Source organism: Pontibacter sp. MBLB2868 (assembly GCF_051904785.1).
Lineage (GTDB): Bacteria > Bacteroidota > Bacteroidia > Cytophagales > Hymenobacteraceae > Pontibacter.
Genome location: NZ_CP196710.1, coordinates 4,437,876 through 4,495,546 on the forward strand (window position 1 = coordinate 4,437,876; position 57,671 = coordinate 4,495,546).

At 44.4% G+C, this 57,671-nt stretch carries 49 protein-coding genes (1 of these 49 only partly in view); 22 read left to right on the forward strand and 27 right to left on the reverse strand.

Features of this window, described 5'->3' with window-relative positions:
* Both ACSX1A_RS19040 and ACSX1A_RS19045 read right to left on the reverse strand, forming a co-directional pair.
* Positions 1-188, reverse strand: partial view of an FKBP-type peptidyl-prolyl cis-trans isomerase gene (locus tag ACSX1A_RS19040; protein ID WP_439881223.1) — the start only. 772 nt of this gene lie to the left of the window's left edge; the window shows 188 of its 960 coding nt (coding positions 1-188); its start codon is at positions 186-188; its stop codon lies beyond the left edge, outside the window.
* 23 nt (positions 189-211) lie between these two features.
* A complete protein-coding gene (locus ACSX1A_RS19045; RefSeq protein ID WP_439881224.1) occupies positions 212-1,237 on the reverse strand; it encodes a DHH family phosphoesterase in 1,026 nt (341 codons plus the stop codon).
* Between the two features lie 233 nt (positions 1,238-1,470).
* On the opposite strand from ACSX1A_RS19045, the gene ACSX1A_RS19050 reads away from it, so the two are divergent.
* Both ACSX1A_RS19050 and ACSX1A_RS19055 read left to right on the forward strand, forming a co-directional pair.
* Positions 1,471-1,890 carry a nucleoside-diphosphate kinase gene (locus ACSX1A_RS19050; protein WP_439881225.1) on the forward strand — a complete coding sequence of 140 codons (420 nt, stop codon included), beginning with the start codon at positions 1,471-1,473 and terminating at the stop codon, positions 1,888-1,890.
* A gap of 252 nt (positions 1,891-2,142) precedes the next feature.
* Positions 2,143-3,177 carry an energy transducer TonB gene (locus ACSX1A_RS19055; RefSeq protein ID WP_439881226.1) on the forward strand — a complete coding sequence of 345 codons (1,035 nt, stop codon included), beginning with the start codon at positions 2,143-2,145 and terminating at the stop codon, positions 3,175-3,177.
* Between the two features lie 60 nt (positions 3,178-3,237).
* Here the strand turns inward: ACSX1A_RS19055 and ACSX1A_RS19060 are convergent, their stop codons facing one another.
* Positions 3,238-3,582: a LysM peptidoglycan-binding domain-containing protein gene (locus ACSX1A_RS19060; RefSeq protein WP_439881227.1), complete on the reverse strand. Its 345-nt coding sequence runs from the start codon at positions 3,580-3,582 to the stop codon at positions 3,238-3,240.
* 183 nt (positions 3,583-3,765) lie between these two features.
* Between ACSX1A_RS19060 and ACSX1A_RS19065 the strand changes: the two genes are divergently transcribed.
* Positions 3,766-4,197 carry a lipocalin family protein gene (locus ACSX1A_RS19065; protein WP_439881228.1) on the forward strand — a complete coding sequence of 144 codons (432 nt, stop codon included), beginning with the start codon at positions 3,766-3,768 and terminating at the stop codon, positions 4,195-4,197.
* 76 nt (positions 4,198-4,273) lie between these two features.
* On the opposite strand, the gene ACSX1A_RS19070 is transcribed toward ACSX1A_RS19065, so the two are convergent.
* The 3 genes from ACSX1A_RS19070 to dxs form a co-directional block, all read right to left on the reverse strand.
* Positions 4,274-5,449, reverse strand: a complete 1,176-nt coding sequence (locus tag ACSX1A_RS19070) for an MFS transporter (protein WP_439881229.1) — start codon at positions 5,447-5,449, stop codon at positions 4,274-4,276.
* 75 nt (positions 5,450-5,524) lie between these two features.
* Positions 5,525-6,292, reverse strand: a complete 768-nt coding sequence (locus ACSX1A_RS19075) for an alpha/beta fold hydrolase (protein WP_439881230.1) — start codon at positions 6,290-6,292, stop codon at positions 5,525-5,527.
* Positions 6,293-6,561: 269 nt separating this feature from the next.
* A complete protein-coding gene (dxs, locus tag ACSX1A_RS19080; RefSeq protein ID WP_439881231.1) occupies positions 6,562-8,478 on the reverse strand; it encodes a 1-deoxy-D-xylulose-5-phosphate synthase in 1,917 nt (638 codons plus the stop codon).
* Positions 8,479-8,849: 371 nt separating this feature from the next.
* Here dxs and ACSX1A_RS19085 point away from each other — a divergent pair, with 371 nt between their 5' ends.
* The 3 genes from ACSX1A_RS19085 to ACSX1A_RS19095 all read left to right on the forward strand — a co-directional run bounded on the left by ACSX1A_RS19085 (position 8,850) and on the right by ACSX1A_RS19095 (position 11,374).
* Positions 8,850-9,620: a segregation and condensation protein A gene (locus tag ACSX1A_RS19085; RefSeq protein ID WP_439881232.1), complete on the forward strand. Its 771-nt coding sequence runs from the start codon at positions 8,850-8,852 to the stop codon at positions 9,618-9,620.
* Positions 9,621-9,747: 127 nt separating this feature from the next.
* On the forward strand, positions 9,748-10,815 hold the full coding sequence (locus ACSX1A_RS19090) for a lysylphosphatidylglycerol synthase transmembrane domain-containing protein (RefSeq protein ID WP_439881233.1): 1,068 nt from the start codon (positions 9,748-9,750) through the stop codon (positions 10,813-10,815).
* Between the two features lie 49 nt (positions 10,816-10,864).
* Positions 10,865-11,374 carry a hypothetical protein gene (locus ACSX1A_RS19095; protein ID WP_439881234.1) on the forward strand — a complete coding sequence of 170 codons (510 nt, stop codon included), beginning with the start codon at positions 10,865-10,867 and terminating at the stop codon, positions 11,372-11,374.
* Positions 11,375-11,411: 37 nt separating this feature from the next.
* Here ACSX1A_RS19095 and ACSX1A_RS19100 read toward each other — a convergent pair whose 3' ends face one another.
* From ACSX1A_RS19100 to ACSX1A_RS19110, 3 genes are read right to left on the reverse strand one after another with little or no spacing between them, the layout of a single operon-like run.
* Positions 11,412-11,954, reverse strand: a complete 543-nt coding sequence (locus ACSX1A_RS19100; RefSeq protein WP_439881235.1) for a GNAT family N-acetyltransferase — start codon at positions 11,952-11,954, stop codon at positions 11,412-11,414.
* A gap of 42 nt (positions 11,955-11,996) precedes the next feature.
* The gene (locus tag ACSX1A_RS19105; protein WP_439881236.1) at positions 11,997-12,164 is read right to left on the reverse strand and encodes a hypothetical protein; all 168 of its coding nucleotides are present in this window, start codon (positions 12,162-12,164) and stop codon (positions 11,997-11,999) included.
* Positions 12,165-12,183: 19 nt separating this feature from the next.
* Positions 12,184-12,576, reverse strand: a complete 393-nt coding sequence (locus tag ACSX1A_RS19110) for a DUF302 domain-containing protein (RefSeq protein ID WP_439881237.1) — start codon at positions 12,574-12,576, stop codon at positions 12,184-12,186.
* A gap of 345 nt (positions 12,577-12,921) precedes the next feature.
* Between ACSX1A_RS19110 and ACSX1A_RS19115 the strand changes: the two genes are divergently transcribed.
* Positions 12,922-13,362: a hypothetical protein gene (locus ACSX1A_RS19115; protein WP_439881238.1), complete on the forward strand. Its 441-nt coding sequence runs from the start codon at positions 12,922-12,924 to the stop codon at positions 13,360-13,362.
* A 344-nt stretch (positions 13,363-13,706) separates the two neighbouring features.
* Here ACSX1A_RS19115 and ACSX1A_RS19120 read toward each other — a convergent pair whose 3' ends face one another.
* Complete coding sequence (locus ACSX1A_RS19120) at positions 13,707-14,696, reverse strand: aspartate-semialdehyde dehydrogenase (RefSeq protein WP_439881239.1); 990 nt, start codon at positions 14,694-14,696, stop codon at positions 13,707-13,709.
* A gap of 183 nt (positions 14,697-14,879) precedes the next feature.
* On the opposite strand from ACSX1A_RS19120, the gene ACSX1A_RS19125 reads away from it, so the two are divergent.
* Positions 14,880-17,465: a lamin tail domain-containing protein gene (locus ACSX1A_RS19125; RefSeq protein WP_439881240.1), complete on the forward strand. Its 2,586-nt coding sequence runs from the start codon at positions 14,880-14,882 to the stop codon at positions 17,463-17,465.
* 70 nt (positions 17,466-17,535) lie between these two features.
* Here ACSX1A_RS19125 and ACSX1A_RS19130 read toward each other — a convergent pair whose 3' ends face one another.
* Both ACSX1A_RS19130 and ACSX1A_RS19135 read right to left on the reverse strand, forming a co-directional pair.
* The gene (locus ACSX1A_RS19130; protein ID WP_439881241.1) at positions 17,536-19,212 is read right to left on the reverse strand and encodes an IPT/TIG domain-containing protein; all 1,677 of its coding nucleotides are present in this window, start codon (positions 19,210-19,212) and stop codon (positions 17,536-17,538) included.
* A gap of 22 nt (positions 19,213-19,234) precedes the next feature.
* Entirely contained in the window at positions 19,235-19,993 is a 759-nt protein-coding gene (locus tag ACSX1A_RS19135; RefSeq protein ID WP_439881242.1) for a hypothetical protein, read from the reverse strand.
* Between the two features lie 140 nt (positions 19,994-20,133).
* Here ACSX1A_RS19135 and ACSX1A_RS19140 point away from each other — a divergent pair, with 140 nt between their 5' ends.
* Together ACSX1A_RS19140 and ACSX1A_RS19145 are read left to right on the forward strand one after the other, a co-directional pair.
* Positions 20,134-20,283 (forward strand): hypothetical protein, encoded by a 150-nt coding sequence (locus tag ACSX1A_RS19140; RefSeq protein WP_439881243.1) that lies wholly within the window; start codon positions 20,134-20,136, stop codon positions 20,281-20,283.
* Between the two features lie 457 nt (positions 20,284-20,740).
* On the forward strand, positions 20,741-21,568 hold the full coding sequence (locus ACSX1A_RS19145) for a sulfite exporter TauE/SafE family protein (protein WP_439881244.1): 828 nt from the start codon (positions 20,741-20,743) through the stop codon (positions 21,566-21,568).
* 7 nt (positions 21,569-21,575) lie between these two features.
* Here ACSX1A_RS19145 and ACSX1A_RS19150 read toward each other — a convergent pair whose 3' ends face one another.
* From ACSX1A_RS19150 to ACSX1A_RS19160, 3 genes are read right to left on the reverse strand one after another with little or no spacing between them, the layout of a single operon-like run.
* Positions 21,576-23,006 carry a TolC family protein gene (locus ACSX1A_RS19150; protein WP_439881245.1) on the reverse strand — a complete coding sequence of 477 codons (1,431 nt, stop codon included), beginning with the start codon at positions 23,004-23,006 and terminating at the stop codon, positions 21,576-21,578.
* Positions 23,007-23,014: 8 nt separating this feature from the next.
* Positions 23,015-24,382, reverse strand: a complete 1,368-nt coding sequence (locus tag ACSX1A_RS19155) for an HlyD family secretion protein (RefSeq protein WP_439881246.1) — start codon at positions 24,380-24,382, stop codon at positions 23,015-23,017.
* Positions 24,383-24,385: 3 nt separating this feature from the next.
* Positions 24,386-26,116, reverse strand: coding sequence for a peptidase domain-containing ABC transporter (locus ACSX1A_RS19160; protein ID WP_439881247.1), 1,731 nt, complete (start codon positions 26,114-26,116; stop codon positions 24,386-24,388).
* Positions 26,117-26,449: 333 nt separating this feature from the next.
* Here ACSX1A_RS19160 and ACSX1A_RS19165 point away from each other — a divergent pair, with 333 nt between their 5' ends.
* Complete coding sequence (locus ACSX1A_RS19165; RefSeq protein WP_439881248.1) at positions 26,450-27,691, forward strand: DEAD/DEAH box helicase; 1,242 nt, start codon at positions 26,450-26,452, stop codon at positions 27,689-27,691.
* An 834-nt stretch (positions 27,692-28,525) separates the two neighbouring features.
* On the opposite strand, the gene ACSX1A_RS19170 is transcribed toward ACSX1A_RS19165, so the two are convergent.
* From ACSX1A_RS19170 to ACSX1A_RS19190, 5 genes are all read right to left on the reverse strand, one after another.
* Positions 28,526-29,863 (reverse strand): hemolysin family protein, encoded by a 1,338-nt coding sequence (locus ACSX1A_RS19170; protein ID WP_439881249.1) that lies wholly within the window; start codon positions 29,861-29,863, stop codon positions 28,526-28,528.
* Between the two features lie 56 nt (positions 29,864-29,919).
* Positions 29,920-30,336 (reverse strand): thiol-disulfide oxidoreductase DCC family protein, encoded by a 417-nt coding sequence (locus ACSX1A_RS19175; protein WP_439881250.1) that lies wholly within the window; start codon positions 30,334-30,336, stop codon positions 29,920-29,922.
* Between the two features lie 6 nt (positions 30,337-30,342).
* Entirely contained in the window at positions 30,343-30,555 is a 213-nt protein-coding gene (locus tag ACSX1A_RS19180) for a YgaP family membrane protein (protein ID WP_439881251.1), read from the reverse strand.
* A 154-nt stretch (positions 30,556-30,709) separates the two neighbouring features.
* Entirely contained in the window at positions 30,710-31,063 is a 354-nt protein-coding gene (locus tag ACSX1A_RS19185; RefSeq protein ID WP_439881252.1) for a c-type cytochrome, read from the reverse strand.
* A complete protein-coding gene (locus ACSX1A_RS19190; protein WP_439881253.1) occupies positions 31,060-32,520 on the reverse strand; it encodes a PQQ-dependent sugar dehydrogenase in 1,461 nt (486 codons plus the stop codon). Before ACSX1A_RS19190 ends, ACSX1A_RS19185 begins: the two co-directional genes overlap by 4 nt.
* A 171-nt stretch (positions 32,521-32,691) precedes the next feature.
* Between ACSX1A_RS19190 and ACSX1A_RS19195 the strand changes: the two genes are divergently transcribed.
* Together ACSX1A_RS19195 and ACSX1A_RS19200 are read left to right on the forward strand one after the other, a co-directional pair.
* Complete coding sequence (locus tag ACSX1A_RS19195; RefSeq protein ID WP_439883572.1) at positions 32,692-32,925, forward strand: DUF2752 domain-containing protein; 234 nt, start codon at positions 32,692-32,694, stop codon at positions 32,923-32,925.
* A gap of 4 nt (positions 32,926-32,929) precedes the next feature.
* The gene (locus ACSX1A_RS19200; RefSeq protein WP_439881254.1) at positions 32,930-33,277 is read left to right on the forward strand and encodes a TM2 domain-containing protein; all 348 of its coding nucleotides are present in this window, start codon (positions 32,930-32,932) and stop codon (positions 33,275-33,277) included.
* A gap of 92 nt (positions 33,278-33,369) precedes the next feature.
* Here ACSX1A_RS19200 and ACSX1A_RS19205 read toward each other — a convergent pair whose 3' ends face one another.
* Positions 33,370-35,346, reverse strand: a complete 1,977-nt coding sequence (locus tag ACSX1A_RS19205; protein WP_439881255.1) for a M1 family aminopeptidase — start codon at positions 35,344-35,346, stop codon at positions 33,370-33,372.
* A gap of 799 nt (positions 35,347-36,145) precedes the next feature.
* On the opposite strand from ACSX1A_RS19205, the gene ACSX1A_RS19210 reads away from it, so the two are divergent.
* The 8 genes from ACSX1A_RS19210 (at position 36,146) to ACSX1A_RS19245 (ending at position 51,404) form a co-directional block, all read left to right on the forward strand.
* The gene (locus tag ACSX1A_RS19210; protein WP_439881256.1) at positions 36,146-39,145 is read left to right on the forward strand and encodes a SusC/RagA family TonB-linked outer membrane protein; all 3,000 of its coding nucleotides are present in this window, start codon (positions 36,146-36,148) and stop codon (positions 39,143-39,145) included.
* Between the two features lie 35 nt (positions 39,146-39,180).
* Positions 39,181-40,602, forward strand: a complete 1,422-nt coding sequence (locus ACSX1A_RS19215) for a RagB/SusD family nutrient uptake outer membrane protein (protein ID WP_439881257.1) — start codon at positions 39,181-39,183, stop codon at positions 40,600-40,602.
* 19 nt (positions 40,603-40,621) lie between these two features.
* Positions 40,622-41,449, forward strand: a complete 828-nt coding sequence (locus ACSX1A_RS19220; RefSeq protein WP_439881258.1) for a Calx-beta domain-containing protein — start codon at positions 40,622-40,624, stop codon at positions 41,447-41,449.
* A 132-nt stretch (positions 41,450-41,581) separates the two neighbouring features.
* A complete protein-coding gene (locus tag ACSX1A_RS19225) occupies positions 41,582-43,258 on the forward strand; it encodes an amidase (RefSeq protein ID WP_439881259.1) in 1,677 nt (558 codons plus the stop codon).
* Positions 43,259-43,375: 117 nt separating this feature from the next.
* The gene (locus tag ACSX1A_RS19230) at positions 43,376-45,781 is read left to right on the forward strand and encodes a prolyl oligopeptidase family serine peptidase (RefSeq protein WP_439881260.1); all 2,406 of its coding nucleotides are present in this window, start codon (positions 43,376-43,378) and stop codon (positions 45,779-45,781) included.
* Positions 45,782-46,230: 449 nt separating this feature from the next.
* Entirely contained in the window at positions 46,231-49,272 is a 3,042-nt protein-coding gene (locus tag ACSX1A_RS19235) for a SusC/RagA family TonB-linked outer membrane protein (protein WP_439881261.1), read from the forward strand.
* Between the two features lie 18 nt (positions 49,273-49,290).
* Complete coding sequence (locus ACSX1A_RS19240) at positions 49,291-50,829, forward strand: RagB/SusD family nutrient uptake outer membrane protein (RefSeq protein WP_439881262.1); 1,539 nt, start codon at positions 49,291-49,293, stop codon at positions 50,827-50,829.
* A 17-nt stretch (positions 50,830-50,846) separates the two neighbouring features.
* Positions 50,847-51,404, forward strand: a complete 558-nt coding sequence (locus ACSX1A_RS19245) for a hypothetical protein (protein ID WP_439881263.1) — start codon at positions 50,847-50,849, stop codon at positions 51,402-51,404.
* A gap of 57 nt (positions 51,405-51,461) precedes the next feature.
* Here ACSX1A_RS19245 and ACSX1A_RS19250 read toward each other — a convergent pair whose 3' ends face one another.
* A complete protein-coding gene (locus tag ACSX1A_RS19250; RefSeq protein ID WP_439881264.1) occupies positions 51,462-52,268 on the reverse strand; it encodes a phosphatase PAP2 family protein in 807 nt (268 codons plus the stop codon).
* 6 nt (positions 52,269-52,274) lie between these two features.
* Positions 52,275-53,078 (reverse strand): phosphatase PAP2 family protein, encoded by an 804-nt coding sequence (locus ACSX1A_RS19255; protein ID WP_439881265.1) that lies wholly within the window; start codon positions 53,076-53,078, stop codon positions 52,275-52,277.
* 270 nt (positions 53,079-53,348) lie between these two features.
* On the opposite strand from ACSX1A_RS19255, the gene metK reads away from it, so the two are divergent.
* Positions 53,349-54,653: a methionine adenosyltransferase gene (gene metK / locus ACSX1A_RS19260; RefSeq protein WP_439881266.1), complete on the forward strand. Its 1,305-nt coding sequence runs from the start codon at positions 53,349-53,351 to the stop codon at positions 54,651-54,653.
* A 142-nt stretch (positions 54,654-54,795) separates the two neighbouring features.
* Here metK and hpf read toward each other — a convergent pair whose 3' ends face one another.
* The 4 genes from hpf to ACSX1A_RS19280 form a co-directional block, all read right to left on the reverse strand.
* Positions 54,796-55,095, reverse strand: a complete 300-nt coding sequence (gene hpf / locus ACSX1A_RS19265; RefSeq protein WP_439881267.1) for a ribosome hibernation-promoting factor, HPF/YfiA family — start codon at positions 55,093-55,095, stop codon at positions 54,796-54,798.
* A 24-nt stretch (positions 55,096-55,119) separates the two neighbouring features.
* Positions 55,120-55,998: a tyrosine-type recombinase/integrase gene (locus tag ACSX1A_RS19270; protein ID WP_439881268.1), complete on the reverse strand. Its 879-nt coding sequence runs from the start codon at positions 55,996-55,998 to the stop codon at positions 55,120-55,122.
* 70 nt (positions 55,999-56,068) lie between these two features.
* On the reverse strand, positions 56,069-56,263 hold the full coding sequence (rpsU, locus tag ACSX1A_RS19275) for a 30S ribosomal protein S21 (protein WP_439881269.1): 195 nt from the start codon (positions 56,261-56,263) through the stop codon (positions 56,069-56,071).
* Between the two features lie 147 nt (positions 56,264-56,410).
* Complete coding sequence (locus ACSX1A_RS19280; RefSeq protein WP_439881270.1) at positions 56,411-57,550, reverse strand: acyl-CoA dehydrogenase family protein; 1,140 nt, start codon at positions 57,548-57,550, stop codon at positions 56,411-56,413.
* Between the last annotated feature and the right edge of the window lie 121 nt (positions 57,551-57,671).

A 57,671-nucleotide genomic window follows, 5' to 3' on the forward strand; every position in this document is an offset into this window, starting at 1 on the left:
ATCTTAGCACCGGTAGTATCCTCCGGCGAGATCTCGCCTTTGTTCTCATACTCGCCTTTATCGTTCTTTTCGTAAATTTTATACGTCAGGCCATCAGCCGTAGTATGAAATTCGTCTTTCTTGTTGCAAGACTGCAGAAGCAATGCGCCAGCTATTACCGGCAGCAAAAATTTAGTTTTAGATAGCATTGATTATTTGTTGAGATAAATTTTTATTGTGTGTCAGTAGCGTGTTCCAGCTTATCCTTGTAAAGAGGCAACAGGCTTTCGAATTTGGCTACTGTTGCTTCCAGGCTTTCCAGCGACATGCCGCCAGCTGCGTTCTTATGGCCGCCACCGTTAAAATTGTCGCGGGCAAACTCATTTGCAGAGAAATTGCCAACAGAACGGAAAGACATTTTGACCGCCTGTGAGCGATCGATGATAAGAGCTGCAAATACAATGCCTTCAATGGATAGTGCATAGTTTACAAGTCCCTCTGTATCACCTGTTTTAGAATCGTAAGCCTTTAATTCATCTGATGTGATAGCAAAGTAGGCTGTTTTAAACTCAGGTAAAACCACCAGCTTTTCTTTCAGGGCATAACCCAGGAAGCGCAGGCGCAGTTCCGAAGAGCTGTCATAAATCAGGCGATGTACATCAGAGGTCCGCACTCCGATCTGTAACAGGTCGGCAATAATTAAGTGTACATTCTGGGATGTGCTCGGGTGGCGGAACGATCCTGTATCCGTCATGATGCCGGCATACAGGCACTCTCCAATGCCAGTATCAATCAGGTTACCGTCGCCCATCGCCTTGATCAGGTCATAAACGATCTCAGCAGTGGCTGCGGCTTCTGTGTTGGCATAATCCAGATCGGCAAAATCTTCAGGCTGCAGGTGGTGGTCTATCAGCACTTTTGTGCCTTTGGCCTCGCGGATATATCCCCCCATCTCGTTGATACGCGACAAGTTGTTAAAATCGAGGCAAAAGATCACCTGCGATTCATTGATGATACGCTGAACCAGGGCATCATTTTTTTCGGAATAAACGATCACGCTGTCGTTGCCCTCCATCCAGTTCAGGAACGATGGGTAATCTGAAGGAGTGATGACAGTAACCCGATGCCCTTTTTTCTTCAGATAACCAGCCAATCCAAGCGAAGAGCCCAGCGCATCAGCGTCTGGCTTATGATGCGTAGTGATCATCACTTCTTTTGGCTCTTTCAAAAGCTCTTGCAGAGCGTTGATATTGTGCATACTATAGATTTAAATCCTCTGATTAATAAGGATATAAGGCGTAAATTTCTGAATAAAATACTTCTAAAGCAATTAAATAGCGCTGAAGCATCTGTCAGGCACATTTATAATAACTCTATGCCCCCAGGAAGAGTTAACTAAAGTATAGCTGAAAAGTATGCTAATATTGCCTGAAATGCTATACTTTTGCAAACTGAAATTGAGATTTATAAATTTTAACTATTAAAAGAGACATGGCCGGAAACATCACATTTACCATGATTAAGCCAGATGCAGTGGCAGATAACCACATTGGTGGCATTACTAAAATGATCGAGGAAGGCGGCTTCCGTATTGTGGCAATGAAGAAGACAAAACTGTCTGAAGAGCGCGCAGGTAAATTTTATGAAGTACACAAAGAGCGTCCTTTCTACGGCGACCTTGTAAAATATATGTCTTCTGGCCCTATCGTAGCCATGATTCTTGAGAAAGATAATGCAGTAGAAGATTTCCGTAAATTGATTGGTGCTACTAACCCGGCTGATGCTGCAGAAGGTACTATCCGTAAAAAGTATGCAAAGTCTATCGAGGCAAATGCTGTACACGGTTCTGACTCTGATGAGAATGCAAAGATTGAAGGTGATTTCTTCTTCTCTGCTGACGAGCGCTTCTAATTTTTAGAAGTATACTTATTGATTTGAAAGGCCTGCTAAGCGACACGTTTGGCAGGCTTTTTATATTTGTAGCTAACTTATTAATACATGAAACAACCTCTATACCTATCAATCTTACTTCTTCTAACGTGCACAGTTGCACTTGCTCAACAAACGACGCTTAATCCAGGACTTAAACCTGCTGTTATACGGTACAATGCATACTGGGAAGTTACTAACCTGCCGACAGCAGTTTATTCCAGAGTCGCTTTTATGCAAGATTCAATAGGTATGTTAAACGACCTTACGAAGTATACCTTTAACGGGCCTGTAACAGACTATTATAAGAATGGTGCCGTTTTGGCAAAAGGCTTTTATAGAGAAGGGGAGAAGTGGGGCAAATGGCAGTTTTATCATGACAATGGCCAGTTGGAGAGTACCGGGGAGTTTAATGGGCATAATAAAATAGGTAAGTGGCAGCTTTGGAGGAAAAATGGAAGCAAATTGTGTGTTACGGAGCATAGTGTGCTTGAGGCAAAAGTTCTTAGCTACTGGGATGAAGAAGGTGTAGAGCAGGTAAAAGATGGAAATGGTGCCTACTATGACAAATTACTAGATGAAGACGGTATAACCGTGATGCAGTTGAAGGGGCAGTATAAAAACGGTTTTAAAGAAGGCTTATGGACCTACAGCAGCCTTTCGGGTGAGCTAAGAATGGTGCATGAATACAAAACAGGGAAGCGGACTAAAGTAGAGGTTTATAAAGAAGGGGAAAAACAAACAGGTATATTCCTGGTGAATGACTTTGAGATAGAGCCCAATGGTTACAGTTATCTGAAAAAAGTAGAGGGATGGTTCCCTAACAGAAAAGTCTTTGATACAGGATATCCTTTGGTTGCCAGTGCAATTGGTTATGAAGTTATAAAACGAACCATGCGTGACAATCATAAAATAATATCATACTATCGTATTGTAGACAAATTTAACACGTCGGCTGATACTATTGAATATGGTAAACCTTATAGAGCTGATGAGATGCCTGCTTTTCCTGGAGGGGTAGAAAAAATGAACAAGTTCCTTTTTAAACACTTACGCACAAAAGGCGGCAGTAATATAGCTGATTTAGTTGTGATTTCCTTTGAAGTGAATATAGACGGGAACCTCACTAACTTTCAAATATTAAAAAGTGGTGGGCCGCAAAAAGATGACGAGTTGTTGCGTGTTGCTAAGCTTATGCCCAAATGGATTCCTGGAAAAAATCAGAACCCCAAAGTGCCATTTAAGTATGTATTACCTGTACGATTCTAAAAGTAAACAGCCGGCCCCCATTCAGAGGCCGGCTGTTATTATTTTTATGTAAGGCAGCCTTTAATCTCTTGGAATAACGAAACGCTGACCAGGGCGAATTAGATCTGGATTATCGCCAATCTTGTCTTTGTTAGCATCATAAATGCGGGTCCAGGCGTTGGCGTTGCCATAGTGCTTTTTAGCGATCTTAGATAAAGAGTCTCCTGATTGCACGGTGTAAACATCCTGATGCGGCCCCGCATCTGTTACTTTGTTCATATCACCTTTATTATAAAAGCCCTGCTCCGGATGGCCGGGGGTGCGGGAAGTCATGTCTGTTCCTTTACTTATAGGCTGGGTTTTGCCCGTTGTTTTGGCGGGTTCTTCTTTCCCCTTCTTAAAAAAATCAAATAGTCCCATATTCATTCGTAGTTAAGTCTGTTTTCTGTTCAGAACTATTCATTCTCAAATAGTTCTATTAATAAAGATACGCCGACAAAGTTACTTAGTTGTATTGCTCAGTCGCAACGGCAGAGCACGGCAGGCCGTACTTAAGGCGTTGGCGCAGCGTCGGGTAATGATGGCTGGCCTGAATAAAAGGAACTTAAAATGAACGTAATGAATGCAACTTATAAGAGTTTAAAAGCAGTGTACAGTTTGCTTTTGGTAGCAATCGGGACTGTAATAATGGTTAGCTGCGGAGGTAAAGATGAGGTAGGTACCGAACATATGATCTCGGGCAATAGCAGCAAGGCCTGGGTAATTAACGAAGAGTTAAATGCCGTCGGAGAAGAAGAGAAGCTTACTTCAATGGAGAAGCATGAAACACTTCAGTTTTATGCTGACGGACGTTTTGCAATGGGCAGTGGTGGTATGTTAAAAACAGGTACCTGGTCTTTTGATGAAACTGCAAAGCGAATGTCCCTGCAGTTTGAGGATGAGGAAAACACTGAAAACTTTGAGGTGATAAAGCTCTCAGATGATGAAATGGAGTTAAAAGCAGAAGACGGGGCTATAATGAAACTTGAGATGAAGGAGTAACTCTTTTCTTAATTTAAAGTATAAACATAAGGTTTCGATTTGAAGCGGCAGCTTGCTTAAAAACAAGCTGCCGCTTCTACTTTTTAAGCAGCCTTCGTAGCGATAGCAGACCAATTACCGGCCCTGCAGCCAACCAGATAAAGGTTTGCTGCGTTGGCAAATGCTCCAGTAAGTAACCGGTAAGCTGAATGCTTACGATGGTAATGGCAAACCCAATGGATGTTACGATTGTGAGGGCTGTACCTACCAGGTGCGGTGGAGCAGTTCGTGCAGATAAAGCTGAGAACTGGGGAGAGTCGCCGGCCACTACCACACCCCAGAACAGCAGGAAAGGGAGCACCAGCTGCGGCATCTGAAATACCAGCGCAGATAAAAGGCAGCAGAGCCCGGACAGGAATAATTGAATAAACGCTACCCGGCTGCTTCCCCAGCATTGCGACAAATACCCGCCACCAATACACCCGACAGCACCTGCCGCTATTACCATAAAACTATAAAGCGAAATGGAATGGGAAGGAACTTCTGGCATAGTGTGCGCAAGTATAAATGGTGTAAAGGCCCATAAAGTATACAGCTCCCACATGTGCCCAAAATAACCAAAGGCTGCAGCCCTGAAGTCCGGTACCCTGAATATCCGTAACATGTTACGTGCGTCAACCTTTGCACCTGTCCCGAGAAAAGGGCCATCCGGGACAAACACATACATCAGTATACCTCCAATAGCAGCCAGTGCACTAACAGACAGAAAAATACTTTGCCAGGGAATTGATGTGCCAAAGCTGCGGAGCAAGTGCGGGAAAGCAGTGCCTAACACAAGTGCTCCTACCAGGTAACCGATTGCTTTGCCTAACTTACCACTGTACCAGCTCGCCGCGATCTTCATGCCTACCGGGTAAATGCCTGCCAGCAAAAAGCCGGTAATAGCACGAAGTAAAAGTACGGCTGGTATACTTACTGTAATGGTTAATAATAAAGCGTTGGCTCCGGCCCCTGCCAGTGCGCATAATAAGAAGAGTAGCCTGGGAGATATTCTGTCTGCCACAGAGAAGATGGCGAAGCAGAGGGTGCCAAGTATAAAGCCGAATTGCACAGCAGATGTAAGCATACGAAGTGCCTCCTCCTGTAGCTGCATTGTTTTCTGTAACTCCGGGAGTACTGCATTGCCGGCAAACCATAGCGAAGTGCCTGCAAACTGAGAAAAAACAATAACAGGGAGCACGCGTCTCGGCACAGCCAAGGTAATTTCACTCATATAGGAGTTAAAAAGGAGTTCTGCTTATACGAAGGATCGGAAACGAGCTTTAAATGCTGTATACCAACAAGCATTTTAGCCATAGATGGTTTCTGCAAACTTTTCAATGGCCTTGCGGGTCTCGTAAGGTCGTTCAAACATACCCATGTGTCCTGTCTTTGCCAAAAAATTAACCATACTATTGTCGGGCAGGTAGCATTGCTCCAGTGCTTTTTCAAGAGGAACAGCGCCATCATCTTTTCCAAAGATAAACAAGACCGGGCATTTCAGCTTCTGTAGTACCTCTGTTCTGTCGGGGCGGTCGCGCATGGCTGCCAGTCCGGCGGTTATACTTTCTTTGGGGGTATCTTTACCGATCTGCACCATCATCTCGATTTCCTGGCGCAGCTTTTTCCGGTTATCAGCATAGAAAAGGGGCTCCACAAACGACTCCATAAACGTAGCTACCCCATGCTTTTCAACAAACTCTATTGTTTTGTTACGGTTCTCTTTTTTCTCAGGAGTATCTGGCAGGGCAGAGGAATGAAACAGGCAGAGGCCATTCAGCATGTTACCATACTTCTCCGCAAAAGCCATGCTCACGTAGCCACCCATTGAGTGCCCGATCAGAACACACTTTTTTACGCCCATTTCATCCAGCTGCTGCTTCACATAACCGGCCATACTTTCCATGCTGTAGTCATGAATGTTTTGAGTGTTCTGACCAAAGCCCGGCAGGTCTAAAAGTATGATTCTGAACTTATGCTCTAGTGGTTTGGCAAACTTTTCCCATACTTTGGTGCTTTCGCAGAAGCCGTGAAGGAAAACAAGTGCGTCGTTGGCGTGTGAATGTGTTTTTATCATAGTTGGAACAGGTTTGGCGAGATTAAATGTCATTCAGGATGATTTCCAAAAGTATAAATTAAGTAGTAGAAATGACAGAACAACACTTTTAGAACCGCCTTTACAAAATATTCAGAAACAAAGGATAAAATTAAAGTGGCCGGTAACTTTAGCCCTTTACTTTATCTGGGAATCCTGCCTTCAAACAAGAAGGCCTCACAGGTTATAAAACACTGTGAGGCCTTCTTTTATGTTAGCTAATGAGTTTTAGTTATCCTGCAAAACCTGGCTCAGACTTTCACGGTTACACCGATCATTTCACGAACAGTACGCTCAATGTCTTCAGGTGCGAAACCTGCTTCACGGTGCAATTCTAATTGTGAGCCGTGCTCAAAAATTTTATCCGGAATACCCAGGCGCTTCACCTGTGAGGTATAGCCATTGTCAACCATAAACTCAAGCACTGCACTACCAAAGCCGCCTTGCAGGCAGCCATCTTCTACCGTAATCACTTTACTATACTTTGTAAAGATATGGTGTAGCAGTTCTTCGTCCAGCGGCTTGGCATAGCGCATGTCGTAATGGCCAGGTGTAATGCCGTCGTAAGCCAGCTTTTTGCACACATCTACGGCATAATTGCCAATGTGCCCAAACGTAAGTATGGCTACTTCTTCACCTTCCTGTACCACCCGGCCTTTGCCAACTTGTTGTAGCTCCAGCGGTGTGCGCCAGTTTGGCATAACACCCTCACCACGCGGGTAACGGATCGTGAACGGCCCCATATTGTCTTGGGAGGCTGTAAACATCATATTACGAAGTTCCTGCTCGTTCATGGGGGCAGCTACCACCATATTCGGGATACAGCGCATATAAGCAATGTCATATGCGCCATGATGTGTTGGCCCGTCAGCACCTGCAAAACCGGCTCTGTCGAGGCAGAAAACCACGTTCAGGTTCTGGAGGCATACATCGTGCAGTACCTGGTCGTAACCACGCTGCATAAAAGTGCTGTAGATGTTGCAGAAAGGTATTAAACCCTGCGTTGCCAGGCCAGCTGAGAACGTAACTGCATGTTGTTCGGCAATGCCCACATCAAAAGCACGGTCAGGCATGGCCTTCATCATGATGTTAAGTGAGCAACCTGATGGCATGGCCGGTGTTACGCCCATCACCTTTGGGTTCTGCTCTGCCAGTTCTACAATTGTATGGCCAAAAACATCCTGGTATTTAGGAGGCTGAGGTGTATCGTAGTGCTTTTTGTAGATCTCACCGGTAATTTTATCAAATAAACCCGGTGCATGCCATTTGGTCTGATCTTTTTCGGCCAGTGCGTACCCCTTGCCTTTGGTGGTAAGGCAATGCAGGATCTTGGGACCCGGAATATGCTTCAGGTCTTCCATCACAGACACCACATGGTTAATGTCATGACCGTCTATCGGACCAAAATAACGGAATTTAAGTCCCTCGAACAGGTTGCTCTGCTTGAGTAAAGTAGCTTTGATGCCACTCTCAACTTTAGAGGCAATGTGCTGCGCGTTTGGCCCGAATTTGCTGATCTTGCCCAGCACATTCCATATCTCGTCCCGCACTTTATTGTAAGTGCGGGAGGTAGTAATGTCGGTCAGGTATTCTTTCAGAGCACCCACGTTAGGGTCAATGCTCATGCAATTATCGTTGAGCACTACCAGCAGGTTGGCGTTTGCTACCCCGGCATGGTTAAGTGCTTCAAAGGCCATTCCACCCGTCATGGCACCATCACCGATCACGGCAATATGGTGGCGGTCGTCTTCGCCTTTGTACTTAGAGGCAACAGCCATACCCAGCGCCGCAGAGATAGAGGTGCTGGAGTGGCCTACGCCAAAAGTATCGTACTCGCTTTCTTTTCTTTTCGGGAAGCCGGAGATACCACCATACTTACGGTTGGTATGAAAGATCTCCCGGCGGCCGGTCAAGATCTTATGTCCGTATGCCTGATGCCCCACATCCCATACCAACTGATCGTATGGTGTGTTAAAAACATAATGCAATGCCGTTGTAAGCTCCACCACACCCAGGCTGGCACCAAAGTGACCACCGTGTATCGAAACGACATCAATGATATACTGCCTTAGTTCCTGGCTTACCTGTAGCAACTGCTCTGGCTTAAGCTTTCGCAGGTCGGCAGGCGTGTTGATGGAGGCAAGCAGCTCTCCGGGTTTAATGATCATAGAATTGTCTTTATAGACCTCTAACAAATATTTTCAGCTAAAGTTTAGTAAGCATTGCTTTGTACCTTTAAAGCCAAATCGTAAAGATAATAAAATTACAAACACCAATCCGCATATTAAGTTATTGCGAGGCAGAAAAGGTTTGTTTTTCAGTTATATATAGTGTTATGCAATTCGTGTTAAAGCTACTGTTGTTTACTGGGTTGCGGTGCAGCAAGCCTGCTTTTGTGCTTATACCAGTATAGCCCGCAACTTGTTCTGAACTATGCCTGCCATGAATTAGGTTCTTACACAGGTGGCGTGAATTAATCCGCTGGAAATGTTTAATTTTGTAATCGGCGCAGCGGCACGCGCTATAAAATACAGAGAAGGTGAGTTTCGAAATCAGATTACCATTGTTTGAGGGTCCGTTCGACCTTTTGCTATTCTTTATTGAGCGTGATGAGCTGGATATACATGATATTCCGATCTTCCAGATCACGAACGAATTTGTTGGGTATATCCGTCAGATGGAGCAGCTCAACATCGAGGTCGCCAGTGATTTTATACTTACCGCAGCCACTTTAATGCGCATTAAGGCAAAAATGCTGCTACCCCGCACCGAAAAGGACGAAGAGGGCAACGAAATTGACCCGCGCCAGGAACTGGTGCAGCACCTGTTGGAATACAAGAAGTTTAAGAGCGCTGTGCCGAACCTTTCCGAAATGGAAGACCTGCGTTTGGCGCAGGAAAACCGTGGTAACATTCATGACGAGCTGCAGCAGATCGCAAATGCCAACCACTTTGAGTATGAGCTGCAGGACCTGAACCTCTACAAGATCATGCGTGTGTTTGAAAAAGTAATGACGCGCTTTGAGGAGGAGCAGAACAGGCCGAAACACACCGTTATTCAGTATGCTTACACTATTGAAGAGCAGCGCGACATTATCATGGACATGGTAAAGCAGCGTAGCCAGGTGGCTTTCTCACAGCTAATTTCTGAGTTTCCGGATAAAATAGGTATGATATTTAATTTCCTCGCCATTTTGGATATGCTTCAGCTGAACCTGATCGGGATAGAGGTTGGAGATGGGTTTAACGACTTCATCATTACCGAGGCTGAAGGACATGCTGCACAGGTAACACAACTCCTGGTGGAATAAGCTCGTCTGTTAACAGGAAAGTTAATTTTATTAGTTTGTCTGTATTGATTAATTGTTGCTTAGTTTTACACGCCTTTATCGAGCCGCGGCGTTGTATATGAGGGCAGACAAACCATGAACACCTTACATGGATCAGAATAAAAGAACGATACTTAAAAGCTTTAGCCCGATCAAGATACTTGTGCCGGTTATACTGGGCATAATTGCCACGGCATGGCTTTTTATAAAAGATGATAAGGTAGGGGAGCTGAAAGGCATTGCCGATGCAAATGTTTGGTGGCTTGTGGCTGCACTGGCCGTACTGGTAGTTCGGGATGCAGGCTATATGTACCGCATTCGTTCGTTAACAGATAAGTTTTTGAGCTGGCGCAGCAGCCTGGACGTGATCATGCTCTGGGAGTTTGCTTCCGCCATTACACCTTCTGTTGTAGGAGGTACCACCATTGCCACTATCATACTTAACAAAGAGGGTATACCGCTGGGTAAGTCGCTGGCCTATGTCATGCTGACGGCTGTACTGGATAATATGTTCTTCATTATAGCCGCCCCCATCGCGCTGCTTTTAACACAAGGGCAGGTGTTTCCTACTTTTAACCTGGCGCCATCTGATGTGGCCAAGCTTCAATCTGCTTTTTACATCAGCTACGCGCTGATTACGGTGTATACTTTTATCATGATCTATGCGCTGTTTGTAAGGCCCAGGGCTTTTAAATGGCTGTTGTTAAAAGCTACTTCCATTGGTTTTTTGCGCAAATGGCGTGTCAATGCTTTCCAGCATGGCAACGAGATTATCTGGGCATCGGAGCAGCTAAAGGGTAAGGACTTTAACTATTGGGCAAGAGCTATTATCTCTACAATATTCGTGTGGAGTGCGCGCTATTTCTTGCTCAACTGCCTTATTGCTGCTTTTACCGATGTGTCGCTGGGCGAGCATGCGCTGATCATCTCCCGTAACCTGATATTCTGGATCGTAATGCTTATCGCTATTACCCCGGGTGGTGCTGGTATCGTAGAGATGGCCTTCCCGAGTTTCTTCGGTTTGTTCCTGGGCCGTTTCAGCAGTATAGTGGTCGTGCTTTACCGCCTGATCACTTATTATCCTTACCTGATCCTGGGTTCTATTTTCCTGCCTCGCTGGGTTGCCAAAGTATTTGGGCATCATCCGAAGGAGAGCGAAATAGGTGTGCGGGGCTGAGGTACGGAATCAAAACATAAAATTACTCTCAATACAAATCCCTGATCTGATGAAAAGATATCTTTTGCCATTCCTGATGTTATTGGTTTTTGCTGGCTGCTCTGATAGTAATACCAGCCTGGAGGAGAAACTAAAGACCGCAGTAACAGAAGGTGAGGCAGGAGCAAACGGCTATAAAACCATTCGGATGGCCGATCTGACTGATTTTGAGTGGGAGAAAATGTACTACTTTCAGCCTTATGAAACCAAAAAGGACATCAGCGATGCTATTGGCTTTAAATGGGAAGGGGCGGAGGTGAAAGAAGGGTATCGCCGCCTGTTGTTTGTGAACCAGGGGCAGGTAGTGTCGTTTGTAGATTTTAATTACAATGAGTTTCCGCTATTCGTGTATGGCTGCCAGGGCGATAAATGGGTGTATCCTAAAAGCCGTACCGAGTTTGCCAGCTTTAAATATTGCGATGGCGATGACGCTGTCTATACTTTTATTCCGGTGCAGTGCATTGAAAATATCAGGCAGCTGATGGATCGGAAATGCCCTGCAGGAAGTGAAAAAGAATAATAAATGAAAAGCCGGCTTAAAACCGGCTTTTTTGTTTTTAGATAGCTTGTGCAGCAATGGGGATAAGCTCAGGCTTATCTTTTCGCCAGCTGATCAATTTATCATTTCGTTCTGTTTCACGCAATCCTAACTTGTGCAGGATTCTGGCAGAGGCGGTGTTGCCGATCAGGCATTTTGCAGTGATCGCTTTTGTTACTGGCTGCAGAAAAGCCCATTCAGCCAGGCCATTTGCTACCTCCATGCCATACCCTTTTTTGTGCTCCTGCTTGATAATGGCATAACCAATATCCACTTCTCCATCAGCGTTAGGTAATCCTTTAAAACCGGCATCACCAATTACTGTCATGTTGCTCTTCAGCACCACCATCCACGACTCAAAACCTGTCGGCTCATGCACCAGTTTCAGGTTCTTGATGATCTTAGGCAGCGTTTCAATTGCTTCCTGGTCGGGCCAATAAGGAGTTGGGAGTAATCCAATTTTACGTAAAATCCCTACCTCTCCTTGCAAAAGGGCATCTGCCACTGGCAATGTGAAGGGGATAAGCACAAGCCTTTCGGTGTGAATATGTTCTATGGGCATCTTTTGGTGCGCTACAAGCTTTATTAGAATGTTTAGAGGCTATTAAAAGTCAATATGTGCTAATGCATCACCAAGTATTTCACCGGTACCTTTAAAAATACCTCCTATACCTTCAAACAGACCTTCTGCTAAAGCTTGCCCTACCAGTTCAGCAAGTAATTCAGTAGTGAAAAGGAAAAACGTTATACTATAAATATAAATGTAGCACAAAATTTATACTTGCTGTAGTTTATTTTAAGTTATCGATCACCCGCTTTAGTTTTTGCTGCACCTCTGTTGCTATACCTTCCAGCGCTTCGTTTTTGGCTGCTGCCATAGAGGCTATCGGGTCAACGGCAGACACCTCTATCTCTCCGTTATCGTTCTCTTCCACCACCACGTTGCAAGGCAGAAACACCCCGATCTTGTCTTCGCTTTGTAGTGCTTTGTGAGCAAAGTGTGGGTTGCAGGCTCCCAGGATCTTATACTTCTTAAAATCGACATCTATCTTCTTCTTGAGTGTCTCCTTCACGTCAATTTCCGTCAATACTCCGAAGCCTTCTTTTTTTAGCTCGTCTGTTACCTGCTCCACGGCCTCCTCGAAGCTCTTACCGTTTAGTGTTTTGTTGAAATAGTAGTCCATAGCTTTACATGTTTATGTTTTAGTACGAACCAACTATAAGAAGGGTAGCCTGGAATTTTGCTAAGCCGTAGCAGAATGCCCTAATGTCGCAAGTTTAGCGATAGCGTAACTTGTGACGAACATGGCAGAAGTTTGTAACTTCTGTGCTTTGGAAAAGCAAGACTGGCAATGACTGATACGATAGTATGAGCTTTGGCAAAGTATAAATTTGCTGAAGGTCTTTTTTTCTGCTGATGCAGAAAGCCAGTTACAAACTGGCATCATACTTAGTCACAAGTTGCGCTGTCGCTAAACTTGCGACATTGTGGTATTGTTTACATAGTTATATTTAAATATACTTGCTGTATGAAAATACTCTTAGCCCTTCTATGTTTACTTCCTGCTTTGGTCGTTGCACAATCGAAAGAACCTTTTAAGAAAGCGAGCACTATTGTAATCAACACTGGCCTTAGCCCCGAAGAAGCTTTTGTGAAATGGGGTAGACATTTGGCACAAAACGGATATGCCATTGCCGAATCCAACAAAGATTTTTATACCATTTCTACCGACCCGAAAGATACGAGCCGCTTTAATTACGCCTTTGTGGTGAATGCAGTGGTTAATGATGCCGGTGTTATTACCCTTAAAATCAAATGGCAGCTAAAGTCTAACCTTTTAGTAAATTCCCGTGAAACTGCTTATTATGACTGGGAATATGCTACGGCCAAAAACAATGTTCAGCAAATTATATATCAGGACCTTCTACCAACGCTTTCCTCTTTTCAGGGGATAGTGTCGTATTTCTAACTAATGAAAACTTGAGACAGTAATGTTTGGGTTTAATCAGCCAAGACTTTGCATCAACTATCTGCATATCTTTAACCATAGTAAGACCTATTTCACAAGGACTATTTCGATCAGGAGTAGCTGTTTCAAAGTCAATAGTAACAAAATCCATAGCTTTAAAATTTAGTTGTTAAAATAGAATATTTTTACAATATATAATATTTTATATAGAATTAATTGTTTTTATATCTGGGAACCTTTATCATTTCCCGCACAATAATAAAGGGGGACAAAAGTCCCCCTTTTTAGCTTCCGGCCTAATCAGCCCGGAAGAGTATTTTATTAAAGTCTAGTGTCTAAAAAACCTACACCAGCTCGTGCTTCATCAGATACTCTGCAATCTGTACGGCATTGGTAGCTGCGCCTTTGCGCAGGTTATCGGCCACGATCCACATGTTCAGGGTTCGGGGCTGGGTTTCGTCCAGGCGTATGCGGCCAACCAAAACCTCATCTTTGCCATGAGCATCCATTGGCATTGGGTACTGCAGGTTCTTAACATCGTCTACCACTTTCACACCTTCTGTCTGGTTCAGGATGCGGTAAACTTCATCCAGCGTAAAATCCTTTTCAAATTCCACGTTCACTGACTCTGAGTGACCACCCATTACTGGTATGCGTACAGCAGTGGCTGTTACACGAATAGAGTCGTCGCCCATGATCTTCTTGGTTTCGAGGATCATTTTCATCTCTTCTTTGGTGTAGCCATTATCCTGGAACACATCGATGTGCGGCAGCACGTTCAGGTCGATAGGGTAAGGATACGCCATGTCGCCCTCTTTGCCGGCACGTTCGTTCATCAACTGGTCTACAGCAGCTTTGCCTGTGCCAGTTACCGATTGGTAAGTGCTAACCACGATTCGCTTCATCTGCAGTTCTTCATGCAGCTTGTTAAGCGCCACCACCATTTGTATAGTAGAACAGTTCGGATTGGCAATGATCTTATCTTCTTTGGTCAGTTCTTTGGCGTTGATCTCCGGTACTACCAGTTTTTTGGTAGGGTCCATGCGCCAGGCCGAAGAGTTATCTACAACTGTAATGCCTGCTTCGGCAAATTTGGGAGCCCACTCCGTAGAGGTGCTTCCGCCAGCCGAGAAAATGGCAATTTGCGGGGCAGCCGCAATCGCGTCCTGCATCCCGATAACCTTTATCTGTTTACCCTTAAACTCCATCTGTTTACCAACAGATCTCTCAGAAGCAACCAACAATAACTCTGTCACCGGGAAGTTACGCTCCGCCAGTACTTTCAAAATTTCGCCGCCCACTAATCCAGTGGCGCCTACTACTGCTACTTTCATTTAAGGTATATATTTAATGTATGATTGCTGTTTTTTATAGCCCTGACACCTAAACCAACATTGCTCCCGTAAAAGTTCTAACATCTACAAAAGCGGCTTAGGTTATAAGGAGCTATGCTGCGGGGTACCGCTTCTAATCCTCATGCGGGCACAAAATTACAAAAGTTTTCACCACAACAGCGCATGAAACAAACTTTACTAGCTATCCTTCTGCTACTTCCACTCATGGTGCAGGCGCAACTGCAGGATAGCTTCTCTGACGGCGACTTCACCCGGAACCTCACCTGGACCGGCAGCACAAACTACTTTCAGGTAAACAGCCAAAACCAACTACAGAGTCATGGGCCCGCTGTTACGGGCTCAGTTATTCAACTCATAACTCCCTCGCAAGCTGTTGCAGGAACTGTATGGGAGTTTTGGGCAAATTTAAAGCTGGCAACCTCGGCTAGCAACTATGCAGATATCTTTCTGATGTCTGATAATGCTGATCTGAATAGCAGTGGCACAAGTGGCTATTTTGTGCGTATTGGCGGATCCGCTGATGAAGTGAGCTTATTCAGGAAGGATGGCGGCAAAACAGCTGTTATGCTGATCAATGGCCAGGATAAAACCATCGGCAGCAGTAATAACGTGGTGCGGGTGCAGGTAACCCGAAGTATAAACTATGAATGGAAACTGCAGATAGATGTGAGCGGTACGGGCCAGAGCTATGTAAGCCAGGGAACATTAACGGACGCTACCTACAAACGCTCCGATTATTTTGGAGTGTTGCTAAAGTATACCTCTACTAACAGTCAGAAATTTTATTTTGATGATTTTCTGATCAAAGATACAGAGCCACCCATGTTAGAAGCTTTGCAGACTATAGACCCGCAGGAGCTGACCCTGCAATTTAATGAACCACTGCAGCCGGAGCTGGCAAAAAGCACCGATAACTACATACTAAACAACAGCGCCAAACCCATACTTGCAGAAATCATAGCGCCAGGCAAAGTACGACTGGTGTTTGGACAGCGCTTCAGAAGTGGCACTAACGTGCTTCGTATAACCAACCTGCAGGACCTGTTTGGCAACAGCCTGAGCAGTCCTGTTGATAGAGAATTCAGCTTTGTGCCTCCTGCTGTACTGCCGGGGTATAACGAGTTGCTGATAACAGAGGTCATGGCCGATGAATCGCCTGTAGTGGGCTTGCCGGCGCAGGAATACCTGGAGTTGTTTAATGCTACAGCAGATAAGGTGCTAACGCTGCAAGGTGTCCGTTACTCCGACGCTACGTCTACTACAACATTGCCTAATGTGCAGCTACTGCCCGGCGAATATGCTGTAGTAGTGCCCAACAGCCAGGTCCAGAATTTTGCCCAGTATGGCAAGGTAATCGGTATCAGCAATTTCCCGAGCCTGAATAACAGTGGTGAGTTGCTGCAGCTTCGGCAACCAAACGGACGCCTGATCTATGCCCTGAATTACACGGATGCCTGGTATAAAAGCAGTAGCAAAAAAGAAGGAGGATGGAGCCTGGAAATGATAGATGTGCAAAATCCCTGCGCTGGCGTAGATAACTGGACAGCCTCTGTAGATCCTCGCGGGGGAACACCTGCCCAGGTAAATTCCGTTGCTGCTTCTAACCCGGATAACACGCCTCCATCTTTAACCGAAGTAACTGCCGTTGGCCCCGATAAATTGCTGTTACGGTTTAACGAGCGTCTGGATAGTTTGAAGGCCACCGCTATAACAAACTTCACCTTTGAACCCGGTATAGCTATTGACAGGGTGCAGGTACAAGGACCATTATTTACAGAAGTTGTACTTACCTTAACCAACCCTCTTCAGGAAAGCAAGCTGTACACGCTTACTGCTACCGGTATTCGTGATTGCTCCGGCAACCTAAACTCCAAACCACTGACCTATACTTTTGCCTTGCCCTCTGCCCCTGTACCAGGCGATGTGGTCATAAACGAAGTACTGTTTAACCCAAGAACAGGAGGAAGCGACTTTGTAGAGCTGGTGAACCGCAGCAGTAAATACCTCAACCTGCAGAACTGGCAGGTGGCAAATACCAGCGGAGACTCCATCATCAACAAGAAAACAATAACAACAAATAATTATGTGCTGACACCGGGAGCTTATGTTATACTAACCTCCAACCCTGAAAATGTGAAAATGAATTACCCGGCAGCAAACCAGGAAGCCTTTATCAAAATGAGCAGCCTGCCCAGTTACCCCGATGATGCCGGAACGGTTGTGGTGCTGCAGCCAAACGGAATAGAGGCAGACAGGTTCAGGTATGATGAAGACATGCATTTTGCCCTGATCGATGACTTAAACGGCGTGTCGCTTGAGCGGATCAGGCTTGAAGGAGCTAGCATAGCCAGTAACTTTCATTCGGCAGCTACTACGGTTTTTGCTACGCCAGGATATAAGAACTCACAATCGCGGGAGGGGGTAACAGCACAGCGGGTCTTCAGCATTGAGCCCGTCGTATTCTCTCCGGACGGTGATGGATTTGAGGACTTTACGACCATTAACTACCACACCGATAAAACGGGGCTAGTTGCTACCATTACTGTTTTTGATGCACAGGGGCGGGAGGTGCGTAAGCTGGTGCGGAATGAGCTATTAGCTGCCGATGGTTTTTTCCAGTGGAACGGTCTGCGTGATGATGGGACCAAGGCAAACATTGGCTATTACCTGTTTTACATAGAATTGTTTGGGTTAAACGGAGAGAAGGATAGGTATAAGGAACGGGTAGTGGTTGCGGGGAGGTTATAGCCGCCGAGCAAAAAAAGAGGCGACTGAACGGTAATTCAGTCGCCTCCCGGCTACAGGTTAAGCACTAATCTTAATTCACCGTAAAGTTATCGCTGCTTACCATGGTCTGGCCGCTGTTAATTACACTTATTTTCATGGTGCCCGTGACCCCAGAAGGCGCGGCCACCCGAATAGTGGATTCTGTAAAGCTGATCACCGAAGTAGTAACCGTGCCAAACTTTACAGTAGTGTAATAGCTTGGGGTAAAGCCTGAGATGTTTAGTGTGATTATTGAGCCCGCTACCCCGCTACTTGGCGAGAAAGAGTCCAAGGTGGGCGCCACGAAGGTGAAATCGGTAGGAGTGTATAGGCGCTGCGTGCCCATCTGTACAGACACTTGCACCTTGCCCGCAGTTAAGTTAGCTGGCACGTAAGCCCGAAGGGTGGTGGATGTAGTCGCATAACCGGACACTGAAACGTTTCCGAAGTACACCGTGTAATACTGTCCTGCAATAAAGGTCCCGTTGATGATTACCTCTTTGCCTGCACCACCTGAGGCCGGCGAGATGCCTGAAATCGACGGTGCCAATACCTGGTATTGCTGTGGCGCCTCTGCAGTGTGCGGCCCGATTGTTACGTATACTTTATGGCTGCCAACCATCATGTTTTGCGGTACGTTCACGGTAAGTTGGCTGGATGAACTGTTGGAAATGTTAGCCGGTGTATCGCCAATTATCACGCTTGCGTTAATGCCATAGTAAGTATTGTAGGCATTAAAGTTTCCTGTTATCGTAAAAGAGCTTCCTGCCAGCCCCGATACAGGCGATATTGACGTAACTGTGTGAGGTATAACCGTAAACTCCCCAGGCAAAATGGTGGTGGTGCCGTCTAACACTACTTTTATGGCAGCTTTCTCTGTGGTCAAAGAAGAGGGTATGGTTATTTGGAAACTGCTGCTGCTGTAGTTCGAAACGGAAACCTCCACGGAACCTACGTAGGCTCTGATGTAGCTGTAATAGGATGAGGAAGGTAAATTTTCGCCGGTTACAGTAACCACCGTTCCCAATGTGCCAGATTTAGGTGAAAAGTCTTTGGCTACTGGTATTATGCGAAAACTGGATGTGGCATTATACGTCTGGCCAGCGATCTTAAGCTGGACAGGTACTTGTTGGTTGCTGTAATAGTAGCTGTAGCTGATGTCCGTTGGCACTTCGGTTACAACTTTAGAAGGGGTTACCTCTACTATCTTTGCCACCACGCCACCAAAGGTTACCTCTACCTCACTAGCAGAGCTGGTGTAGAAGCTTCCATTTATGGTTATTTTGTCCCCTGCCTTTCCAGAAGTTGGCAGCACGCTGCTTATGTTCGGCGACGGAAGCTCTACAGAGGTCACCTGGCCAAATACTGTGCCCTTCTCGTTGGTGATAAAGGCTCTGGCATACACGGTTCTGTTGTAGTAGCTGTTAGATACGGTGAGTCCTGTAATTACCTTTTGGTACTCGCCGATGGGCACATCCTGGCCAACTGTTACACGTGTGCCGCTCGTTTCGCTCAGGTTGGAGGAGTAACCGTACACAAAACCGTAGTCAACCAGGTTGTAGGTGCCTCTGGCCACTACGTTTCCTTTCAAGGTAACGCTGGACGGGGAGTTAGCCTCAAGTTGTAGTGTCTGAACCTCGGGGTGTTGCGGCTCATCTTCTTTACATCCCTGGAGTATAAACAAGGCGCACAGCAGCAGAAATGGCAAACGCAATATTAGGGTTTTCATATCCTATTGTTCAAAAAGAAAATTAAAACACGTACCCTATTCTGATGCCGTTCATCAAGCTAGGGCCAAACGAGAAGGCAGAGTCTTTTATCTCGGGGTTGTTAGGTGTAGAAGAGTTGCTGCCCGTTTGGGTGATGTCTAGCTCCTGATTATTGGTTTTTTTGAAGCCGAAGTTCATTTCGTAGCCAAAGAACAAATTTTTAGCCATGTAAAAGTCGAAGCCCGTAAGCACGTTCAAGCCAAAACGGGTATAGCCACGCTCGCTGTACGAGTAAGAGTAGCCACCATTAGAGTAGTAAGTATAATCACGCCAGCCCCCTTTGATGGTAGTTATAACCTGACCTTCGGTAATTTCCTGCTCTGTTGACTTATTTTCGATGGTAAAGTCCGCGCCTATGTATGGCGATAACCTCCTGGTGCCAGCGAAGTGTTTTTCAACACCTAGGTTTAGGCCGAGTGTAGTGGAGCTACGCTCATTCTCATTGCGATAGGAGTTGGTGCCGTAAGGGTTTGTGTTCTCAGAGGAGAAAGAGGTTTTATTGCCGTTAAACCCGATTCTGATGGCAAAGTTAGAAGCCGTGAAATACCTGAATTTTAACTGGTTTATCGCGTTGTTCAGGCTGATGGTGCCGTTAAAGGGGTTAATATTAAGCTCTGTGGCAACATGTTTCGCCTGGGGCTTTAGCGAGGAAGAAGCAGTTGAGTCGGCTGCAGGAACCTGGCCGTACGAGTTGAAGGCGACCAAGGTGGAGGCCGCTAACGCTAGTAAGAGTGTTTTCATAAAAAGTTTAATAATCTGAGGCCGCGAATATAGGGAAAAATGATTAACATCAGATAAATCTATATTTTAATAAGTATAATGCCCTGATGAGGGATGGTTCGTGTGATTGCAGCAGTACAAGACAAAAAGCGCTCTGCAATATGTTTACAGACTATTTTAGCTATGCTGATGAACTGTTTAAAATTCCTGTATCCAAGGCACCAAAGATTGCAGCATCGGAACAAAAGAACTGCTGTGTGACGCCGTTGCTCCCATATCCTGTGGCGCGCGCACCAAGCCTGACGCTTTAATCTCCTCACCCTGGTAAATGGTGTACACTGCAGCCGACAAACTGACACTTCATACCTTATCTCACCGGCATACACGCCATACCCTTCAGCGGCAGCTAAAGATTGCAGCATACTTTGGGGACAGTTGTCACCAACTCTTAGAAGACATAAAGCTCCTTCTCTGCCACAGGGGTCGCAATAGCCTCATTTTCGCAACCGGTTTGGGTAGCAAGGGTACTAAAGGGAAGGGTATATAGGAGAAGTAGTCTTATCACGGATGCCAGGATTTAAAGGAATAATGGCGTGTTGTAAACATTATAAAACTAGAAGAGTGCCATCAGCCTTTAGTCAATAATTTTTTTTAGCTGGAGCAGCAACAGGTGATGCATCATTCCGTTATCTTGCGCCACTTTACTAAATGCCCTTTTTATGGCTGCAGTCTGTTATGCATCAGGTGCATTAGCAGTATCCTTTACCCATGGAAACACAAGATATACTTTCCCTTTCGCTGTTCGCTTTTATGGCGGGCTTTATTGATTCGGTAGTTGGTGGGGGAGGCCTTATACAGTTGCCGGCACTGCTTGTGTTCTTGCCCGGAGTACCGCTGCCTGCCATTTTCGGGACAGGCAAGTTTGCCGGTATAGCCGGGACAACGGCAGCCATGGTCCGTTACGTGCGAACGGTACAGATCAATTACCTGGCTATACTTCCGGCGGCTGCAGCGGCTTTTGTGTGTTCCTTTCTGGGTGCCCGCGCACTGAGCCACCTCGATGCCAGTCTGCTGAAGCCGCTCATTCTGGTGCTGCTGATCCTGGTGGCTGTTTATACTTTTATACGAAAAGATTTTGGCGCTTTGCATGCCCCCAGGCTAACGGAGCAGAAAGAGCGCCTGTACGGTTTGCTGATCGGGGCAGCAATTGGTTTTTACGATGGCTTCTTTGGGCCAGGCACAGGCAGTTTCCTCATCTTTATCTTTATCGGTATTTTCGGTTTTAATTTCCTGGCAGCATCAGCTGCGGCAAAGGTGGTAAACGTAGCCACTAACCTGTCGGCGCTGCTATACTTTGGCTACAAAGGCTTTATCATGTATGAAGTGGCTGTACCGATGGCCATATGCAGTATACTGGGTTCACAGTTGGGAACACGAACAGCACTGAAGCGTGGTGTTGGCTTTGTGCGGGTACTGTTCCTGGTAGTGGTATCCGGGATCATCATCAAATTTGCCTATGATACCTATGGCACCGGAGGAAGCGACTTTGTAAGGCTGGCTTCTTCGGTGCAGCATTGGTTTGGCAGGAAGGGGTAAGTTTTTGTTAAATGCTACCAGCAGCCCAGTAGAGAAAGGTTTTTGCTTTTGCATACTTCGCCCTCAGGTTGTTCAGCTTTGCCTGTGCCTCCATTAGTTTCATTTCACGGGAGTTTACCAGAAATAAGGAGCTTTCACCATTCTGAAACCGGATAACCTCACCATTACGCAGTGTAGTGGCATTCTCCACCATCTGCTGTTGTAGCTTTATCTGTTCTTCCAGGGCAAGCCAATCATTATAGGCCGCTAATAAATTATTTTCTATTTCTCTGGTTGTTTGAATCAACTCGAGGTTGTTGGCCTGCTGTTTTGCCTTGGTTAGCTGTAACTTGCCGCGCTCCTGCCGCAGGAAAAGCGGAAGGCTAAAGCTTAGGCCAAGCTTATAGTTCTCTCCCATAAACTGCCTGTCCAGGGCTTCCTGGTTTAAATAAAAATCACCCTGCAGCAGGTTATACTCCGCATTGATCTTCGGTTTAAGTTTATCGGCAGCAAAACGCTGTTCAATCTCCAGCTGCTCTCCTTTCAGGCTGAGCTTGCGCAGATCCGGGTGGTTGGCCTTAGCCGTTTCCAGTAGCTGCCGGAGTGAGTCAGGCGGCAACGTTGCCACTTCACTGCCTGACAGGGCGGGAATCGTAGCCTCCTTGATCTCCAGCGGTACCTCATCGGCTGCCCAAAGATGCGTGGCAACCATTAAGCGGGCATTGTTGTAGCCGAGTAAGGCTTCCTGCAAAAGTACCTGCCGGCTTTGCACTTCCGTTAGCGCCTCTACTGTGTCAATGGCAGCCAGGTCACCTTCCTGCACACGGGCGCGGACTGCTTTTAATCTAAAACTGGCCAGTTCTACAGCCTCCTGGTACAGCTGTACCTGCCGGTAGTATAACAGCCAATCCCAGTAATCTTTTGTTGCCTGCAGTAGTAGCTTGTTGATGAGTTTTACCCGTTCAGCCTCCGCAATTTCCTGCATCAGTCGCGCTTGCCGTATCGTGGCACGTCGCTCATCAATAAAAAGACCTTGTCCTAACGGGACTGATATGCCCACAGAGCTTAATCCATTAGATGGAGTTTTGTTCTCAGGGTTCAGGAAAGCACCCTGATTCTTCTCAAAGCCGGCTTTCAGCTCTGGCCCGAACCACAGTGGTACACGCAACGAATTGCTCCAGATGTTGTAGTACTCTTTGCCTCCGAACTCCTTGCGGTATACTTTGCTGGAGATAACCGGATCTAAGGCCCCCCGGGCAATACGTAATTCCTGGCGTGCCTGCTCTGTGAGTAACGCCGCCTGCGATGCAACCGGGTGGTACTGCAGAATAATGCCGTGGAATTCTTCCAACGTGAGTGCCTGCTTTGCTGAATCCTGCACCTGCGCGTTTAGGGCAAGCGAGCAAAGTATAAACAGGGGCAGGAAAGCAAGCTTTATATGTTGTTTAAGTATGCGCATGCTACTGGTTACTCTTTTTCAGCGGTTTCAGCCTTTTTTTTAGGTTCAGATGCTGACGAGCTTTTCCCGCTTGCATAATCCGGTGGGAAATCATTTAGCTGACGCCACAGTTCGTACCAGATCGGTACGGTTTTAAGCATTGCCCAACCATACACGCCGGAGCCTACGCGCAAGGCATCAGGCCAGGGTTCTTTGTTTGGGTCTGGCACAACCAGCATACGGTACTTGCCATTGGTGCCTGAGTTATCGATCACGGCAACCACGCCTCCAAATGTGCCGAAGCTTGCACCTGGCCAGCCTGAAAATACCAGAGTTGGCCAACCTTCAAACTGCAGGCGTACCTCATCTCCTTTTTCTATCAGAGGCAGGTCCAGTGCGTCAATAAATAGCTCAGCGGCCAGATCCGGATCCTGGGGCATGATAGTGGCCAGAGCCTCTCCCTCTTTTATCGTTTCGCCGATTCCGGCTTTCAGTGTTTTTACCACATAGCCATCCTGCGGGGCCACTATCTGGTAATACTGGTTCCTGACTTGCGTGCTGCTGTATTCACTTTGTAGCTTTGCCACATCGGCCTGCGTGCCATAGATATAAGAACGGGTGGCGCTCAGTTCAGCCTCTGCTTTGGCAATCTTATCCCCATACTCAGCCTGTAAAGAATTTAACTCCGTGCGTGCATTTTGTAGTTCAGCCTTCGTTGCTTCATACTTGTTTATGAGGGAGAGTAATTTTGCCTGCGCCTCCTGCAGCTTTAACCTGCGTTGCTCCAACTCCGTCAGCGATTTTAGGCCCTGTTTATAAAGGTTTTCCTGGCGTTCGAACTGCGATTCAGCAATGGTTAGCTCTGTACGCTGCGCCACTACGTCCATGCTGTCACTTTGCCGTTTCAGGCGCATTTGCTCTACTTTATTTCGGGCTTTCTGAAGGCTGAAAGTAAGGCCTTCACGCAAGGCGCTTATCTGTTCTTCCATGGCTTTGGCTTTGGATTCAGTGGCTCCAACGGCTCCCTGCTTAGCCGCTACCTGCTCACTTAGCCGTGCAAGCAGGTTTGGGTCCATGTACTTCTCCTTTATCTCCGAGAGGCTGGCAATAGTATCACCTTTATTTACAAAAGCGCCTTCCATTACATGCCACTGCTCAATTCTGCCGGCAATGGTAGCTTCAATTGTTTGAGGTCTGTCTTGTGGCGTAAGTGCTGTTAGCATTCCCTCTGAGCGGATGTTCTGCGTCCAGGGGAGGAAAAGGCAGAGGAACAGGCCCAGGAAAATACCCCCAATCCAGTAAGCGAGGGTACGACCCAGTCGGGGTGTCTGTACCAGCGACAACATTGCCAGGCGTGCCTCTTCTGTGTTATCAAATTCTTTGAATTCAGTTGCCATTGCTTAAACTATTACGTCCGTTAGCTCTTGTAGTACATGCAGGTGTTTTATCTCCTCATAGCTGCCAAAGGCCTTCATTTTTCCATCCTGCAGCAGCAGTGTGCGGTCACAAAGTTGCATTACCTCTCTGTCGTTAGACACGATGATCATAGTCCAGTCAAAGTCTGAGCTGGTGAGCAGGCGCAGGAAATCCATTTTGTCTTTTTTTGCCATGCCTGCCCAGTAGTTGTCAATGATCAGTAGTTTAGGGCGCTGCACCAGGCTTCGGGCCATTACTATTTTGCGGGCTACGCTTCCCGGCAGGCGCATGCTTCCGCCGGTAAGGTAGGCGTGTAAACCATCCGGTAATGTATGTACAAACTGGGTAAGGCCGGTAAGCTCTATGGCCCACAGAATGTCTTTGAGCGGGAGGTCGCGGCCAAGCGTTATGTTTTCCAGCAGCGACCCGTCAAAAACCTGCTCTGCTGAAATATTGTCGCCGATGAAGCTGCGCAGGTTGCCCTTGTGCAGGTCATGCATGGAGATGCCATTGTAGGCTAAGCTACCTTCGTAAGACGGAAGCAGGCCAAGCAGTAAACTTATGAGCGTGCTTTTACCGGAGCTGTTAAACCCTGCCAGGCATACGCGTTCCGAAGGCTGCACCGCAAAGCTGATTCCCTCCAGTGCCACCTTTTTAGTATCCTGAAACCTGTAGCTGAGGTTATCTGCCTTTATACTTAAACCGCCATCTAAAGCCAGTTCTTCAAGCTTTATGCCTTTCACTTCCTCTATGGGCAGGTCTGTTACCTGGCCAATTTTGTCCAGGCTGGTCATGACGTCGTACACTGTATCCAGCTTTATAATGATCTTTTCTACCGCTGTCATGATAAGGATGATGATGATCTCGGAGGCTACGAACTGACCAATGTTGATCTCCTGCTGCACTACCAGAATACAGCCCAGTACGAGTAGACCACCGGTTATAAAAGTTTTGAAGCCTACAAAACTGTAGTACTGCGTCATGAGTACCTTAAAATGTTTCCTGCGCACATCCAGGTAGCTTTTTACATAGCCGTTGGTGCGCTCCATGGGCAGGTTAGTATGGCCCACCAGTTTAAAGGTGCTCATTGAGCGGGCCATCTCCTCCAGCCATGCCACCAGTTTATACTTGTACTTCGACTCTTTCAGGCTTGTCTCTATTCCTTTTCCGCCTGTGAGCCAAATAATAGCTGCTAAAACAAGAACCAGGATCAGGCCAAAAAATATGAAATACGGGTGGTAGAAGGAAAGGAGAATAAGCCCAAAGATGATCTGTATCACGGCTGTTGAGAAATCTACCAGCAGCTTGGCTACTCCTTTCTGTAGGGTAACCACATCAAAGAACCTATTCATTAATTCCGGAGGGTAGTATTTTAGCAACGCCTCAGGCTGGAAGCGCGGTACCCGGTAAGCAAATTCAGAAGCGGTGCGGGCAAATAGGCGCTGCTGTATAAATTCCACCAGCCACAGCTGCATTACCTGCAGGCCACCAACAATTAGCAGGGCCAGCACGATCAGGCTTATCAGTACTATCACTGACACGGTCACCTGTCCGCTCGACACAAAACCAATGATGCTTTGTATGCCCAGCGGTAGCATCAGGCTGATAAGTCCTGCGGCAATGGCATACACGTACATGTACAAGATCTCCCGGCGCTCAATCGAAAGTAGTTTCAGGAAGCGCTGCATCGGAGTCAACTTTTTAGTTATGATCATGTCCTCCATTCTTATCCTATATTAGTTTTGCATAAGCCACTATAAGTTACCGTTCTTAAGTGTCCAGGTTTCCGTTTGCTGCTGCTTTCTTTTTTATAAATCATCTGTTTTTGACGTACTATTTTAAACGTACTGTCAGCTATGTGTTCTAATATTTTAAAGCATTGTTTGTTTTGCAAAAGTATAGAAGCTTTCAGTTATAATAGTAATACTATCAAAAAAGTTTATAAAACTTTTATTTTTTAATTTGAAGCGATCAATAAATAAAAGCCTGTACCTTTGCACTTTGGTTCTTCCGTTAGTGTTGGAAGTAACCAGGTATAAAATGTTACCATGAGATTTGAAGATTACCGTATCTCCGACGAGATAAAGAGAAGCCTGAGTAAGCTAGGCTTTAAAAAACCAACTGATATCCAATTCAAGGCTATTCCGCCTATAATGAAAGGGGAGGATGTATTGGCAATTGCCCAAACAGGTACTGGTAAAACAGCTGCTTTTGCAATTCCGGTGCTTGACAGGCTGCAGTTCAGTAAAAACCGCAAACGCGACGATGGCATAAAGTGCGTGGTGATGGTGCCTACTCGCGAACTGGCACTCCAGATAACCGAGGTGTTTAATGAGATCGGACATGGTACTCGCGTAAAAACATTTTGTGTGTTTGGAGGCGTGGAGCAGGGGCCGCAAATTGCAAAACTTGAGGAGGGAATTGATATATTGGTAGCCACTCCGGGGCGTTTGTTTGACTTGGTTAGCCAAGGGCACATTCATTTACACCGCGTAGAAGTGCTGGTGCTGGATGAGGCAGACCATATGCTGGACCTGGGTTTTATACATGATATCCGCCAACTGATCACCAAACTGCCCGGTAAGCGGCAGACGCTGTTCTTCTCTGCTACCATCAACGAAAAGATAAAGGAACTGGCTTATTCCCTGGTAAATAAACCGGTGCGTATCCAGATATCGCCTAAAGATCCTGTGGCTAAAAGCGTAGACCACTCCGTGATGTATGTCGGGATGGATGATAAGCGGTTTTTCCTGGAGCGGGTAGTAAAAGAAAATCCTGACAAGAAGATACTGGCCTTTGTGCGAACCAAAGTACGTGCAGAGCGGGTGGTAGCAGCCATGGAGCGTGTTGGTGTAAAAGCGATAAGTATACATGGCGGTAAAGAGCAAAAAGACCGTTTGGATGTAATGCGGCAGTTTAAGAAAGGCGATGTAAAGTTGCTGATCGCTACTGATGTGAGTGCACGCGGCATTGATATCCCTAATGTGGAGTATGTCGTGAATTACGACCTGCCGGAACAGCCTGAGAACTATGTGCACCGTGTGGGCCGTACTGGACGTGGTACTGAAAAAGGAATAGCCGTTAGTTTCTGTGCCCCTGAAGAGAAGCCTATACTTGACGAGATACAGAAATACCTGACCAAGGACATTAAAGTGCTGGAAGTAGATAAGGATGATTACGAAGCCACTATAGACTTTAGTGCTGAAGCTAAGTATGATTGGAAATCTTTGATCAAAGAGGCAGAAGAAGCTGAGAAGTCATTCAAAAAGAAAGGCAAAAAGAAAAAGTAAAAACTATAGTGGATAAAAAAGGCCAGGGCCTGTGCAGGATTTAATCCTTTTGCACAGGCCCTGGCCTTTTTAGTTTAAAAAATATTTAATTGGGTGTATTTATTTCTCGATGCTGTTGCTGCTGAACCACATTTTCTGATATACTTCGTATAATATAGTACAATAATTAAACTAATTAGTGTTGGCAAAAAAATACCAGCACCCAATTAAGAAAGGAGTACGTGATGAGACGAAGAAGAAGCGGAAGGGATCACCTTTCAGACATTTTTTACAACACTGGAGACATGAGCGAAAGGACTGTTAATGAAAGCTTCGGCTTTTCAAGAGAGTTTACGGACGCCACTAGCCAGGAAATGCTCGAAGAAGAGAGACTTCAGCGTAAACACAGATTGGAGAAAGAGCAGAGAATGGATCAAGGGACACAATACCCTAGCTGTGACCTATCTGAAAGACCTCCTCTGGGAACCAACAGACCTGATGCGATGTAACAAAATTATCTTTAACCAGAACTTACTGCTGCTCTTTTGGAGTGAGAAGGGGCTATGTTAAATTATGTAAAAAAAGGCTATGCCGCAGTTGCGGCATAGCCTTTTTTTACATAATTTAATTATCAACTAGTTCATGATTATAGCAACTGAACTGTCCAGATGTCAGCGAAGCTTACTTCGGACGATATGATGGAGTAGCCTCTTGGAGCAACTGCGTTAGAGCAGAAGTAAATTTCTTTGTTCGATCCGACGTGTTGTTAATTGGAAAAAGTAAATTTATTCACAGACTTATATATTACTTGTTTTGTGAGCTATGCTTTTCTTTATTTTATGTTAAGTTTTGACTTTACCCGTGGTTGCTTCTTATGTTTGTAAGTATTACTTTATCTATTCGGGCTCCATCCATGTCTACTACTTCCAGTTGGCTGCCATCAAGTATGATTTTATCACCGATGTGGGGCACCTGAGAGATGTGATGCAAAATAAATCCGGCCAGCGTAGTATAGATCTCTTTATTTTCCGGAATTATTACGTAGCCTAAGTGCTGGTTTAATTGCTCAATGGGAGTGATGCCGCTAATGAGTCTTGAGCCATCATCCCTTACATAAATATCTGGCTCGGTCTCTTCTTCTAAGTCTGATATGTTGCCAACTATTGCCTCCAGAATATCGTGCAGCGTAATAACCCCCTCTACAGCCCCATGCTCATCTACTACAATGCCGAGGTACTGTTTCTTTTCCCGGAAAAGACGAAGTGTGTTTACAGCCAGCATGTGCTCTGACAGGAATATGGGTTCTTTTAACACATTACGGATTTTAAATTTCGGATTATTTTTAAATGCAAAAAAATCTTTTGCTGTCAGGATGCCTTCTATATGATCTATGCTTCCCCTGCATACTGGGAATTTGGAGTGCGGGCTTTGCAGTATGATTTCATGTATAGTGTCGAAAGACATGTTGATATCAATCCAGTCAATGTCAGTACGAAGAGTCATGAGGTTGTGGTTTCGCTGATCATAGAGGCTGAAAATGTTTTGATGGATCTGCTCCTCCTCAGACTCAAGCACCCCTTCGCGGCCAGCAATACGTAACATGTGCCGCAGTTCTTCTTCTGTTACTGTCTGGGCTTCTTTTTTTGGGTTGATGTGTAATAGCTTAATAAGCAGATTAGTGGATCCGGATAACAGGCGAACTATGGGATAAGTAACCGAAGTAAAGAACCTGATAAATGGAGCGACTATCAGGGCAGTGCCAAGCGTGTTGCGTAGTGCAACTGTTTTCGGTATCAGTTCTCCCACTACAATAGTAAAATAGGTGATCAGAACTACTAGCAGTGTGATAGATATTTCGGAGGCATAAGGGGCTAGTCCATCTATTTTACTGATATAGGGTTTAAGTTCATCTGAAAGTGTAGTGCCCCCGTAAGCGCCAGCTATAATACCAATCAGGGTAATGCCAAGTTGTATGGATGAGAGAAAGTTTTCAGGATGCTTGTGTAGCTGTAGTATGATTTCCGCTCTTTTGCTTCCATTGATTGCACGGTGTTCTACAGAGCTCTTTTTAACTGAAACCAATGCTGTTTCTGACAGGGCAAAGAACCCGTTTAGCAGAGTAAGTATAATAATAACGATGATCCCCATGTAGTGCAGGCTGGCCAGTTTTAAGTATACTGTAGCAACTGCCACAAATGTTATTGTTTTGGATATCAAGCACAGCAACTCATGAGCTTGCCAAATTATTATCAGGCGTCGGGGATAAAGAACTTTAAGATTTTGTAAAAGAAGTTGCGGTTGTCTGCTACAATGCGGTACCCAAGTTCAAAAAGGCTGTCAGCAAACGGGATGCCGTGGTAAAGCTGGAGCCAGGTATTATTGCCTCCAATGGACAATAATTCGAATACGGCTTCAGCGCCATATAACCTTCTATAGTAAGTGATCAGGTAAACCGACTTTTGAAATTGTTCTCTACTGACCCCAAAGTAAACAGGTGGCACCTGCTGGAAAGGTGTGTAATCAACTTCTTCAGCTGTTATTTGCTTCCATTTATTTACCCAATACAAGCAAAACGCACATTCGCCGTCATAGACCAGGATCGGTTTTAAAGCAGATGTACTATAGTTGCCGTTTGCATCAGCAGCGCTTCCTGGTTCAACTATCACTTAATTTTATTGATGGCTGGTTGTTTCTTCAGAACTATTTTCACATCCATTGTATCCTATCGCCGCATTGATAGGACACCAGCGAACTATAGCGGTTGCGATCGGAATCAAACCCAGTGCTGCCAAGGCTTTTACATTATAGTATGCTCCTATGCCTACTAAAGCAAGGCCGGCAAGCACGCGCGCTTTTTGCTCCATTACACCTACGTTGCAATCCATTTGATCTAATTGTTTATTGTTTACATAAAATTATACTTTTCTAAACATGGAAAGTTAAACTGTAAAGCATAAACCTTGTAGAACCAAGATGTAGCAGGGGTGAAAGAGATATTATTGTGTGTTACCCGATAAGTGCCAATCAAAGACCCTTACACTAAAGTTGCTGATCAGCTTTTTTAAGTTCTTTTAAATAAGCAATAAGATTATCTAAGTCTTCTTTAGGAAGGTGATCCTCTTTAAAGGCAGGCATCATGCCCAGCCCGTGGCGCACCTGGTACCTGATCATGAAACCTGGGAGGGGTTTATTGTTAAGCGAAGGAGCCAGCCCTGCAGTGCCACCAGGATGGCATTTCTGGCAGTGCGATTTAAACACTGCTTCTCCTTTAGCTACTGCTGGATTCTCTATCTGGAGTGGTGCAAACATAGGTACACCTCTACGGGCTGTTCCACAATTGCTTAAAGAGAGCAGGAGGAAGAATCCTGCTACAAGTATCGTTATTCTTATCATTGGTTTTCCGTTTTAGAGATCTTCCAGATAACTCCTGTTTTAAGTATGGGAGTAGGGCCGTTTTCCCCTGTTTCCATTATGCCGAAGTCAACAATATACAGGCTTTGCCCATCCGGAGAGAACTTAAGACCAACGGGGCGTTCCAGTCCGCCGGTTTTTAACTTAGAAGCTGGTGCTACCTTTTTTCCTTTATTAGCTGCAAACTCGGTCACTGTGCCATTTTCTACATCAACCCGCACCACTTTGTACCCCACAGGGGCTAATACCTTGCCTACACCCGGAGCCATATCTCCGAATTGTGCGATAAACGCCTGGCCTTTGTATCCAAAGCTATCGCTACGTGAAAAATCAAGCCCATTGGAGGAGGAGTGCACACCTAGTGAAGCTGTAGGGCTGGGTGGTTGATTTGGATGATCTGCCAGCACAGCTTTTGGCCCCTTCTCACCTGGAGGGGAGAACTTATCCCCGTCAAAGTTAAGGTGCCCCGAAAAGTCAGGCCAACCATACCATTGCCCCTGCTTTACCTGCCACAGGTAATCGCCGGTTCCCCAAACCGGACGACTACCACGCACATCGTAGCCATTATCGCTTACATACAGCGTTCCTGCCGCATTGAAAGCCAGACCAAACGGATTCCGGAAACCCCAGGCCACCAGTTCCGGCTCTCCTCCCTCTGGAGAAATTCGTAAAACTGAACCGGAGCACGGGACGCTTCCCTTCACAATCTGTCCTTTGGTTGTGGGAGTGCCATAAGGAGAAAATGCGCCAGTGGTTTGTACTTCGCTTTCAGGCCCCAGGGGTATCTCGCTGGTATAATTCTGCCCGGCAAGTATAACGTCTTTGCAAGGTATATCATGAAAGTCAGGATGACGTTTTAACCAACCAAAATCATAATTATCAGGGCCTACTACGCCCGAGTTGGTAGCAGTTCCCAAACCGAAGTATAAATACCCATCAGGGCCTACAACAGGGCCGTTGGTATGATGATCGCCTTTGGTAGGCAGGTCATCGATCAGGCTGCTGATGGTGCCGTTTGGGCTGATGCGGAGAATTTTACCACCTTCTTTCTGGCCGCCTTCTGCCACATAGAAATAACCTTTTTCGTAAGTCACCCCGGTCCAGGGACCGTTTTTTTGTCCGGTGGCAACGGTTGCAAGGCTGCCATCCGGCTCTACCCGAAGTAGTTTAGGCTCCAGGAAAACCTCCCCGTAGGCGTACCCGGCCTCTATTACATATATCCGACCCTGAGCATCAAAAGCTATACTTGTCGGAAAGGTAAGCCCTGTGGCTACTACCTCTGCTGTGTAACCTGCCGGTAATGCAATGTCATTTGGGTTAACAGGTCTGGCATCTGTGCGAATACTGCCTTGGCCACCACCATCCGAAGGTAATATGCGGTAGCAGCTGCAAAGGCTCAGCAATAAAATAATAGCTATTACCTGCGGACTTCTTGTCATAGTTTTAATTATCAGAATTTTATTCTAAATTATATCTTCATAGTTCACTACGGTGAGGGTAACACGTTGTTCATGGCAAACAGTTTTGTACCTATACAGCAGCATTTAAAGCAGTATAAATTTCTGTTGGAGGCGCTTTTGTGGGTAATAGGCATTGCGGTAATGGCGCTCATGGACCCCCGAGGAACTCACTTGTTCAGTTTCTGCCCCTTTAGTTGGCTATGGAAAAGTGCTTGCCCGGGATGTGGGCTGGGGCACGGAATAGCGTACCTTTTTCGGGGAGAATGGCATGCCTCCTGGCAGGCTCACCCTTTGGCATTGCCCGCAACGCTTATGTTACTTTGGCGTAGCGCACAATTGATTTACTGGCAACATAAACATATAAAATCTCTAACCATAACATGATATAATGGCTAACATTTTGCACCTGATGCCGGACTTAGAACCGGATGAAATGAATTATGTACAGACGCTTGTGCGGGATATGTCGGAGGAGCAGGCACGACAATTTGCGAATATTTACCGGGCACGACGCCGGGAGCCCATGCTTATCCTGGTAACCACAATAATCGGTTTTTTTGGTGTGGCAGGCATTCAGCGTTTTGTTATCGGCCAAATAGGTTTGGGTTTACTATACCTGTTTACTGGCGGCTTATGCGTGATCGGAACTATCATAGATCTGATCAACTACAGGAGGCTTGCCTATGAGTACAATGTAAAGGAGGCGCAACAGGTAATTGCCATGATGCAGTACTAACACAGAGTTTTAACGGAAAGTAAATTAAAATTTTGCAAGAGCTGTACAGGCAGAGGCGAAGGAATTAGCCTCTGCCTGTACAGCTCTTGCTATTACTGCACTTTTACAAAGTTACCACGGTAGTTGTTAGTGCCGTTACTGAGGAGTAAGTGGTAAACTCCTGCCGGTAACGATGAGATGCTGATGCTTACATTAGGAGTTGTATCAAGCTGCTGTTGCCAAACTTTCTGGCCGGCTGTGTTATAAATGAAAGCGGTTGTAGGAGTAAAGTTAAGGTCACTCACGTTTATACTGCCGTTTGCCACCGGGTTTGGGTAAAGTGCCGGAGTCTCTAAAGCAGGCACTTTAAGTGCCGTATTTTGCTCGTTACTGATGACCTGCTCCAGTGCCCAATCCTGAGGGTCCACTTCAATGCCTGTTACGGTGCCAGTCACGTTTACAACAAAATTCTGGTTCGGCCTGGAGTGTGTCACACGAATGGTGGTGTCTCCGGCTGTTGTTATGACCTTGTACTCCATATCTGTTTTAAAGAACGTAGTGCTTCCGCTACCTTGTTGTTTTGTTGCTAAGAGTAACCGATCATCCTCCTGGTTCCACTGCAACTGAAAGACCGGGAAACCTTCGCCGGAATACCACTGGTCGAAGAAGTAGCCCAGGTTCTTGCCTGTAGTTTGCTCCGCAACCTGTTTAAGGTCTGCTGTAGTAGCAGTAGCCCCGCCATACTGTTGCTGATAGTTCTGTAACACCTTGAAAAATAGCTTATCATCATTTATCTCAAAACGGAGCATGTGCACTACGCTGGCTCCTTTCTTGTAGGTTAAACGATAATCAAAGATTCTGTTTACATTTAGGGTATCCGGTACTTTTACTGATCCGTTGGGGCGTTGCAATGCCAGATCATGCGCATCATGTATCCACTGCCTGGAAAAATCAGGTTCAAACCGTTCTGAAGCCAGGTACTCCGCGTAAGAGGCAAACCCTTCATTGAGCCAGATATCTTGCCAGCTGGCGCAGGTAACATTGTCTCCGAACCACTGGTGGGCCAGTTCATGTGCTGTAAGCGTGAAGGTGAAGGTAGCTTGTGTGGTCATGGTCTGGTGTTCCATGCCGCCTCCCATTGGAGCCATGCTGTGCCCATACTTCTCTTTATAAAAAGGATACAAACCAAACAACTCAGAGAAATGCTCTATAAAGCCTGGAGTTCTGTCCATCTCCTCCTTGAAATAGCTTAGTGCGCCGCCGCTGTATACATAGTTAAGTATAGGAACCGGGGATGGGGCGCCCGACGGATTAGCGGACTGCAGGTACTCATCGTAGTCAGACACTGCTACCGAGACCAGGTAATAGTCAATGGGGTATCGGGACTTCCACTCATAGCGCTTTTTGTTGCCTGGTAAGTTAACGACACGGGTAAGTGACCCATTGGAGCCTACTTTATTCTCAGCACTTGTCGTGACAAACACATGTACTGAATCAGCCTTATCTGTAAGTACTTGTTTTGTAGGCCACCATTCGTAAGCTGCATAGGGTTCGCTTAAGCTCCATGTTACGTGCGGGCCCCATTTCCACTCTTGTGCAGTGTTGAATCCATTGCCTATGGCCGCCGCATTGTCGTTGGGTGCTGTTCCTTTATAGTATATGATGGTAGTGATAGTTGCATTGGCATTAAGGGAAGTACTAAGGTTGACGGTAACATCGCTGCCTTTGCGGTTTATATTATGTGCGCGTTGCCCGTTAATCAGTACAGAGTCGATCTGGAAGTTAGGGTGAAGCTCGAAAGCAAAAGTATTGAAGTTGCTTGCTTTTATTTTAGCAGATAAGCGCACATTTCCTTCTATATAAGTGCTATTGCGTTCCAGGTGCAGGTCCAGCTTGTAAAAGGTCATGTCGTAGAGGTTCATGAGCCGCTGATGTTCGGGAGAGGCTACTGCCTGTCGTTGCGTTGCGCTTATACGACTAACGGCGCAACTGCTGATTTCCTGGGCATGAGCACTAAAATGAAGTATGGCAAAGAGTATAAAAAAAGCGAATACCTTAAAAAGTGTGCATGTTTGGTTCAAATAGCGCATTGAAAGCATCAGGTTAAGGTGAAGTGAGTATGCTGTTGCTGTATTTTAAGAGTATATAATACGAATATTTGCTCGTGTAATTGCAGCTTGAAGTAAAATAATTTACGAAGTGGATCTTTAATTTTGGTTTTTCTCCTCCATTTAACCCTTCGCACGTGCTTTCATTCCCAATTATAACATGGGGTGTTCAGTGTTAATTATTGAAAACAGTAAACAAAATCAGTATAAAGTTTAGTCTCATTTAAGTAGGCTGCTTGTGCTTTTATTCTGAATATTTTTAACGGCATTATAATTAAAATAGATGTCCATATTTAGAGATGTGTCTAAAAGTCTGAATTCCAAATATTAAGCCTTTTTTATGAGCCTCGCATGAGCTTTAGGTAACACACTTTTTTATCAATATTCGGCTATATAATCCTGTTTCGCCTCTCCTGTTATAATAACACAAGATGTTGGGTTAAAAGCCTGTATGGGATGCATTATATTGATAAAGTTATATTTAACTAATAAAGTATACAGGGCTTCATAAATTGCATTTATTTAATATAGCTCAAAGCATATTCTTATTTGAAATGTTGCAGGCCAACAAGAGTGCTTTAAAAAAGGTTGATTTGGCAGTTTTTAAGCCTTTATTTTATCTTGTGTTAAAATATGGCATTTTAAGATTTGTGTATTTATAAGTATGTGTCAAAAAAAAAGTGTGATTTGAGAAGACTGACTTTGGGTTTAATGAAAAATAGTTATATTTGAGATATTATCTATTTACAATAAACTATTATCTAACCTAAATCTAGTAATTATGAAGAAGAGTTTACTCTTTAGTCTCTTCCTTGTGCTTGCTGTTGCCGTACAGGCATGGGCACAACAAGGAAGGACAGTAAAAGGTCGTGTAACGTCTGCCGCAGATGGTACATCCTTGCCTGGTGTAACAGTGCTGTTGGAAGGTACAAGTATTGGAGCCAATACTGACGCACAAGGGCAGTATAGCTTAACATTTCCTGCAGCTGCAGGAAACACACTTGTTTTCTCTTATTTAGGCTTTGCCACGAAAAAGGAAAACATTGGCACAAAAACAGAAATAGACGTTCAGCTACAGCAGGCAACCCGAGAAATTTCGGAGGTTATTGTAGTTGGTTATGTGGAGCAGGATGTGAAAAAAATAACAGGTTCTGTTGCTACAGTAAATTCTCAAGTAATTGAGCAAGTTCCGATTGCCACATTTGATCAGATTTTACAAGGACGCGCACCTGGATTACAGGTTTCGGCAAGTTCTGGTCAGCCAGGTGCAACAGCCAGAGTACGTATCAGAGGTAACGGATCAATCAACAGCTCAAACGATCCTCTTTACATCATGGATGGTGTGCCAATAGATGCAAACGTATTTGCTTCTATTAACCCTAATGATATTGAAAGCGTGAATATTCTTAAAGATGCTGCTTCAACATCAGTTTATGGTTCACGTGCGGCTAACGGTGTAATTGTAATTACAACTAAAAGAGGTAAGGCGGGGAAAACCAAAATTAACTATAGCGGCCAGTATGGTGTTTCGGTGCCTACAAGAGTGAAGTTTGATATGATGAATACAGCTGAAAAAATTCAATTTGAATCATATCTTGCTACGAAAGGCATCTATAAAGGCGCAGTTGGTTCGTTGTATCAGCAGTTGGCACAAGGAACAATTTCTCAGGCTCAGTTAGATAACCGTGTTTCAGAGATTGCAGCAATAAATACTGACTGGAGTGATGTATTTTTCAGAGAAGGTAAAACACAAACACATGAAGTAAATGCAAATGGTGGTGACGAAAAAACGCGTTTCTATATTTCAGGATCTTACTTCGATCAGTCAGGTATTGCGCTTCGTTCAGATCTTGAACGCTATAGTGGTCGTGTGAATATAGATCATGATACAAAGGGCAAGTTCCGCTTTGGTGTGAATGCTTATGCGGGCTACTCTACTTCAAACTTCATTGAGTCTGAAGGTGCTGTTGCTTTGGCAAACCCATTTGCTTCGGCTTACCTGAATAACCCTTACGAACGTGTTCGTGACCCGGAAACAGGGGAGTTCCTTTTAGGCGCTACGGGAATGAATGTTGTTGAAAGAAATGAAACGACAACTAATGACCGTAATGAGCTTAAAGTGATAAGCAACGTTTATGGTGAATTTGATATTATGGACGGGTTAACCCTAAAGAACCTAACTGGTATTGACTACCGTACTCGTGAGTTTGAGCGTCTGGTTCAGCCTTTCACAAGAGCAGGTAACAGTTCAACAGGCAAGCAGGGTAGCTTAAATCAAGCATCTAACTATAGAACGAAACTTATCTCTACTACTACTTTAAATTATAACAAAGCGATAGGTGATCTTCACTTCCTTGATATATTAGTAGGTGGTGAGGTAAACAAAGAGATCTTCAAGAGTACTACTTATACAGGCTATGGCTTGAATGCAAAGATATGGAGCCCGGCAGGCATCTCTCCTGGTACTCCTGACAACGGTTTCATTCCAGTAGTGGGTGGTACAAATTCAGAAAGTGCGTTGGTATCAGCCTTCTTTAATGGTAACTACACTTATAACGGAAAGTATAACCTGAGCGCAGGTCTTCGTAGAGATGGATCGTCACGTTTTGGAGAGAACAACAGATATGCAACATTCTACTCAGTAGGTGCTGCCTGGAATATCTCTGAAGAAAACTTCATGAAGAACTATAGCTGGATTGACAATCTTAAATTGCGTGCTAGTTATGGTACTGCTGGTAACCAGGAAGGTATTGGGGATTTCCAGGCTCTTGGTACTTATTCAATTGTTAGCTATGACGGAGCGCAAGGTATTGCTCCAACAACTACTCGCCCGAATAACCCAGATCTAAAATGGGAGGTTCTTACAAGTGCTAACGTTGGTTTAGATTTCTCATTCTTTGACAGAAGAATCTCTGGTAGCCTTGATGTTTATAATAATGTTACAAGCGATCTGTTTATTGACACGCAATTATCAAGGACTTCTGGTTTTGCAACTTTGACCAGAAATGCTGGTGAGATGAGAAACAGAGGTATTGAAGTTGGGCTGAATGGAGATGTAATCAGAACTTCTGATTTTGTGTGGAGCCTTGGTGTTAATTATGCCTATAATGATAATGAAATCCTTGACCTGTTCCAGGTGGAAGAGTTTGAGCAGGGTACTTCAATTATCAGAAAAGGATTGCCACTAGGTACGCATTATATACCAACATATTTAGGTGTTAACCCTGCCAACGGCGATGCACTTTATTTAGGTGAAGATGGTGGTGTTGTGAACGATTATGCTCTTGCAGCTTATAATACTCACGGTACGTTCAACCCTCCTCATACTGGTGGTTTTAATACGTCATTAACTTATAAAAACTTTGATCTGTCTGCTTTCTTTTCATTCGTGCAGGGCAATCAGCTTTTCAATAACAACACGTTCTTCCTGACGAACCCTGCCTTTGGCCAGTATAATCAGCAGACAATAATGTTGACAGCATGGGATAAGCCAGGCGATATTACTGAGATTCCACGTGTTGATGTGCCTAGAAACTTCAGCACATTTGACTTAGAGGACGGGTCTTATCTGCGTTTCAGAAATGTGATTCTAGCATATAAGCTTCCTGTGTCATTAATCGAAAAAGCAAAGCTAAACAGAGCTAGAGTTTTTGTACAGGCTCAGAACTTATTTACAATCACAAAGTTCACTGGCTTCGACCCAGAAATTGCTAATAACATTTTACAGTTTAACTATCCGGTTCCAAGAACTTATACTGTAGGTATAGACATCAGTCTTTAGTCCTTAAACTGTAAAAATTAAAAGAGAAAATTAAAATGAAAGTATATAAAAACTTTAGATATGTAGCTCTTTCATTAGGGCTGCTCTTTGCCACATCAGCCTGTGATAGCATGCTGGATGTACAACCAAAGGATGAGCTAGTTGCTGATATAGCTTTAGAAAACCTGAACGATTTTAAGCTTGCTTTAAATGGAGTTTATTCAGGTTTAACTTCGGGTAGCTATTATGGTGCAGCCATGGAAATTGACCTTGCTTACGTAAGTGATAATGCCAGACGATCCACTGATAACAGAGGTCAGGGAGCTGAGCTTTATAATTATACATTCAATGCAAGCACAGGTGATATCTCTGCTATTTGGGCAGCTGTTTACCGGGTGATTGATAGAACGAACATTATTCTTACAAGAATTGATGAAGTTGAAGGTTCGCAAGCTGAAAAAGATCAGATAAAAGGAGAGGCTCTTGCTGCACGTGCTTTAGCTTATCATGACTTGGTAAGGCTTTATGCAAAACCTTATGATGCAACCCCGGATGCAAGCCACATGGGTGTGCCGATTTTGCTTGAGTCGAAAATTAGTGAGCCTGCACGTAATACAGTAAAAGAGGTTTACGATCAGATCAATGCTGACTTGCTCGCGGCTAAAGGTTTGCTGCAAGATGCCTCTGTGCCAACAAGGTTTACAACAGCTGCAGCTAATGCATTGTTAGCCCGTGTTGCTCTATATCAGAAGAACTATGCTAAAGTAGTGGAGTATTCTACTGCTGCTTTAAGTGCAAAAGGAGTAGCTAATAAATCTACTTTTGCAAATATGTGGGAGCAGGGTAACGCTGCTGGAGAGGCATACTTCAAACTGCCTATGCCAGTGGGTAGTTCTAGAGTAGGAGAGGCTTTCTATGAAGTGGCCTTGAACACAGCTTTCATTAATCCTACACAAGACTTGTTGGCTTTATACAACAAAGATGCTGACGTTAGGTATACATCATACTTTACAAATATTCCAGGTCGTGAGGCAGGAGAGAATATCGTAACAAAGTATACTGATCCAAATGCATCTAATACAGGTCTAAGTGATATTGTGCTTCTTAGAGCCGGCGAAATGTTATTATCAAGAGCTGAAGCGTACGCTAATTTAGGACAGAATGATCTTGCTCTGGCCGATCTGAATGCACTTCGTGCAAACCGAATAGAGGGCTATACAGCTGTAACCGACTTAACGGGCCAGACACTAAAGGATGCAATTATTACTGAAAGACGTAAAGAACTTGCTTACGAAGGTCATCGCTATTTCGATATTAAAAGGCTAAACCTTACGCTTAGCAGAGGTGCTGATTGTTCAGCAGCTCCTCAAAGCAACTGTACTATTCCTGCAGGCAATTTCCGATTTACGTTCCCGATTCCTCAGGATGAAGTTTTTGCCAATAAAAATATTGTTCAAAACGAAGGCTACCTTCAGTAACATTTAGTTGAGTATTAGAATGAAAAAGATAAATAAATTATTTGCAGCAATGCTATTCATAGGTGTGTCAGTTTTTTCACTGACTTCCTGTGAAGAAGAAGAGTTTTTCTATGATGGAGAAAGCTTCATAAACTTTAAATCCACCACTTTAAATACAGTTGAAAATAGATCCACTATTTTAAGTGTGCCTGTATTTCTATCTACTAACTCACATCCAGGTGATGTAACCGCTGAAATAGAAATAAGCGGAGGTGCAAAAGAGGGTGTAGATTATACAATTGTTGAGGGTAAAACCCTTAACTTTCCTGCGGGGGTGTACTCTGACACTGTGAAGATCAGGATGATTGATAATGAAAAAGTAGATGGAAATAGAGATGTTGTATTAACTCTGAAAAGTAATACTGCAGGGTTTAATCTTGGCTATCCTGGACCAGAGCATACAAACAGTTCTGTTAGTGTAACCATAGTTGATAATGACTGTCCTTTGGATGCATCTAAATTTACAGGAGATTTTGCAGCTAAGTACACTGATACTTCTGATAACTCAGTTTATAATGATCAGTCTACAATAACTCCAGACGCCAATGATCCTACTGCTTTTACAATAAGTAATTTCTGGGGTGAAGGGCTGCCTGCGAAGGTTAAGTTTGATGTATGCGCAGGAACAGTCTCAATACCATCACAGCAGTTCTCAAGTAACTTCTATGGTTATGGCCCTGCAACACTAACAAGCGTAGCTCCTGTTGGGACTTTCTCAGAGTCGAAAGGTAAAATTACAGTAACTTTCAATATCAGAGTAAGTGCCGGATCTTTCGGGGTACATAAAGCGGAATTCACAAAGTTATAAGAAGCTTAAATGCTTATTAAGTTAAAAAGGCGAGGGTTTTCCTCGCCTTTTTATTTTTAAGTAAAATGCTAGAAATAATGATAGAGTATAGAAAATGACTAAATTGTATGTAAAGAATTAAATAAAAAGGGAATGCTAAAAAATAGAGCTATACTTTTGATAGGTGCAGGATGTTTTATCTCCGGCGCTTTTACATACAAAGTCGCAGAAAGCAACATCACCGTCAGTATGCTGCGTGATGCCCAGAAACTGATCGGGTTAAACTTTACAGATGCGCAGCTGGATTCCACTATCACAGAGTTAGAGGGGTTTCAGGAAAATTATGAAGCACTACGGAAGCAGGACCTGCCAAATAGCGTTGCTCCAGCCTTAGTTTTTAACCCGATTCCTGTTGGTTATAACTTCCCTACTGAAAAGCAAGGCTTTGAAGTAGCTAGGCCAGAAAAAGTAAAGCTGCCTAAGAACCGGGATGAACTTGCCTTCTATTCACTTCCGCAATTGGCTGAGCTAATTCGAACACAGCAGATCAGTTCCGAAGACCTTACCAAATTCTACCTGGCAAGGCTAAAAAAGTATGGCCCGGCTTTAGAATGCGTTACAACATTAACTGAGGACCTGGCAATGCAGCAGGCACGCAAGGCTGACCAGGAGATAAAGGCTGGTAAGTATAAAGGAATTTTACATGGAATACCTTTTGGCGTAAAAGACCTGCTGTCAACTAAAAAGTACAAGACCACCTGGGGGGCTATGCCTTATAAAGACCAGGTAATTGACGAGGATGCTACTGTTGTGCAGCGCCTGCAGGATGCTGGTGGAATATTAGTTGCTAAAACAACTCTTGGTGCCCTGGCGATGGGTGATGTGTGGTATGGAGGTAAAACCCGAACGCCTTGGGATATAAACAAAGGATCCAGTGGTTCGTCTGCCGGTTCTGCAGCTGCTGTTGCCGGGGGCTTGCTGCCTTATGCCATAGGCACTGAAACACTAGGCTCAATTGTATCGCCTTCTACTGCATGCGGCACAACAGGATTGCGTCCTACGTTTGGCCGTGTAAGTAGACATGGGGCTATGGCGCTTAGCTGGTCTATGGATAAGATCGGCCCGATTGCTCGATCTGCTGAGGATTGCGCTATTGTGTTCAATGCCATTTATGGCCCCGACGGTAAAGATCAGTCTGTATATGATGCACCCTTTAACTATAACCCTGCTATTAACGCTAAAAAGCTTCGGGTAGGTTATCTGAAAAGCGACTTTGAACGCAGCTATGGGTTTAAAGAAAATGATCAGGCTGCCCTTGCTGCCTTGCGCAATGCAGGTATAGAACTGGTGCCAATTGAGCTTCCGGACTTGCCGGCGAGTGCCTTAACACTAACTATATCTGTGGAGGGTGCGGCCGCTTTTGATGAACTGACCCGAAGTGGGCGTGATAGTTTACTAGTAGCACAGCATAAAAATGCATGGCCGAACATTTTCAGAGCTGGCCGCTTTATTCCGGCAGTTGAGTACCTGCAGGCACAAAGGGTTCGAAATCTACTTGTGCAGCAGATGCAGGAGAAACTGAAGGATATAGATATGTATATAAGTCCTTCGTTTGCCAGTAACAACCTGGTAGTAACAAACCTCACCGGGCATCCTTGTGTTGTAGTACCAACAGGCTTTCAGAAAAATGGCATGCCTACTACCATTACCTTCATGGGTAAGTTATTTGGAGAAGCAGAAGTGCTCACATTTGCCAAATTCTATCAAGGCTTAACTCAGCATGAGGAGAAGCATCCAAACATGAATTTCAACCAGAAGAAGAAATCATAATTATAACCGCCGCCTGTGAAGAACCCCTGAACAGCCGGCGGTTTTTGCTTCATGCTGTTTGTTTACTTACTTTGAGTATAATCTAAATCAACTACCTATATCATTATCAAATTGAATATGTTGTTCAAAAGAAAAGCTTTAGCCCTTGTAGGGTGGCTTATGCTTTGCGGCAGTGCATTGCATGCACAGGATGGTAAACTGACGCTTAGTGTAGAGAAAATCATGCGCGACCCTAAATGGATCGGCACATCACCTAGCAATATCTTCTGGTCCGAAGATGGTAAAAAGATATATTTCTACTGGAACCCGGAGGGCAACAAGAGCGACTCCTTATATAGTGTGTCCGCTGACGGAAAAAATATCCGGAAGGTAAGCGCGCAGGAACGCAGAAACCTGCCTGCTCAAAATGGAGAGTATAATAAGGCTGAGTCTAAAAAGGTGTATGAGAAGAACGGTGACATCTTTTTATATGATATTAAGTCCGGGAAATCTCAGCAGATAACAAATACTGTAGAGCGTGAAAGCAACCCTGACTTTAGCTTTAATGAGCAGAAAGTCACTTATGTGAAAGATAACAACCTGTTTGCCTGGAGCCTGGGAACTGGTCAGACGGTACAGTTGACAGACTTTAAAAAAGGACGTAAACCAGCAGATGAAGGTAAGAATGCACAGCGTGACTGGCTTAAGGAGCAACAGTTATCGTTGCTGCAGATAGTCCGGGAGCGGGAGGAGAAGAAAGATGAGCAGAAAAAACAACGTCTTGCCGAAGCGCCAGCCCGGCCAAAGGAGATCTTTATTGAGGATAAGTTTGTAAATGATGTTACGCTTAGCCCGAATGAGCAGTTTATAACTTACCAGCTCATTACACGTCCTAAAAATGCCAAGGTAGCTATTGTGCCGGACTATGTAACGGCGTCCGGTTATACCGAAGATATAAATACTCGTACCAAAGTTGGCGATGCGCAGAGCACATATGAGTTTTATGTGTATGATACGAAGCGTGACACAACGTATGCTGTGCTAATGAATGATGTAGAAGGCATCAACGATCAGCCTGCTTACCTGCTAAGTAAAAATGCGGAAGCAAGCACGGCTAAAGGCGCTGCTGATGGCAAAGCTAAGAAAGCTGAAGTGAGACCTACGGTAATTTACGGCCCATTCTGGTCTGAGAATGGAAAGTATGCCGTTGTGGTAGCCCGTTCACAGGATAATAAGGACCGTTGGGTAATGAAGCTGGATCCTGCCTCAGGTAAACTAACGGTATTGGATCGTCAGCGTGATGAAGCCTGGATAAATGGTCCGGGTATTGGCTACGGACCAGGAGACATTGGCTGGATGCCGGACAATGAGCATGTGTGGTTCCAGTCGGAGGAAAGTGGTTATTCTCATCTGTATAGTGTAAATGTAAACAGCGGTAAAAAGAAAGCGCTAACAAGTGGCAAGTTTGAGGTGTCGGATGTGCGTATGTCTGACGATAAAAAGAACTTCTACTTTACTGCTAACAAGGTTCATCCTGGTGTGCAGCACTTTTACCGCATGCCGGTACAGGGTGGAGAGATGGTACAGCTGACAAGTATGACCGGTGCCAGCGAAGTAAAGGTGTCGCCGGATGAAAAGAACCTGGCTATACGCTACTCCTTTAGCAACAAACCATGGGAATTGTTTGTGATGGATAACAAAAAGGGTGCAAAGCCAAAGCAGGTTACCCATTCACTCACCGATGAGTTTAAGTCATACGACTGGCGTGAGCCGGAGGTGATCAGTTTTAAGGCCAAGGATGGTGCAGACGTTTACGCGCGCCTTTACCGCCCTGAAAAGCCTGAGAATAATGGCCCTGCTGTTGTGTTTGTGCATGGTGCCGGTTACCTGCAGAATGCGCACAAATGGTGGAGCAGCTATTTCAGGGAGTATATGTTCCATAATTTTCTGGCGGACCAGGGGTATACTGTGCTCGACGTAGATTATAGAGGTAGTGCCGGTTATGGGAGAGATGTTCGTACAGGTATCTATCAGTTTATGGGAGGGAAGGATTTAAGTGACCAGGTAGATGGTGTTAAATACCTCGTGGAGAAGTATAATGTGGATCCGAAAAGGGTGGGTATCTATGGAGGCTCGTATGGAGGCTTTATTACCTTAATGGCCATGTTTACAGAGCCGGATGTGTTTGCTGCCGGTGCAGCGCTCAGGTCAGTAACCGATTGGGCGCACTATAACCACGGCTATACTTCTAACATACTTAATACACCTTACACAGATAGTACTGCCTATGCTAAAAGCTCCCCGATCTATTATGCGGAAGGATTAAAAGGGGCTCTTTTAATTGCCCATGGTATGGTAGATACAAATGTTCATTTCCAGGATGTGGTGCGGCTGACGCAGCGCCTGATAGAACTCGGTAAGGATAACTGGGAACTTGCAGTTTACCCTGTAGAAGATCATGGTTTTGTAGAACCGTCCAGTTGGACAGATGAGTATAAAAGAATCTTTAAGTTGTTTGAAGAAAACCTAAAGGCCCAAAAATGACGGGTTTAACCTAGGCTTATACTTAAACGGTGCAGAAAAGTTGTTTCTGCACCGTTTTTTTTTATTTATACTTTTCCTGTAACATAGGGTGCATTAAGGTGGGCTTATGATTCCAAATAGTGACTTAAGGGAGGTGTATTGTACTATCTTTAGCGTATGCATTAACCTCTATTTTATATAACATTACCTTTCCGTGTGTCAAAATCATCTTAAATTTCAATAATACAATGTTTAGACATTATTTGTTAGTGCGCTGCTATTAGTTGTAATATATGGGTATGAGATTGCCTATATAGTAAAACGTGATTCTTGTAAATTACCGCTATCTCACTTTAAACTGCGATTTTGGTAGAATAATATTTTGGTATAAAAATTTTAGGATATGAATTTTACAGATATATTTGGCAACTAATTATTATCAAACTAACCAATTATTCTAATCTAACTTTATGAGAAAAGTTCTATTGTTGAGCTTTGTTCTGTTGTTAGTGCTCTCAAATGTAGCACTAGCACAGAGTCGGGCCATCTCAGGTAAAGTACTTGCCGCTGAGAATGGTCAGCCCTTACCAGGGGTAAACATTGTCGTTAAGGGAACGACAACTGGTACTTTTACCGCAGGGGATGGTAGTTATACTGTTAACGTACCATCAGAAAATGCTGTCATTCTTTATTCTTTTCTGGGTTATATATCTCAGGAGATAAGCACAGCAGGAAAAAGCACGATCAATGTTACACTGAAAGAGGATTCAAAAACTCTGTCAGAAGTAGTAATCACAGGATACGGCACAGTAGTTAACAAGCGAGATGCTGTTGGTGCAATATCTCAGGTTGCTGCAAAAAACATTGAGAACAAGCCTATGCCGTCATTGGATAAAGCTCTGCAAGGACAGGCTGCTGGTGTATTGGTACAGGCAAACAACGGTATCCCGGGTGGTGCAATCAATGTGCGTATCAGAGGTGTTGGCTCTATTCAGGCAGGAACTCAGCCATTGTATGTAGTGGATGGAGTGCAGCTGAACGTACGTAGTGATGCTTCGTTTACGCAATCTAACCCACTGGCTTTCTTAAACCCTAATGATATTGCTTCTATCGAAGTATTGAAAGATGCCGCTACTGCTGCTATCTACGGTGCTCAGGCTGCAAATGGTGTTGTATTGATCACAACAAAAAAAGGTACAGCTGGCAAAACTAAGTTCAATGCTAGTGTTTACGGTGGTGCATCTTCTCCATTAAAGAAGCTGGATGTGCTTAACACACAAGAATATTTAGAGTTAAGAACTGAAGCGTATAACAACCGCTACCTGGATGGTCTTGATGCTAACAGACAATATACACTGGCTAACGAAATGCGCATTCCTAATGGTGCTACTTTAACACCTGAAGAAATTGCTGCACTTCCTACCTATGACTGGCAGGATGCTGTTATGCAGACTGGCAAAATTCAGAATTACGAGTTATCAGCAAGCGGTGGTAACGATAAGACCACATTTTATTTAGCCGGTTCTTATAACGTTAATGAAGCAATGTTTAAGAAAGTGGACTTTAAAAGAGGTACAGCAAAGATGGACCTGAGCCATAAGGCTACAGATAAGTTGTCTTTCACAACCTCTTTAAACTTATCTTCTTTCAGCCAGCAAGCACCTTTCTCTACGGATGGTTCTTTCTTAGGTAACCCGGCTTTCTCTGCGTCATTGATGATGCCGAGTAACAAGATATACAACGAAGATGGTTCTTACTTTGGCTTGCCAGGTAGCGGACAAATCTTCCCAAGCATCCTGAATCAGAACATTGTTGCTGTAAACGACTTCAACGAAGCCAATCAGACAAACAATTTCGTGGTGGGTAACATTTCTGCTACTTACGAGCTGGTACCAGGTTTATCATTTAAAACTTTCTATGGTTTAGATTACCGTATTGTACAGGGTAAATCTTATCGTGATCCAAGAACAAATGATGCCTATGCAAGAAAAGGCTTAGGCCAGGTAGAAAGCACCTGGAACACTAACTTCATCACAACTCAGACATTAAACTATAATAAAAAGATCAATCAGCATACAATCAATGCGCTGGCTGGTTTTGAGTACAAGTCTGAGGAGCAGCAGGGAATTTTTACTTCAGCAGACGGTTTCCCGTCACCTGAGTTCAGATTCCTTAACTCTGCCGCAAACCCGCTTTCTGCAAGTGAATTTGTTACAGAATTTAAGCGCATATCTGGTTTCGGACGTGTTAACTATAGCTTTGGTAGCAGATACTTGCTAGCTTTAACAGCTCGTTATGATGGTTCTTCACGATTTGGAGCTAGTAACCAATTCGGTTTATTCCCTTCTGTTCAGGTAGGATGGAATATCAAAGAAGAAGAGTTCATGAAGTCTGTTGACTTCCTGTCATTCCTGAAACTACGTGGTTCATTCGGTACTACAGGTAACGACCAGATCAGTAACTTTGCTTCAAGAGGTCTTTATGGCTCAGGTGCGCTTTACAATGGTTCAGCTGGTATAAACCCTACTCAATTACCTAACCCGGACCTGAAGTGGGAGAGAAATCAGACAATCAACGTTGGTCTGGACTTCGGCTTCTTTAACGATCGTATCGCAGGTACTGTAGAAGCTTACAACAGACTGAGCAAAGACCTTCTTTTAGACCAGCCAGTATCCTGGACAGCAGGTTACGGATCATTTACTTCTAACGTAGGTGAACTGCGCAACCGTGGTATCGAAGTTGAGTTAAGAACAGCGAACATCCAAACAGCTAGTGGCTTTAAGTGGAACACGAACTTCAACATAGCTCGTAACCAAAACGAAGTTCTGAAGCTTTACGGTGGCTTAGATGTGTTGCCATCTGATAACTCTATTCGTGTTGGATACCCTGTTGGGGCAATCTTTACGCAGAAATACGCAGGCGTAAACCCTGCTACTGGTAGACCAATGTTCTACGATATCAATGACAACATTGTATATACTCCGCTAAACGCTGACAGAAGAGTAATTGGCGATACACAGCCTGACTGGTACGGTGGATTAACGAACAACTTCCAGTACAAAGGATTTGAACTAGACTTCATGTTCCAGTATGAGTACGGTAGAATGCAGTCTGATGGTCAGCTTAACTTCCTGATGGAAAATGGTAACCGTTCATTCAATACACTGCAGTACTACTTTGATAACCGTTGGACATCTCCAGGTCAGATCACAAGTGTACCAAGACCGTTTGATGCAGGTGTTGAACCAGGTGGTGTAAACCATGTAACAGGCTCAAGCAGAACTTTCAATAAAGTAGATTATATCCGCCTGAAGTCAATAACATTCTCTTACAACGTGCCAGCTACATTCCTGAGCTTCGCAAGGTTAAGCAATGCTAAAATCTATGCGCAGGGTACTAACTTGTTTACTTATGATGATTACAAAGGCTATGATCCGGAATTCTTTGGAACAGCAACTGGTATCATCCCACAAAGCAAGAATTATACTGTAGGTCTTCAGCTAGGATTTTAATTAATTAAGAAAAAGAAAATGAATACTAAATATAAGTTCTCATCAATAGCGCTACTCGCAGCCGCTTTAACTTTCTCCTCTTGCGAGAAAGCTCTAGAGGTAACGCCTAAGCAGTCTGTTGATATCGCTACGGCATTAAATTCCAGAGAGAACGTTAATGCTGCCATAATAGGGGTGTATTCCCGCTTCAAGTCTGCCAGAGTTTACGGCAGAGATATGATTGCTTTTCCTGAGGCGTTGGCTGATAACGGCCGTTATACAAACAAATCAGGTAGATTAGCAAATGAGGCCCGTAACCTTCATGGTGCTCACTTTAGCAACTGGCAAAACTATTACTATGCCATTAATGACATCAACCTGGCGCTGGAAGCAATTCCACAGTTGAATGTTATTCCTGCCGTAACAGACGCAGAGAAAGACAACTGGGAAGGTCAGTTATACTTTATGAGAGCCCTTAGCTACTTTGACCTGGTGCGTATGTACGCTTATGATCCAGGCACTGGAAGTGTAGTTGGTGCAAATGATAAAGGTGGTGTTCCTTTGGTAACTACCGGCGTTAAAACCTTAGGTGACGCTGTGTTACGTTTGCCTGCCAGAGCATCAGTATCAGATGTTTATAAGCAGATCTATGCAGACCTGAAAGCGGCAGAGGCAAAACTAGGTAACCTTGGAACTTCTCCTGCAACTGCTAACAAGCAGGCTGCTCAGGCACTTCTTGCACGTGCGGCACTTTACAACAAAGATTACGCAACAGCAAAAGAATATGCTGATAAAGTGATCACAACCTCTGGTGCACGTTTGCTTACTGCAAGTGGCTATGTTAATGGTTGGAGAAACAGAATAAACCAGGAATCTTTATTTGAGGTAACGTTCACAATCAATGCTGAAAACATAGGCGTGAACGAGTCTTTACAAACTTCCTTTACAACACTAGTTGTGTCTGGTAACAGAAGTCAGACAGGTGGTTTTGGTGACCTGGTACCAACAAACACGTTACTTGCTGATCTGGGTATAACAGTTGCAAGTAATGGAAACAATGCGGCCAGTATCACTGCCCGCACCACTGATGTTCGTAACCAGTTATATGAGTTAGGAACTACTGGTCGTGGGGTTCCTTATGTAGAAACAACTAAGTACTTTGGCAAGAATGGATCTATCAACCTTGATAACGTTCCGTTGATCAGAATATCAGAGATGTTCCTGATCAGAGCTGAGGCAATGTCAACTGTTGGATCTCCAGTGTTTGATGAAACAGCTGCTCGTCTTGATCTTATAAAGATTAAAGAAAACAGGTATTCTGATTATGCAGGCTCAACAAGAGCTACGGCTGATTTAGCTTTGACTGGAGCTGCTTTGAGAAATGAGATCCTACGCCAGAGAAGAATAGAGTTCGCTTTTGAAGGACATCGTTTCTTTGACTTAAAGAGATTAGGTATGGACCTGGTGAAGTCACCTCACTACTCTAACGTGCCTTTCACAGATTACAGAATTTTGCCTTCTATCCCAACAAGAGAGATTGACGGTAATCCAAACTTAGTTAACAACTCAGGCTATTAATTTTCAATAGAAAAGTCATGAAAAAAATATTTTTAGCATTCTTAACATTCATCGCTCTTGCCACAACTTCGTGCATAGAGAATGAGGATATCGTTCTGAAGCAGGACTTTGTGGAGCTTGATGCTGCTACATACAACTCAAACGCGCTAGATAAGGATTATCCGGTTATTTCGAGAAAGCCAACTCCTGGACGTCAGGTATACACTGCAACAACTAATGGTTGGCCAGCAGATCCGTCTATCAACAGAACCTCTGGTACAGTTCAGCTACGCGTTAACCTTGTAGGGCATCAATCAGATGTTGCACAGGAACTGACTTATGTGGTTGTACCAAATGAGACCTATGCGAGCGGTACTATTAATGCGGATGCGGCTGTGCAAGGCACTCATTTCAACGTGTCAGGCAAGGTAACAATACCTGCAAATTCTAGCTTTGGCTATATTGATGTAGAGATATTGAATCCAGGGACTGCTTTGGCTACAGAGAAGTTAATTGTTCTTGAACTGGCGGGTAATGATAAATTAAAGCCTAACCCATTAGACAAGAGAGTAGCTATTCTGATCAATAAAGGATAGACTAATTCTTTATCATTAAACAAAGAAGGCCACCCGTTTGGGTGGCCTTCTTTGTTTTCAAAAGCTATACACTACCGCCACCCCATCATACAAACCAGTCCTGACGGGAAGTAACGACAAGCGTGAATCATGCTTGTGCAATTCAGGAACCAATATGCCTATGCTTGTGCCGATGGCATAGCCTAAAATATTATCACTTAAAAAGTGCTTGCCGGCTTTAAGCCTGAGATATCCTACTGCTACAGGAACTGCAGCGGCAGCCGTCCATACATAGGGTGCTGCAGGGGAGTCTGGGTTAAGGTCATGAAACACTTTTGCCACAAAAAAAGTAGCGCTTGCTGTAGCCGCAGTGTGCCCGGCATAAAAAGAGTTGGTGGCATATTTATGTAACCTGGCATCCAATGGGGCATCTTCAGCATATACATTAGGGCGCTTTCGATCAATAAGACCGGCGGTTAATGCGTAAAGTCCACCCGCTATCGACATGGCCTCTCCATACATCATGTATATTTCAGGGGCATGATGCTGTACGTCCTGATCGAGGAGCAAGAACAGGGGGGCAACAAAAGAGCCGTAAAAAGGGATGTTGCTGGCAGTTTCAGCAGAGGCACTGTAATTGCCGGCGGCAAAGCGATCAAACCTATTGACATCATCTGTAGAAAGACTTGCCAGATCCTGTTCCGTGAGTCTGGGCTTATTTGTAATCAGCGTACTGCCAACTACAGTGGCTCCAATACCTCCTGCAGTTATAGCCCCGTCCTTAACCCAATCAATTTTGTACGGAAAAGTTGAGGACTGTGCAAATGTGTTGCTATGGCAGCAGCATAGCAACAGAACCCATAGCAGCAGCACTTTCCTGATCATAACCTGTTAAAACCTATACGTGAGCAATGCCCCTTTATAAGAGGGTGCTGTAATAGGTACAAGGCTGATGTTGGTTTTGTTTGACTTTTTATGAAGTTGGGGTACAAGTATACCTGCTGCTGCTCCTAAAGTATAACCTAGCAGGTTATCACTTAAGAAATGTTTGCCAGCCTTTAACCTGAGATAACCAACGGTAGCAGGTACTGCCGCTGCAGCTGCCCAAACATATGGCCGGGCATTTGAATCAGGATTGAAATCATGGAAAATTTTAGCAGCAAAGAAGGCCGCGCTTGCTGAGGCCGCTGTATGCCCTGCATAAAAAGCATTTCGGGCATTTGCTGTGGTCTTGTCCGAAATATCCACCTCTTCGCTATACACCAAAGGACGTGTTCTGGGTACATTCCCATTCGTCATCGTGAAAAGTGCCCCTGTAACTGCCATTGTCTCTACATACAGTACTAACACTTGCCCAGCTTTACTACCTACATTATCATTTAATAACATGGCAATAGGTAAGGTAAAGGAGCCATAAAAGGGGATATCACTTACTTTTTTTGCATTATCAGAATGGTAGCCGGCAGAAAACCTATCAAACCCATTTACATCATTTTTACTAAGTCTGTTCACTTCTTCCGCTGTGAGGCCGTCCTTGTCCATCATCAGTGTTAAACCATAGTAGCTAAGGCCCATGCCTGCCACAATTATTGGTCCATCTACTGCTAAGCTTGTTTTGTAAGGTGAATCGTTCTGTGCCAAAGCCCCCTGCGTCAGCAGGAGAAGTAAGGATAAAGCTGTAATTATATGTTTCATAGATAGGATTATCAAATAGTATATTTCAATGTTCATGAACGCTGGCAGACGCAAAAAGTTTTGCGCAAAAAGGTCTTAAGCGTTCAGCAGGAGCCATAACAGGAGGTGGCTAAAAAGCATGGGAGATATGGTTTTAGAATATATTGTATCCTTTAAAACTGTGTACTCCTTGTAGATACATGTTTTAACTATGGTAGATTTGTTTTAGCTTTGTAGCCGCTGCTATTTGTGGCAGCAGGTTTATACTTTGTACCTAAACCCATAGAAGAAATGCCTTATTTATTTACTTCTGAGTCTGTGTCAGAGGGACACCCGGATAAAGTGGCGGACCAGATCTCAGATGCGCTGCTGGATGAGTTTCTAAAGCAGGATCCTCAGTCTAAAGTAGCTTGCGAAACACTGGTAACCACCGGGTTGGTAGTGTTAAGCGGCGAGGTGAAATCAGAAGCATACGTAGATGTGCAGAAGGTGGCCCGCGACGTTATAAAGCGTATTGGCTATACAAAATCAGAATATATGTTTGATGCAGATGCCTGTGGCGTTATTTCAGCCATTCATGAGCAGTCTGCAGATATCAACCAGGGGGTAGAGCGTGCTAATCCGGAAGACCAGGGAGCAGGTGACCAGGGAATGATGTTTGGTTACGCTACAAACGAAACCGATAATTACATGCCTTTGGCGCTAAGCATTTCGCACCTTTTGTTGCAGGAGCTTTCTGCTATCCGTAAAGAAGGGAAAGAAATGACATACCTGCGTCCGGATGCCAAATCGCAGGTTACGATCCGCTACAACGACAATCACGTGCCAGAGAAGATCGATACGATCGTTATCTCTACACAGCACGATGAGTTTGTGCCAGCTGAGAACGACAGTTTTGAAGCTAAAGATGCAGCTGAGAAGAAGATGGTAGCGAAGATAAAAGAAGATGTAGATAACATCCTTATTCCTCGTGTGCTAAAGCAGCTTCCTGAGCGTATCCAAAAGTTGTTTAATGACAATATTACGTATCACATCAACCCTACAGGTAAGTTTGTGATAGGTGGTCCTCATGGTGATACCGGCTTAACCGGTCGTAAGATCATTGTGGATACTTACGGTGGTAAAGGAGCCCACGGTGGAGGAGCTTTCTCAGGTAAAGACTCATCAAAAGTGGATCGCTCTGCAGCCTATGCAGCACGTCATATTGCCAAGAACTTAGTAGCTGCAGGTGTAGCTGACCAAGTGCTGGTGCAAGTAGCTTACGCCATTGGTGTTGCCAAGCCTGTTGGTCTTTACGTTACAACCTATGGATCTACTAAGGTAAAAGATGCCAATGGAGATGTAATGAGCGACGGTGAGATCGCAGAAAAAGTAGCGAAGTTGTTTGATATGCGTCCATATGCAATTATTCAGCGATTTGGCTTACAGAACCCAATTTTCTCTGAAACTGCTGCTTATGGACACATGGGTAGAACACCAGGTAGAAAAGAGGTTGAAGTGACTGTAAACGGGCACAAAGAGACTAAGTCTTTTGAGACCTTTACATGGGAAAAACTTGACTACGTAGATAAAATTAAAGCTGAGTTCGGCTTGTAAGCTGGATGAACCTTAAATCCGGAAGCATTTGCTTCTAAAACAGAAAGGCCTGCTATAACTAGCAGGCCTTTCTGTTTTATAGGTAAGAATGACCGTGGTGGTCAACTTGCTTTGCAATGATCTTAGGGGAGAATATCTCCCATTAATGCGCCATTTGTTTTTCTTTGAACTTCTTTAACTGACGGCGCATGGCTTCTACAGCTGCATCGGCGGCGGCTTCAAAAGAAGGGGCCTCTTCTTTTGAGAATAAAGTAGCTCCCGGTACAAAAAGTTTTATTTCTACGGTTTTTGTGGCAATTCCGTCACTATTATTATGTTTAAGAAACACTTCGCCTTCCACTATGCGATCAAAGAATGTCTCTAGTTTGTCTACTCTCTGCTGGATGAAATCGGTAAGCTGCTTATCAGCCTCGAAGTGGATTGAATGCATCTGTAGCTTCATAGTCGTAATATTTAATGGTTAAAATTATGCTTTTGGATGTGCCTTCTCGAATATCGATTTAAGCTTTTCAATAGAGTTGTGCGTGTAAACCTGCGTAGCTGCAAGACTTGAGTGACCTAACAGGTCTTTGATTGCATTCAGGTCTGCCCCCTTGTTTAGCAAGTGCGTGGCAAAAGAATGGCGTAGCACATGCGGGCTATTATTTTCGGAGGTTGTTATCAAGCTAATGTATTTTTTTACAACACGATAAACGAACTTTGGATATAGAGGACGAGCTTTATTAGTAACGAGCAGCTTTTCGGAATTGTTATCAGGATATTCGCTTTTCTTGTGCTTCTGATAAACCTCTATGGAGCTTAATAAGGAATCATTTATAGGTACAATTCTTTCTTTGTTGCCCTTCCCGAGCACCCGTACTGTTTTAGCGTGCATATTAATGTCATTATCTGCAATGCCAATAAGTTCAGCGAGGCGTATACCGGTGCCATACAGAAATTCGAGGATCAGCCTGTCACGCTGCCCTTCAAAGTTTTCTTCAAAGGTAAAAGTATCAAGGAGGTTGTTGAAAGGCTCTTCGGCTACAAAAGCCGGTAATTTCTTAGAAACCTTTGGGGCTTTAATGCGCAGCATCGGGTTAGACTCAATGCGTTGCTGAGCCAACAAAAAGCGGTAATAGGAGCGGAGGCAGGCAATTTTCCTGTTTATAGATCTCGGCTTTATATTGTTCTGAACAAGGTTCAGTATCCAGGAACGGATAATGGTATGGTTAGCCTCGGCTGGATCTGTGATCTGGTATACCTGGTTCAGGTATTGGGAAAACTGTCCCAGATCAGTATGATAAGAGGTAAGCGTATGCGGACTATACCGCTTTTCGTATTGTAGGTACTTAAAAAATAATTCCATAAACAAGTATACCGGACTAATAAGCCAGATACACTAATTTATGGAATTATTTAATATGTTGGTAGAAAGACTAGTAGTTTTGATCAGCGAAAAGCTGTTGCTTGTAAGCAGCTCTTTCTTTCTGCTTTCTTTTAGACACAGACGGCTTCTCGAAATAAGATCTAGAACGAAGTTCTTTTAAAACACCAGTTCTTTCAAATTTCTTCTTGAATCTCTTTAATGCACGGTCTACAGACTCGTTATCTTTTACGTTTACAATAATCATGTTCTCTCTCTTCTCTTAGAATTAGGGTTGCAAATTTAACGAAGCTTATACTTAAAAATCAATAGATTGGGTAAATATTTTCTCCAAAACTATTAAAAACTACGCTTACTGGAAATTAAAGGCTATAAAAGCTTCCAGTAAAGCTGTTTATTTAAGTATGGCTCTTGATATAACAAGTTTTTGTATCTCGCTTGTTCCCTCGCCGATGGTACAAAGCTTGGCATCGCGGTAATATTTCTCAGCCGGATAGTCTTTTGTAAAGCCATAACCACCGAAAATCTGCACAGCTTCGTTCGCAGTTCTCACAGCAACCTCAGATGCATATAACTTGGCCATAGCAGACTCTTTATTAACATTAAGGCCTCTGTTCTTCATATCAGCGGCTTGATAAGTAAGCAAAGAAGCTGCTTCTATCTCTGTTGCCATGTCAGCCAGTTTAAAGGCAATACCCTGGAAGCTTGAAATAGGCTTGTTGAATTGGTTACGCTCCTGCGAATAAGCAAGGGCAGCCTCAAAAGCACCCTGTGCAATACCCAAAGACAGTGCCGCAATTGAAATACGTCCGCCATCCAGCACTTTCATTGCCTGAATAAAGCCCTCGCCAACATTGCCGAGCATCTGATCTTTATGTACGCGGCAATCCTGGAAGATCAATTCAGTAGTTTCTGATGCACGCATGCCCAGTTTGTCTTCCTTGCGGCCGGCGCTGAAGCCCTCAGTGCCCTTTTCAATCACAAAGGCAGTCATGCCATGCGAATCGCCTACCTCACCAGTACGCACGATCACTACAGCTACATTACCTGACTTACCATGTGTGATAAAGTTCTTAGCGCCATTGATTACCCAATAATCGCCATCCTGTACAGCTACAGTGCGCATGTTACCTGCATCAGAACCAGTGTTTGGCTCTGTTAACCCCCAGGCGCCTATCCATTCTGCAGTAGCTAGCTTTGGCAGGTATTTCTTTTTCTGCTCCTCGTTGCCAAACTGTAAAATATGACCTGTGCAAAGTGAATTGTGAGCCGCCATGGATAAACCTATGGAACCATCGATCTTGGAAAGCTCTGCGATAGCAGTCACGTACTCTAAATAGCCGAAGCCAGAACCACCGTATTCGGTAGGCACAAGAACGCCCATCAGGCCTAGTTCGCCAAGCTTTTTAAAGACTTCAATCGGGAACTCCTGACTTTCGTCCCATTCCCGCATCTGTGGCTTAATATGCTTCGCACCAAAGTCGCGAACCATATCCGCGATCATACGCTGATTTTCAGTGAATTTTAATTCCATTTATAGTTTTAAGTGGCAGTTTAAACGACGCATATATAACGGCTATACACTATCCGTTGTTTACAAAGCTATACAAATGCGCGTAAACGTACAATGAAGGTGCATGAATTAAAGCATCTTA

Bases quoted from the DNA above. Each gene is read 5' to 3' on its own strand.
- ACSX1A_RS19045 (WP_439881224.1), bottom strand. From the start codon at position 1,237: ATGCACAATATCAACGCTCTGCAAGAGCTTTTGAAAGAGCCAAAAGAA.
- ACSX1A_RS19050 (WP_439881225.1), top strand. From the start codon at position 1,471: ATGGCCGGAAACATCACATTTACCATGATTAAGCCAGATGCAGTGGCA.
- ACSX1A_RS19055 (WP_439881226.1), top strand. From the start codon at position 2,143: ATGCAAGATTCAATAGGTATGTTAAACGACCTTACGAAGTATACCTTT.
- ACSX1A_RS19060 (WP_439881227.1), bottom strand. From the start codon at position 3,582: ATGAATATGGGACTATTTGATTTTTTTAAGAAGGGGAAAGAAGAACCC.
- ACSX1A_RS19065 (WP_439881228.1), top strand. From the start codon at position 3,766: ATGAACGTAATGAATGCAACTTATAAGAGTTTAAAAGCAGTGTACAGT.
- ACSX1A_RS19070 (WP_439881229.1), bottom strand. From the start codon at position 5,449: ATGAGTGAAATTACCTTGGCTGTGCCGAGACGCGTGCTCCCTGTTATT.
- ACSX1A_RS19075 (WP_439881230.1), bottom strand. From the start codon at position 6,292: ATGATAAAAACACATTCACACGCCAACGACGCACTTGTTTTCCTTCAC.
- dxs (WP_439881231.1), bottom strand. From the start codon at position 8,478: ATGATCATTAAACCCGGAGAGCTGCTTGCCTCCATCAACACGCCTGCC.
- ACSX1A_RS19090 (WP_439881233.1), top strand. From the start codon at position 9,748: ATGGATCAGAATAAAAGAACGATACTTAAAAGCTTTAGCCCGATCAAG.
- ACSX1A_RS19095 (WP_439881234.1), top strand. From the start codon at position 10,865: ATGAAAAGATATCTTTTGCCATTCCTGATGTTATTGGTTTTTGCTGGC.
- ACSX1A_RS19100 (WP_439881235.1), bottom strand. From the start codon at position 11,954: ATGCCCATAGAACATATTCACACCGAAAGGCTTGTGCTTATCCCCTTC.
- ACSX1A_RS19110 (WP_439881237.1), bottom strand. From the start codon at position 12,576: ATGGACTACTATTTCAACAAAACACTAAACGGTAAGAGCTTCGAGGAG.
- ACSX1A_RS19115 (WP_439881238.1), top strand. From the start codon at position 12,922: ATGAAAATACTCTTAGCCCTTCTATGTTTACTTCCTGCTTTGGTCGTT.
- ACSX1A_RS19120 (WP_439881239.1), bottom strand. From the start codon at position 14,696: ATGAAAGTAGCAGTAGTAGGCGCCACTGGATTAGTGGGCGGCGAAATT.
- ACSX1A_RS19125 (WP_439881240.1), top strand. From the start codon at position 14,880: ATGAAACAAACTTTACTAGCTATCCTTCTGCTACTTCCACTCATGGTG.
- ACSX1A_RS19130 (WP_439881241.1), bottom strand. From the start codon at position 19,212: ATGAAAACCCTAATATTGCGTTTGCCATTTCTGCTGCTGTGCGCCTTG.
- ACSX1A_RS19135 (WP_439881242.1), bottom strand. From the start codon at position 19,993: ATGAAAACACTCTTACTAGCGTTAGCGGCCTCCACCTTGGTCGCCTTC.
- ACSX1A_RS19140 (WP_439881243.1), top strand. From the start codon at position 20,134: ATGTTTACAGACTATTTTAGCTATGCTGATGAACTGTTTAAAATTCCT.
- ACSX1A_RS19145 (WP_439881244.1), top strand. From the start codon at position 20,741: ATGGAAACACAAGATATACTTTCCCTTTCGCTGTTCGCTTTTATGGCG.
- ACSX1A_RS19150 (WP_439881245.1), bottom strand. From the start codon at position 23,006: ATGCGCATACTTAAACAACATATAAAGCTTGCTTTCCTGCCCCTGTTT.
- ACSX1A_RS19155 (WP_439881246.1), bottom strand. From the start codon at position 24,382: ATGGCAACTGAATTCAAAGAATTTGATAACACAGAAGAGGCACGCCTG.
- ACSX1A_RS19160 (WP_439881247.1), bottom strand. From the start codon at position 26,116: ATGATCATAACTAAAAAGTTGACTCCGATGCAGCGCTTCCTGAAACTA.
- ACSX1A_RS19165 (WP_439881248.1), top strand. From the start codon at position 26,450: ATGAGATTTGAAGATTACCGTATCTCCGACGAGATAAAGAGAAGCCTG.
- ACSX1A_RS19180 (WP_439881251.1), bottom strand. From the start codon at position 30,555: ATGGATTGCAACGTAGGTGTAATGGAGCAAAAAGCGCGCGTGCTTGCC.
- ACSX1A_RS19185 (WP_439881252.1), bottom strand. From the start codon at position 31,063: ATGATAAGAATAACGATACTTGTAGCAGGATTCTTCCTCCTGCTCTCT.
- ACSX1A_RS19190 (WP_439881253.1), bottom strand. From the start codon at position 32,520: ATGACAAGAAGTCCGCAGGTAATAGCTATTATTTTATTGCTGAGCCTT.
- ACSX1A_RS19195 (WP_439883572.1), top strand. From the start codon at position 32,692: ATGGACCCCCGAGGAACTCACTTGTTCAGTTTCTGCCCCTTTAGTTGG.
- ACSX1A_RS19200 (WP_439881254.1), top strand. From the start codon at position 32,930: ATGGCTAACATTTTGCACCTGATGCCGGACTTAGAACCGGATGAAATG.
- ACSX1A_RS19205 (WP_439881255.1), bottom strand. From the start codon at position 35,346: ATGCGCTATTTGAACCAAACATGCACACTTTTTAAGGTATTCGCTTTT.
- ACSX1A_RS19210 (WP_439881256.1), top strand. From the start codon at position 36,146: ATGAAGAAGAGTTTACTCTTTAGTCTCTTCCTTGTGCTTGCTGTTGCC.
- ACSX1A_RS19215 (WP_439881257.1), top strand. From the start codon at position 39,181: ATGAAAGTATATAAAAACTTTAGATATGTAGCTCTTTCATTAGGGCTG.
- ACSX1A_RS19220 (WP_439881258.1), top strand. From the start codon at position 40,622: ATGAAAAAGATAAATAAATTATTTGCAGCAATGCTATTCATAGGTGTG.
- ACSX1A_RS19225 (WP_439881259.1), top strand. From the start codon at position 41,582: ATGCTAAAAAATAGAGCTATACTTTTGATAGGTGCAGGATGTTTTATC.
- ACSX1A_RS19230 (WP_439881260.1), top strand. From the start codon at position 43,376: ATGTTGTTCAAAAGAAAAGCTTTAGCCCTTGTAGGGTGGCTTATGCTT.
- ACSX1A_RS19235 (WP_439881261.1), top strand. From the start codon at position 46,231: ATGAGAAAAGTTCTATTGTTGAGCTTTGTTCTGTTGTTAGTGCTCTCA.
- ACSX1A_RS19240 (WP_439881262.1), top strand. From the start codon at position 49,291: ATGAATACTAAATATAAGTTCTCATCAATAGCGCTACTCGCAGCCGCT.
- ACSX1A_RS19245 (WP_439881263.1), top strand. From the start codon at position 50,847: ATGAAAAAAATATTTTTAGCATTCTTAACATTCATCGCTCTTGCCACA.
- ACSX1A_RS19250 (WP_439881264.1), bottom strand. From the start codon at position 52,268: ATGATCAGGAAAGTGCTGCTGCTATGGGTTCTGTTGCTATGCTGCTGC.
- ACSX1A_RS19255 (WP_439881265.1), bottom strand. From the start codon at position 53,078: ATGAAACATATAATTACAGCTTTATCCTTACTTCTCCTGCTGACGCAG.
- metK (WP_439881266.1), top strand. From the start codon at position 53,349: ATGCCTTATTTATTTACTTCTGAGTCTGTGTCAGAGGGACACCCGGAT.
- hpf (WP_439881267.1), bottom strand. From the start codon at position 55,095: ATGAAGCTACAGATGCATTCAATCCACTTCGAGGCTGATAAGCAGCTT.
- ACSX1A_RS19270 (WP_439881268.1), bottom strand. From the start codon at position 55,998: ATGGAATTATTTTTTAAGTACCTACAATACGAAAAGCGGTATAGTCCG.
- rpsU (WP_439881269.1), bottom strand. From the start codon at position 56,263: ATGATTATTGTAAACGTAAAAGATAACGAGTCTGTAGACCGTGCATTA.
- ACSX1A_RS19280 (WP_439881270.1), bottom strand. From the start codon at position 57,550: ATGGAATTAAAATTCACTGAAAATCAGCGTATGATCGCGGATATGGTT.